This window comes from Micromonospora sp. CPCC 205539 (assembly GCF_036906815.1).
Taxonomy (GTDB): domain Bacteria; phylum Actinomycetota; class Actinomycetes; order Mycobacteriales; family Micromonosporaceae; genus Micromonospora.
In genome coordinates this window covers 1-57671 of sequence record NZ_JBAKHW010000033.1, presented here as the reverse complement: position 1 = coordinate 57671, position 57671 = coordinate 1, and the positions used below count along the sequence as shown (strand labels likewise).

Annotated in this window: 47 protein-coding genes and 1 pseudogene (1 of these 48 running past the window's edge); 14 read left to right on the top strand and 34 right to left on the bottom strand. The window is 72.2% G+C overall.

The genetic code is table 11. The annotated features are described in order from the left end of the window. The 3 genes from V6V47_RS25010 to V6V47_RS25000 all read right to left on the bottom strand — a co-directional run. Window positions 1–363 carry the start of a carbohydrate ABC transporter permease gene (locus V6V47_RS25010; protein ID WP_334630798.1) on the bottom strand. The gene continues 759 nt to the left of window position 1, outside the view, so the window shows 363 of its 1122 coding nt (coding positions 1–363); it begins with the start codon at window positions 361–363; its stop codon lies off the left edge, out of view. A gap of 72 nt (window positions 364–435) precedes the next feature. Further along, on the bottom strand, window positions 436–1686 hold the full coding sequence (locus V6V47_RS25005) for a sugar ABC transporter substrate-binding protein (protein ID WP_334630797.1): 1251 nt from the start codon (window positions 1684–1686) through the stop codon (window positions 436–438). A 24-nt stretch (window positions 1687–1710) separates the two neighbouring features. Continuing rightward, window positions 1711–2700 (bottom strand): LacI family DNA-binding transcriptional regulator, encoded by a 990-nt coding sequence (locus tag V6V47_RS25000; RefSeq protein ID WP_334630796.1) that lies wholly within the window; start codon window positions 2698–2700, stop codon window positions 1711–1713. Window positions 2701–2845: 145 nt separating this feature from the next. Here V6V47_RS25000 and V6V47_RS24995 point away from each other — a divergent pair, with 145 nt between their 5' ends. Next, a complete protein-coding gene (locus V6V47_RS24995) occupies window positions 2846–4951 on the top strand; it encodes an amylo-alpha-1,6-glucosidase (protein WP_334630795.1) in 2106 nt (701 codons plus the stop codon). A gap of 272 nt (window positions 4952–5223) precedes the next feature. On the opposite strand, the gene V6V47_RS24990 is transcribed toward V6V47_RS24995, so the two are convergent. The 17 genes from V6V47_RS24990 to rimP all read right to left on the bottom strand — a co-directional run bounded on the left by V6V47_RS24990 (window position 5224) and on the right by rimP (window position 22974). Continuing rightward, complete coding sequence (locus V6V47_RS24990) at window positions 5224–5694, bottom strand: GNAT family N-acetyltransferase (RefSeq protein WP_334630794.1); 471 nt, start codon at window positions 5692–5694, stop codon at window positions 5224–5226. Window positions 5695–5751: 57 nt separating this feature from the next. Continuing rightward, window positions 5752–6528, bottom strand: coding sequence for a 4-hydroxy-tetrahydrodipicolinate reductase (gene dapB / locus V6V47_RS24985; RefSeq protein WP_442934304.1), 777 nt, complete (start codon window positions 6526–6528; stop codon window positions 5752–5754). A gap of 62 nt (window positions 6529–6590) precedes the next feature. Then, the gene (locus V6V47_RS24980) at window positions 6591–7988 is read right to left on the bottom strand and encodes a M16 family metallopeptidase (RefSeq protein ID WP_334630792.1); all 1398 of its coding nucleotides are present in this window, start codon (window positions 7986–7988) and stop codon (window positions 6591–6593) included. Window positions 7989–8035: 47 nt separating this feature from the next. Continuing rightward, window positions 8036–10432, bottom strand: coding sequence for a polyribonucleotide nucleotidyltransferase (locus V6V47_RS24975; protein WP_334630791.1), 2397 nt, complete (start codon window positions 10430–10432; stop codon window positions 8036–8038). Window positions 10433–10660: 228 nt separating this feature from the next. After that, window positions 10661–10930 (bottom strand): 30S ribosomal protein S15, encoded by a 270-nt coding sequence (gene rpsO / locus V6V47_RS24970; protein ID WP_088963411.1) that lies wholly within the window; start codon window positions 10928–10930, stop codon window positions 10661–10663. 191 nt (window positions 10931–11121) lie between these two features. After that, a complete protein-coding gene (locus V6V47_RS24965; RefSeq protein ID WP_334630790.1) occupies window positions 11122–12051 on the bottom strand; it encodes a bifunctional riboflavin kinase/FAD synthetase in 930 nt (309 codons plus the stop codon). Between the two features lie 85 nt (window positions 12052–12136). Next, window positions 12137–13021 carry a tRNA pseudouridine(55) synthase TruB gene (gene truB / locus V6V47_RS24960; RefSeq protein ID WP_334630789.1) on the bottom strand — a complete coding sequence of 295 codons (885 nt, stop codon included), beginning with the start codon at window positions 13019–13021 and terminating at the stop codon, window positions 12137–12139. A gap of 19 nt (window positions 13022–13040) precedes the next feature. Continuing rightward, window positions 13041–14354 carry an MATE family efflux transporter gene (locus V6V47_RS24955; protein WP_334630788.1) on the bottom strand — a complete coding sequence of 438 codons (1314 nt, stop codon included), beginning with the start codon at window positions 14352–14354 and terminating at the stop codon, window positions 13041–13043. Window positions 14355–14829: 475 nt separating this feature from the next. After that, window positions 14830–15039, bottom strand: a complete 210-nt coding sequence (locus V6V47_RS24950) for a DUF6186 family protein (RefSeq protein ID WP_334630816.1) — start codon at window positions 15037–15039, stop codon at window positions 14830–14832. Further along, complete coding sequence (locus V6V47_RS24945) at window positions 15039–15446, bottom strand: hypothetical protein (RefSeq protein WP_334630787.1); 408 nt, start codon at window positions 15444–15446, stop codon at window positions 15039–15041. The genes V6V47_RS24950 and V6V47_RS24945 overlap by 1 nt, the downstream gene beginning before the upstream one ends. A 275-nt stretch (window positions 15447–15721) precedes the next feature. Then, a complete protein-coding gene (locus tag V6V47_RS24940) occupies window positions 15722–16783 on the bottom strand; it encodes a DHH family phosphoesterase (protein ID WP_334630786.1) in 1062 nt (353 codons plus the stop codon). Continuing rightward, entirely contained in the window at window positions 16780–17271 is a 492-nt protein-coding gene (gene rbfA, locus V6V47_RS24935; protein WP_334630785.1) for a 30S ribosome-binding factor RbfA, read from the bottom strand. The genes V6V47_RS24940 and rbfA overlap by 4 nt, the downstream gene beginning before the upstream one ends. Before the next feature lie 126 nt (window positions 17272–17397). Next, a complete protein-coding gene (locus V6V47_RS24930; protein ID WP_334630784.1) occupies window positions 17398–17694 on the bottom strand; it encodes a DUF503 domain-containing protein in 297 nt (98 codons plus the stop codon). Between the two features lie 90 nt (window positions 17695–17784). Then, window positions 17785–20814 (bottom strand): translation initiation factor IF-2, encoded by a 3030-nt coding sequence (gene infB, locus V6V47_RS24925; RefSeq protein ID WP_334630783.1) that lies wholly within the window; start codon window positions 20812–20814, stop codon window positions 17785–17787. Window positions 20815–20907: 93 nt separating this feature from the next. Beyond that, window positions 20908–21240: a YlxR family protein gene (locus V6V47_RS24920; protein WP_334630782.1), complete on the bottom strand. Its 333-nt coding sequence runs from the start codon at window positions 21238–21240 to the stop codon at window positions 20908–20910. Between the two features lie 16 nt (window positions 21241–21256). Beyond that, window positions 21257–22300 (bottom strand): transcription termination factor NusA, encoded by a 1044-nt coding sequence (gene nusA / locus V6V47_RS24915; protein ID WP_334630781.1) that lies wholly within the window; start codon window positions 22298–22300, stop codon window positions 21257–21259. Then, entirely contained in the window at window positions 22297–22974 is a 678-nt protein-coding gene (gene rimP / locus V6V47_RS24910) for a ribosome maturation factor RimP (protein ID WP_334630780.1), read from the bottom strand. Before rimP ends, nusA begins: the two co-directional genes overlap by 4 nt. A 154-nt stretch (window positions 22975–23128) precedes the next feature. Between rimP and V6V47_RS24905 the strand changes: the two genes are divergently transcribed. From V6V47_RS24905 to V6V47_RS24880, 6 genes are all read left to right on the top strand, one after another. Further along, on the top strand, window positions 23129–23656 hold the full coding sequence (locus V6V47_RS24905; protein ID WP_334630779.1) for a hypothetical protein: 528 nt from the start codon (window positions 23129–23131) through the stop codon (window positions 23654–23656). Next, on the top strand, window positions 23653–24090 hold the full coding sequence (locus tag V6V47_RS24900) for a ferritin-like domain-containing protein (RefSeq protein ID WP_334630778.1): 438 nt from the start codon (window positions 23653–23655) through the stop codon (window positions 24088–24090). Before V6V47_RS24905 ends, V6V47_RS24900 begins: the two co-directional genes overlap by 4 nt. Window positions 24091–24142: 52 nt before the next feature. Then, complete coding sequence (locus V6V47_RS24895) at window positions 24143–24745, top strand: PadR family transcriptional regulator (RefSeq protein ID WP_334630777.1); 603 nt, start codon at window positions 24143–24145, stop codon at window positions 24743–24745. After that, complete coding sequence (locus V6V47_RS24890; RefSeq protein WP_442934303.1) at window positions 24742–25476, top strand: ABC transporter ATP-binding protein; 735 nt, start codon at window positions 24742–24744, stop codon at window positions 25474–25476. The genes V6V47_RS24895 and V6V47_RS24890 overlap by 4 nt, the downstream gene beginning before the upstream one ends. Continuing rightward, window positions 25473–28271: an FtsX-like permease family protein gene (locus V6V47_RS24885; RefSeq protein ID WP_334630776.1), complete on the top strand. Its 2799-nt coding sequence runs from the start codon at window positions 25473–25475 to the stop codon at window positions 28269–28271. Before V6V47_RS24890 ends, V6V47_RS24885 begins: the two co-directional genes overlap by 4 nt. 77 nt (window positions 28272–28348) lie before the next feature. Further along, a complete protein-coding gene (locus V6V47_RS24880; RefSeq protein WP_334630775.1) occupies window positions 28349–28846 on the top strand; it encodes a nitroreductase/quinone reductase family protein in 498 nt (165 codons plus the stop codon). A 57-nt stretch (window positions 28847–28903) separates the two neighbouring features. On the opposite strand, the gene V6V47_RS24875 is transcribed toward V6V47_RS24880, so the two are convergent. Together V6V47_RS24875 and map are read right to left on the bottom strand one after the other, a co-directional pair. Next, entirely contained in the window at window positions 28904–29617 is a 714-nt protein-coding gene (locus V6V47_RS24875) for a VIT1/CCC1 transporter family protein (protein ID WP_334630774.1), read from the bottom strand. Next, entirely contained in the window at window positions 29614–30471 is an 858-nt protein-coding gene (gene map, locus V6V47_RS24870; protein WP_334630773.1) for a type I methionyl aminopeptidase, read from the bottom strand. Before map ends, V6V47_RS24875 begins: the two co-directional genes overlap by 4 nt. Window positions 30472–30566: 95 nt before the next feature. On the opposite strand from map, the gene V6V47_RS24865 reads away from it, so the two are divergent. Then, window positions 30567–30881, top strand: coding sequence for an STAS domain-containing protein (locus V6V47_RS24865; protein WP_334630772.1), 315 nt, complete (start codon window positions 30567–30569; stop codon window positions 30879–30881). Between the two features lie 63 nt (window positions 30882–30944). Here V6V47_RS24865 and V6V47_RS24860 read toward each other — a convergent pair whose 3' ends face one another. The 5 genes from V6V47_RS24860 to V6V47_RS24840 all read right to left on the bottom strand — a co-directional run bounded on the left by V6V47_RS24860 (window position 30945) and on the right by V6V47_RS24840 (window position 39028). Further along, entirely contained in the window at window positions 30945–34610 is a 3666-nt protein-coding gene (locus tag V6V47_RS24860) for a SpoIIE family protein phosphatase (RefSeq protein ID WP_334630771.1), read from the bottom strand. Window positions 34611–34803: 193 nt separating this feature from the next. Further along, window positions 34804–35523: a gamma-glutamyl-gamma-aminobutyrate hydrolase family protein gene (locus V6V47_RS24855; protein ID WP_334630770.1), complete on the bottom strand. Its 720-nt coding sequence runs from the start codon at window positions 35521–35523 to the stop codon at window positions 34804–34806. Next, the gene (locus V6V47_RS24850; protein ID WP_334630769.1) at window positions 35520–36287 is read right to left on the bottom strand and encodes a 3-oxoacyl-ACP reductase; all 768 of its coding nucleotides are present in this window, start codon (window positions 36285–36287) and stop codon (window positions 35520–35522) included. The genes V6V47_RS24855 and V6V47_RS24850 overlap by 4 nt, the downstream gene beginning before the upstream one ends. 5 nt (window positions 36288–36292) lie before the next feature. Then, entirely contained in the window at window positions 36293–37648 is a 1356-nt protein-coding gene (locus V6V47_RS24845; protein ID WP_334630768.1) for an aldehyde dehydrogenase family protein, read from the bottom strand. Window positions 37649–37663: 15 nt separating this feature from the next. Continuing rightward, window positions 37664–39028 carry a glutamine synthetase family protein gene (locus V6V47_RS24840; RefSeq protein ID WP_334630767.1) on the bottom strand — a complete coding sequence of 455 codons (1365 nt, stop codon included), beginning with the start codon at window positions 39026–39028 and terminating at the stop codon, window positions 37664–37666. 91 nt (window positions 39029–39119) lie between these two features. Here V6V47_RS24840 and V6V47_RS24835 point away from each other — a divergent pair, with 91 nt between their 5' ends. Next, the gene (locus V6V47_RS24835; protein ID WP_334630766.1) at window positions 39120–40253 is read left to right on the top strand and encodes a PQQ-dependent sugar dehydrogenase; all 1134 of its coding nucleotides are present in this window, start codon (window positions 39120–39122) and stop codon (window positions 40251–40253) included. On the opposite strand, the gene V6V47_RS24830 is transcribed toward V6V47_RS24835, so the two are convergent. From V6V47_RS24830 to pcaF, 6 genes are all read right to left on the bottom strand, one after another. Further along, window positions 40250–41836, bottom strand: coding sequence for an amino acid permease (locus tag V6V47_RS24830; RefSeq protein ID WP_334630765.1), 1587 nt, complete (start codon window positions 41834–41836; stop codon window positions 40250–40252). The genes V6V47_RS24835 and V6V47_RS24830 overlap by 4 nt on opposite strands. Before the next feature lie 777 nt (window positions 41837–42613). Beyond that, window positions 42614–43081: a nuclear transport factor 2 family protein gene (locus V6V47_RS24825; RefSeq protein ID WP_334630764.1), complete on the bottom strand. Its 468-nt coding sequence runs from the start codon at window positions 43079–43081 to the stop codon at window positions 42614–42616. A 460-nt stretch (window positions 43082–43541) separates the two neighbouring features. After that, window positions 43542–44042, bottom strand: a complete 501-nt coding sequence (locus tag V6V47_RS24820; RefSeq protein WP_334630763.1) for a DUF456 domain-containing protein — start codon at window positions 44040–44042, stop codon at window positions 43542–43544. Then, window positions 44043–46241 carry a putative bifunctional diguanylate cyclase/phosphodiesterase gene (locus V6V47_RS24815; RefSeq protein WP_334630762.1) on the bottom strand — a complete coding sequence of 733 codons (2199 nt, stop codon included), beginning with the start codon at window positions 46239–46241 and terminating at the stop codon, window positions 44043–44045. 4 nt (window positions 46242–46245) lie between these two features. Further along, window positions 46246–47058 (bottom strand): SAM-dependent methyltransferase, encoded by an 813-nt coding sequence (locus V6V47_RS24810; protein WP_334630761.1) that lies wholly within the window; start codon window positions 47056–47058, stop codon window positions 46246–46248. Window positions 47059–47157: 99 nt separating this feature from the next. Then, window positions 47158–48363, bottom strand: a complete 1206-nt coding sequence (pcaF, locus tag V6V47_RS24805) for a 3-oxoadipyl-CoA thiolase (protein ID WP_334630760.1) — start codon at window positions 48361–48363, stop codon at window positions 47158–47160. Window positions 48364–48468: 105 nt separating this feature from the next. On the opposite strand from pcaF, the gene V6V47_RS24800 reads away from it, so the two are divergent. From V6V47_RS24800 to V6V47_RS24785, 4 genes are all read left to right on the top strand, one after another. Continuing rightward, window positions 48469–49434 (top strand): glutathione S-transferase family protein, encoded by a 966-nt coding sequence (locus V6V47_RS24800; protein ID WP_334630759.1) that lies wholly within the window; start codon window positions 48469–48471, stop codon window positions 49432–49434. Then, entirely contained in the window at window positions 49427–50086 is a 660-nt protein-coding gene (locus V6V47_RS24795) for a DUF998 domain-containing protein (protein ID WP_334630758.1), read from the top strand. The genes V6V47_RS24800 and V6V47_RS24795 overlap by 8 nt, the downstream gene beginning before the upstream one ends. A gap of 214 nt (window positions 50087–50300) precedes the next feature. After that, a complete protein-coding gene (locus V6V47_RS24790) occupies window positions 50301–51593 on the top strand; it encodes a dicarboxylate/amino acid:cation symporter (RefSeq protein WP_334630814.1) in 1293 nt (430 codons plus the stop codon). Window positions 51594–51655: 62 nt separating this feature from the next. Then, a complete protein-coding gene (locus tag V6V47_RS24785; protein WP_334630757.1) occupies window positions 51656–52723 on the top strand; it encodes an NADH:flavin oxidoreductase/NADH oxidase in 1068 nt (355 codons plus the stop codon). Window positions 52724–52768: 45 nt separating this feature from the next. Here the strand turns inward: V6V47_RS24785 and V6V47_RS24780 are convergent, their stop codons facing one another. Then, the gene (locus V6V47_RS24780) at window positions 52769–56428 is read right to left on the bottom strand and encodes an ABC transporter ATP-binding protein (RefSeq protein WP_334630756.1); all 3660 of its coding nucleotides are present in this window, start codon (window positions 56426–56428) and stop codon (window positions 52769–52771) included. An 894-nt stretch (window positions 56429–57322) separates the two neighbouring features. On the opposite strand from V6V47_RS24780, the pseudogene V6V47_RS24775 reads away from it, so the two are divergent. Next, a pseudogene (locus V6V47_RS24775) lies at window positions 57323–57671 on the top strand (hypothetical protein); the annotation flags it as partial.

Sequence of the window (57671 nt, the reverse complement as noted above, 5' to 3'; positions counted from 1 at the left end):
CGCGAGCCCGAGCGCGAGCACCGTCTGCGCCGGCACGACGATCGCCACGTAGTAGATGTTGTTGCGGATGCTGGTCATGAAGTCGCGGCGGGCCAGGCCGTCCTCGGTGAACAGCTGGGTGTAGTTGTGCGCGCCGACGATCGGCACGTCACCGGTGAACGGGCTGCCCTGGCCGTTCCAGTCGGTCAGGCTGACCCAGAACGCCATCAGGATCGGCAGCAGCAGGAACAGCCCCAGAATGACGATCACCGGCGCGACGAAGAGCCAGCCGGCGACGTTCTCGTTGCTCCGGATGCCGCCCCTACGTCGACGGGGGCCGTCCCCGGTCGCGGTCGCCACGGCGGTCAGTGTCTCGGTTGCCATCTCCCCTCCCTCCCTGTCTCGAGCCGGGGTGCGGCAGGGGGCCCCGTGGTGTCGGGGGCCCCTGCCGTCGCCTCAGCTGCCGCCGAGCGCCGCCTTGGCGTTCTTGTCGAAGTTCTGCAGCACGGTCTTCGGGTCGCCGGTGGCCAGGCCCTGCAGGCTGGCGTCCAGGTCCTTGAGGACGCTGTCCATCTTCGGGGCGTTCACCGGGCCCTGGGCGTACGCGACGCCGTCGATGAAGACCTTGTCCGCCGGGAAGGCGGCGGTGTACTGCTCACGCACCGACTGGCGGGACGGCATCACGCCGAACGCCTTGGCGAAGGTCATCTGCTGCTCGCCGCTGGTCATCGCCTCGACGAACTTGATCGCCTGGTCCTTGTACCTGCTCTTCGCCGCCACGCCCCAGCACTGGGTGAAGGAGAGCGTGCCCTGGCCCTTCGCGCCGGCCGGCAGCGCCACCACCTTGTACTTCACGGTCGGGAAGTCGTTCTGCATGGCGCCCTTGATCCAGTTGCCCTCGATGGTCATCACGGCCTTGCCCTTGCCGAACGCCTCGCCGGACCAGCCGGAGTCGAGCTGCTTGGGGAACTTGGCCAGGCCCGTGGTGAGCATGGTCTTGACGTACTGGAGGGCGGCCAGATTCTCCGGGGTGTCGGCGGTGGCCTGCTTGCCGTCCTTGCTCATCAGCCAGCCACCGTTCTGCACCATGAACGCGCCGATCCGGTCCCGGGTGTCGCCGAGGGCCAGCGGGACCTGCCCCTTGGCCTTGATCTTCTGGGCGACCGTGGTGAGCTGGTCCCAGGTGGTCGGGACGTCGGCGTCGGTCAGCCCGGCCTTCGTCCACAGATCCGTGTTGATCTGCAGGGCCAGGGTCGAGAAGTCCTTCGGCGCGCAGTAGAGCTTGCCGTCGTGGGTGAAGGTGGTGCGCAGGCTCTCGTAGAAGTCGCCCGAGTTGCTGATCTTGTCGCCGTACGGCTCGAGGGCGCCGACGCTCGCGTAGTCGGCGAACTGGGCCGCGTCGACGTAGAAGACGTCCGGCGGCGTCCCCCCGGCGAGGCTCTGGCCGAGCTGCTGGGTGAGGTCCTGCGCCGGGGTGACCGTGGCGGTGTTGCCGGAGCTGCTGGCCCACTTCGCGGCGGCGTCCTGGACGGCCTTGGTCTCGGCCTCGCCCGAGGAGCCGATCAGGATCTGCAAGCTGGCCGGGCCGCTGGTCTGGGCGTCGTCGCCGGAGGAGTCGTCGAAACCGCTGCCGCAGGCCGCGGAGCCGAGGAGGGCGACGGTGGCGAGACCGGCCACCGCCGCTCGGGTGAGGGTTCGAGGTGCCATGGGTTTCTCCTGGTGGGGGTGGGACTACGCGGTGTGCCGGAGCGCCAGCGTGGGCTGGAGCAGCACGTGGGTGGGGGTCTGGTGGTTGCCGTCGAGGACCCCGGTGAGCAGGTCCACGCAGCGGGCGGCGGCCTCGCCGAGCGGTTGGCTGACACTCGCCAACCCGATCGCGGCGGCGACCGGTGTGTCGTCGAAGCCGATCACCGACACTGGCGGCTCGACGTCACGGATCGCCTGGAGGGCACCGAGGGCCAGGGAGTCGCTGGCGCAGACCACAGCGGTCGGCGCCACGGTGGTGAGCAGATCGCGCATCAGCCGCTGGCCCTCGGCGACGCCGTCCTCGGTCTCCCGGTGCAGGCCGGCCGGGTCGACACCGGCCGCGCTGAGCGCGTCGTGCCAGCCGGCCCGCCGGTCGTCGCCGACGCCGGAGCCGACCGGCCAGCCGAGGAACGCGATCCGCCGGTGCCCGGTCGCCAGCAGGTGTCGGGTGGCCTGGGCGGTGCCGGCGGCGCCGTCCACGTCCACCCACGGGTGGGCGTCGAGCGCGTCCCAGGGGCGACCGAACGTCACGAACGGCACGTCCCGGTCGGCGAGCCAGGCGGTACGCGGGTCGCCGTACTTGGTGCCGACGAGCACGAACGCGTCCAGCTCGTACGTGCCGAGCAGGTCGTCGTAGGTGGCGACCTCGCGCTCGTCGTCGGTGGCGGTGTAGAGCAGCACCCGGTAGCCGGCGGCGTCGGCGGTCTCGGTGAGGCCGTGCAGGAAGCGGTCGAGCACGGAGCCGTTGATGCCGTCGCGGGTCGGCTCGATCCGGGCGGCGATGAGCCGGGACCGGCCGGTACGCATCTGCCGGGCGGCCTGGTTGGCCCGGTAGCCGAGCAGGCTGATGGCGTCCTGGACCCGTTGCCGGGTCTCCTCCCGCACGATGTGCGGGGCGTTGAGCACGTTGGACACCGTCTGCCGGCTGACTCGGGCGTGCCGGGCCACCGTCGCGATGGTCACCTTTTCGGCCACTTAATACCTCTCGCCGTCTTGAACGATCCAATCTGGATACGGCAGGATTGGATCGTTCAAGTTTCTGGAATGTTTCGCACTTTGCACCGCCGGGGGCACGTTGTCAAGACGTCCGCCCCGCACCTCGATGGTCTGGAGCCACACCGTGATCGAACGCCAGCTGCAACCCCTCCTGCACGAGTTGGTGGGGGCCGTCCTCGCCCCGACCAGCGCGTTGGGGGACGCGACCGGGCAGATCCGCCCGACCGGCGTCCAGGGCGTCTTCCACGCCGACGCCCGGGTGCTCTCCCGGGCCGAGCTGCGGGTCGACGACCGGGAGCCGGAGGGGCTGACCCACGGCGACGACGGCCCGCACGGCGTCCGCTTCGTGAGCCTGGCGCGCTGGCTCGGCGACCCCGTGCCCGACCCCACCGTGCGGATCGACCGCCTCCGCCGGGCCACCCGCGACGGCCTCACCGAGGAGGTACGGGTCGTCTCCACCGCCACGGTCGGCGTACGGGCCACGGTCAGCGTCGACCTCGGCTGCGACCTGGCGCCCATCGAGGTGGTCAAGTCCGGCGGCACCGCGCCACCGCTGGAGGCCAAGACCGGCCAGCCGGGCGTGCTGAGCTGGTCGGCCGACGGCATCACGGTCACCGTCACCGGCCAGGGCGCCGACGTGCTCACCGCCGGCGAGTGGAGCACCGCACCCCGGCTGGCCTGGCCGGTCGAGCTGCCACCCGGCGGCGAGACCGTGCTGCGCTGGCGACTGACCGTCGAGGACCCGCGCGCCGTGGTGATCGGCCCGGCGGGCGAGCCCGAGTGGTCCCGACCCGAGGTGTCCGCGGACGACCGGCGGCTGGTCCGGCTGCTGCATCGCGGCCTGGACGACCTGCGTGGGCTGCGGCTGGCCGAGGCTGGCGCACCACAGGACGTCTTCCTCGGCGCCGGGGTGCCCTGGTTCCTCACCCTGTTCGGCCGGGACAGCCTCTGGGCCGCCCGGATGATGCTGCCGCTCGGCACCGACCTGGCCGCCGGCACCCTGCGGGTGCTCGCCCGGCGACAGGGCACCCGGATCGACCCGGCCACCGGCGAGGCCCCCGGCAAGATCCTGCACGAGCTGCGCCGACACGAGTTCGCACTGTCCGAGCACGGGCTGCGCCTCCCGCCGGCCTACTACGGCACCGTCGACGCCACCATGCTCTGGGTCAACCTGCTGCACGACGCCTGGCGCTGGGGGCTGCCGGTCGACCAGATCGAGCCGCTCCTGCCGTACCTGGAGGCGTCGCTGCGCTGGCTCGGCGAGCACGCCGACCCGGATGGCGACGGCCTCGTGGAGTACATCGACACCAGCGGGCACGGACTGTCCAACCAGGGCTGGAAGGACTCCGGCGACGCGGTCCGGTTCCACGACGGCACCCTGGCGAGCGCGCCGATCGTGCTGGCCGAGGTCCAGGGGTACGCCCACGAAGCGGCGGTCAACGGCGCGGCACTGCTGGACGCCTTCGGTCGCCCGGGCGGGGACCGCTGGCGCGAGCACGCCGCCGCGCTGGCCGGCCGGTTCCGGGAGCGCTTCTGGGTCGACGGCCGGTACGGCCCGCAGCCGGCGCTGGCCCTCGACCGCGACAAACGCCCCGTCGACTCGCTGACCAGCAACATCGGTCACCTGCTCGGCACCGGGCTGCTCACCGCCGACGAGGAGACCCAGGTCGCCCGCCTGCTCACCACCGACGCGCTCGCCGGTGGTTTCGGGCTGCGGACCATGTCCACCGACGACGCCGGCTTCAGCCCGCTGTCGTACCACTGTGGCTCGATCTGGGCGCACGACACCGCGATCGTGCTCGCCGGGCTGGCCCGGGCCGGGCACCGGGACGCCGCGCTCGGTCTGGCCGAGGGGCTGCTCTCCGCCGCCGAGGCGTTCGACTACCGGCTGCCCGAGCTGTACGCCGGCGACGACCGGTCGGTGGTGAACCGTCCGGTGCCGTACCCGGCGGCGTGCCGGCCGCAGGCCTGGGCCGCCGCCAGCGCGGTGCTGCTGCTCCAGGCCGCCACCGGCCTCTACCCGGACGTACCGGGTGGCACGGTCCGCCTGGCACCCCTGGCCGGAGCGGAACTGGGCGCGCTGAAGGTCAACGGCCTACAGGTGGCCGGCAGGTCGGTCACCGTCACGGTCGACAACACCGGCCACGCCACCGTCTACGGTCTCCCCACCCCGTTGACCCCGACCCCCACCCTCCCCACCCAACGCCACCCCGCCCCCAGCCCGCTCTAACCGCCACCCTGAGCGGTCGATCATGGACTTATGGTGGGCGGTAGTCACCCTTATGCCCTTTTTGGGGCCCACCACAACTCCATGATCGACGCGGCGTCGGGCCGAGGTCGCGGGGCTTGGGGCTTGGGGCTTGGGGTTCGGGGCGACAGGATCCGCGCAGTTTCGCCGAGAGTGCTGCCTCGTCGCGCCGGGAGGCAGCACTCTCGGCGTTGTTGTGCGGATCTTGCTCGAACCCACCCCGCAGCCGGGACGGGAGCCGACGGCGGGCGGGGTCAGCGGACCTGTTCGGCTACCAGTTCCTCGTCGTCCACCTCGCCCGTGGGGTGGAAGCCCAGGGACTCGTAGAGGGCTGCTGCCGGGGTGTTGTCCGGGTGGTACGAGAGACGGACCGGAGGATTGCCGTCCCGGGCCGCCAGCCAGGGAGCGAGGGTCTGCACGGTGGCTCGGCCGAGGCCCTGGCCCTGCTCGGCGGCGTCGATCAGCATCCCGCCGATCCAGTGCGAGCCGTCGTCGTCCACGCCCCACATGACGTGGCCGACGACGGTCTCGTCGGCGTACACCGCGAGCGAGGTCCAGACCTCCGAGCGCATGCTGAGCAGCAGGTAGCGGGCACCCAGCGCGGCCACGAACAGGCGCTGGTCGTCGCGGGGGGCGACGTCGGCCACCGCCCGCCAGTTGTCGTCGTCGACCGGCCGGAGGGTGACGCGCCGCCCACCCCGGTCCAGGTGTCCTGCATCGATCATCCGGCGGATGCTACCCGGCCCGCCAGCGTGCTGTTGCCGTCTGGGAGGACAGATTGGTCAGTCGAGCAGGGCGTCCAGGCCGACGGTGAGGCCGGGGCGGTTCCGCACCGCGCGGACGGCCAGCAGCACGCCCGGCATGAACGACACCCGGTCGTACGAGTCGTGCCGGATGGTCAGCGTCTCGCCCGTGGTGCCGAAGAGCACCTCCTGGTGGGCGACGAGCCCGGTGGCACGCACGGCGTGTACGCGTACCCCGTCGATCTCGGCGCCCCGCGCGCCCGGCACCTCGTCCTTGGTGGCGTCCGGCGCCGGACCCAGGCCGGCCTCGGCGCGGGCGCGGGCGATCTGCCGGGCGGTGTGCGTTGCCGTGCCACTGGGGGCGTCCAGCTTGCGCGGGTGGTGCTGCTCGATGATCTCGGCGGACTCGAAGTACCGGGCGGCCCGCGCGGCGAACTGCATCATCAGCACCGCGCCGATGCCGAAGTTCGGGGCGATCACGACGCCCACCCCGGGCCTGCGGGCCAGCCAGCCGCGCACCAGCTCGAGCCGCTCCTCGGTGAAGCCGGTCGTGCCGACCACCGCGTTGATGCCCTGGTCGATGCACCACTGGAGGTTGTCCATGACGACGTCCGGCGTGGTGAAGTCGACGACCACCTCGGCACCGGCGACGTCGGACACCGGGTCGCCCTGGTCGACCGTGGCCACGAGCTCCAGGTCGCCGGCGCTGTCGACGGCCTTGCACACCTCGATGCCCACCCGGCCCCGGGCGCCCAGCACACCGACCCGCAGTGGCTCGACCGGGTTGCTCTGCTGCACGTCAGTCACGGCGCACAACCTATCCCAATCGGGACGCGGGCTTCCGGTCGGATCGGGCCCGCACCACCATCCGGGCGGCCTCAGACGGCGAAGTCGGCGGCGCTGAACGGGCCGACCACGGCCAGCGACATCGGCTGGTTGAGCAGCTCCGCGGCGAGGGAGTTCACGTCCGCCACGGTGACCTCGTCGACCCGGCGGAGCAGCTCGTCGACCGGCATCAGGTCGCCGTAGAGCAGCTCACCCTTGGCCAGCCTGCTCATCCGGGAGCCCGTGTCCTCCAGGCCGAGCACGAACGAGCCCTTGCTCATCCCCTTGCCCCGGGCCACCTCGGCCTCGGTCAGCCCGTCGGCGGCCACCCGGGCCAGCTCGGCGCGGGTCAGCTCCAACACCTCGTCCACCTTGCCCGGTGCGCAGCCGGCGTAGACGGCGAACAGGCCGCTGTCGGCGTACTGGCTGGCGTAGGAGTAGACCGAGTAGGCGAGGCCGCGCTGCTCGCGGATCTCCTGGAACAGACGGCTGGACATGCCGCCGCCGAGCACGTTGTTGAGTACACCGAGGGCGAAGCGCCGATCGTCGGTGCGGTCGATGCCGGGGCAGCCGAGGATGATGTGCGCCTGCTCGGTCTCCTTCGGCTCCACCAGGTTGGTGGCCGGTCGGGTGCGTACCGCGGGGGTGGCCTCCCGGTGCGGCGCGGGCGTGCCCGGGTCGCTGTCCAGAGGGGTGCCGCGCACCGCCTGCCGGACCAGCTTGACCACCGCGGCGTGATCGAGGTTGCCGGCGGCGGCGATGACGATCTGCGGTGCCGTGTAACGACCCCGGTAGAAGGCCTGGATCTGCTCCCGGGTCATCGGCGTGACGGTCTCCTCGGTGCCGGAGATCAGTCGGCCCAACGGGTGGTCGCCGTAGACGGCCTGGGCGAAGAGGTCGTGCACCTCGTCACCGGGCTCGTCGTCGTGCATGGCGATCTCCTCCAGGATCACGCCCCGCTCGGTCTCCACGTCGGCCGGCTCGATCAGCGAGTCGGCCACCAGGTCGCACATCACGTCGATCGCCAGCGGCAGGTCCTCGTCCAGCACGCGGGCGTAGTAGCAGGTGTATTCCTTCGTGGTGAAGGCGTTGGTCTCACCGCCGACCGCCTCGATCCTCGAGGAGATCTCCAGGGCGGTGCGCTTGTGGGTGCCCTTGAAGAGCAGGTGCTCCAGGAAGTGCGCGGCACCGGCCTCCGGGCCGGTCTCGTCCCGCGAGCCGACCGCCACCCAGATGCCGAAGGAGACGCTGCGCATCGTGGGGATCGCCTCGGTGAGCACGCGCAGGCCGCTGGGCAGCACGGTCCGACGGACCGTGCCACCCAACGGGTCGTCGCTGAGCGTCCGGGTCACCGCCCGGGCGGTGCCGCCGGAGCGGCCCGCCCCGGCGGCCCGAGACGCGGCCACCCCCCGTCGATCCGGCGGAAACGGCGCACTGAAGGCCCGACTCACGTACTGCTCCCAGATCGACGAGGGGTGGGTGATGCGATGTGCGACGGTCAGCTGTGCCGGGTCCGGCGGCGCGGACGCTCGCCGCCCTCGCCACCACCCTCGCCGCCGCCGTTGCCGTTGCCGCCTTCGCCGCGCTCCGGGCCACGCCCGCCCCGGTCGCCGCCGCGCTCACGGTCACCGCGGTCACGCGGAGCCCGGTCGCCCCGGTCCCGGCCAGCCGGACGGTCGCCACCTGCGGCGGCCTCACCGGCGGCCGGCGCCTCGGCGCCCTCCGGACGGACCTTGTCCAGGTAGATCTTGCCGCGGGCGTCGATGTCCGCGATCTCGACCTCGACCCGGTCGCCGACGTTGAGGAAGTCCTCAACGCGCTCGACCCGCTTGCCGTCGCCCACCTTGGAGATGTGCAGCAGGCCGTCGCGACCCGGCAGCAGCGAGATGAACGCACCGAACGCGGCGGTCTTGACCACCGTGCCGAGGAACCGCTCGCCAGCCTTCGGCAGGGTCGGGTTGGCGATCCCGTTGATCCGGTCCACCGCCGCCTGGGCCGACGGCCCGTTGGTGGCGCCGACGTAGATCGTGCCGTCGTCCTCGATGGAGATCTCGGCGCCGGTCTCGTCCTGGATCGCGTTGATGGTCTGGCCCTTCGGGCCGATCACCATGCCGATCTTGTCGACCGGGATCTTGACGGTGGTGACCCGCGGCGCGTACTCGGACATCTCGGCCGGAGACTCGATCGCCGCCTGCATCACGCCGAGGATCGTCTGCCGAGCCTCGTTCGCCTGCTGCAGCGCGGCGGCCAGCACGTCCGACGGGATGCCGTTGAGCTTGGTGTCGAGCTGCAGCGCGGTCACGAAGTCCGGGGTACCGGCGACCTTGAAGTCCATGTCACCGAACGCGTCCTCGGCACCGAGGATGTCAGTCAGCGTCACGTACTGGGTCTTGCCGTCCACCTCGTCGGAGATGAGCCCCATCGCGATGCCGGCAACCGGCGCCTTCAGCGGCACACCGGCGCTGAGCAGGCCCAGCGTCGAGGCGCAGACCGAACCCATCGAGGTGGAGCCGTTGGAGCCGAGCGCCTCGGAGACCTGCCGGATGGCGTACGGGAACTCCTCGCGCGACGGCAGCACCGGGATCAGCGCCCGCTCGGCGAGCGCGCCGTGGCCGATCTCCCGACGCTTCGGCGAGCCGACCCGGCCGGTCTCACCGGTCGAGTACGGCGGGAAGTTGTAGTTGTGCATGTAGCGCTTGCGGTTCTCCGGGGAGAGCGTGTCGACCATCTGCTCCATGCGGAGCATGTTGAGCGTGGTGACGCCCAGGATCTGGGTCTCGCCCCGCTCGAACAGCGCCGAGCCGTGCACCCGCGGCAGCACGCCGACCTCGGCGGTCAGCGGCCGGATGTCGCGCGGGCCGCGCCCGTCGATGCGGACCTGCTCGCGCAGCACGCGGTTGCGCACCTCGGACTTGGTCAGCGACCGGTACGCGGCGCTGAGCTCCTTCTCGCGGCCCTCGAACCGGGCACCCAGCTCCTCGGCGACCTTGGCCTTGATGCGGTCCAGGGCCTCCTCGCGGTCGGCCTTGCCGGCGATGGTGAGCGCCTCGGCGACCTCGCCACGGGCGACGTCGGCCACCGCCTCGAACACATCGTCCTGGTAGTCCAGGAAGACCGGGAACTCGGCGACCGGCTTGGCGGCCACCTCGGCCAGCTCGCTCTGCGCGCGGCACAGCTCGCGGATCGCCGGCTTGGCGGCCTCCAGACCGCTGGCCACGATCTCCTCGGTCGGCGCGATGGCGCCGCCCGCGATCAGGGTGACGGCGTTCGGCGTGGCCTCGGCCTCCACCATCATGATCGCAACGTCACCGTCGTCGAGCGTGCGGCCGGCCACGACCATGTCGAAGGTGGCCCGGGCCAGCTCCTCCAGGGTCGGGAAGGCGACCCACTGGCCGTCGATGTGCGCGACCCGGGTGGCTCCGATCGGGCCGGAGAACGGCAGGCCGGAGAGCTTGGTCGACATCGAGGCGGCGTTGATCGCCACGACGTCGTACGGGTGCTGCGGGTCGAGCGCCAGGATGGTCTCGACGACCTGGACCTCGTTGCGCAGGCCCTTGACGAAGGACGGGCGCAGCGGCCGGTCGATCAGGCGGCAGGTGAGGATGGCGTCCTCGCTGGGCCGGCCCTCACGGCGGAAGAACGAGCCGGGGATCCGGCCCGCGGCGTACATCCGCTCCTCGACGTCGACGGTCAGCGGGAAGAAGTCGAACTGCTCCTTCGGGTGCTTACCGGCGGTGGTGGCGGAGAGAACGACCGTCTCGCCCAGCTGGGCGACGACGGAACCGGCGGCCTGGCGAGCCAATCGACCGGTGGAGAAGGTGATCTCGCGGGTGCCGAAGGCACCGTTGTCGATCACGGCGGTACGGGATTCGGTGCCGAGGTTGGTCTCGGTCATGTGCTGTCGTGCTCCTTCGCGTCGTGGGCCCACGACATGGGGAGCTGCTCAGCCGGCCGGTCTTCGATCGAAGCGCCCGGGTGGCCGGCATCGATGCCGGAGTTCCCGGGGGCCACTACCGGAGACCGGTACGCTGACCGGCTCCCTCTCGGGTGGTCGCGCGGCCCGTGTTTTCTCAGGTGGGACGCCGAGCGGGGGAGCGGCCGGTCGGCCACTCCCCCGCTCACGTCACCGGCGCAGGCCGAGCCGCTCGATGAGCGACCGGTAGCGGTTGATGTCCTTCTTCTGGACGTAGTTGAGCAGCCGACGTCGCCGGCCGACCAGCAGCAGCAGACCACGACGGCTGTGGTGGTCGTGCTTGTGCACCTTCAGGTGCTCGGTCAGCTCGGCAATCCGCTTGGTGAGGACCGCCACCTGGACCTCCGGCGAACCGGTGTCGCCCTCGGCGGTCGCGTACTCCGCGCGGATCGTGGCCTTGGCTTCCTGGTCGAGCGCCATGTTCTCCCTGTTTCGATGGGTTGATCAAGTAGGTGTCCGTCGTCCCGATGGACCGGGAACGGACCGGTACCTCGCACCCGCGGCGTCGAGCAGGCACGCGAGGCCCCACGCCGGTCACCCGACGTCCCCGAAAGACTACCAGCACCTGCCGGTAGCACCCGGTCAAGGGCCTCGGAGGCAGCCCACGTTGCTCAGCTCAGAGCGCGTCGGGCACGCTCGACGTCCTGGTTCATCTGGGCGATCAACGGCTCGATTGAGTCGTACCGGATCTGGCCGCGCAGGTGCGCCACGAAGTCCAGGGCCAGTCGCTCGCCGTAGAGGTCGCCGGTGAAGTCGAGGGCGTACGCCTCCACCCGCCGCTCCCGGCCGGAGAAGGTCGGGTTGGTGCCCACCGACACGGCGGCCATCAGCGGCTCGTGCTGCCCGCGGCGGATCAGGCGGGCGGCGTACACGCCGTCGGCGGGCACTGCCGCGTACCGGTGGACGAGCAGGTTGGCGGTGGGGAAGCCCAGCTCCCGTCCGCGCTGGTCGCCGCGCACCACCACGCCCTCGAGCCGCTGGGGGCGGCCCAGGGCGGCGGCGGCGGCGCCCACGTCGCCCGCGTTGACACAGGAGCGGATGTACGTGGAGGAGAAGACCGTGCCGTCCTCGGCGACCAGCGGAGCGCCCTCCACGCCGAAGCCGAAGGTACGACCGAGCCGCTCCAGCAGCGCCACGTCGCCGGCCGCACGGTGCCCGAAGCGGAAGTTGCCGCCGACCACGACCAGCGCGGCGTGCAGGTACTCGACCAGGACATCGTGCACGAACTCCTCGGCCGGCAGCCGGGAGAACTCCGGGGTGAACGGCACCACACAGAGCACGTCCGCGCCGAGCGCCTCGATCAGCTCCGCCTTGCGGGCCGGCTCGGTGAGCACGGCCGGGTGCGAACCGGGACGGACCACCTCGGCCGGGTGCGGGTCGAAGGTGACCACCACCGACTGCACGCCCAACTCCCGAGCCCGGGCCACGGTGTGCTTGATGATCGACTGGTGCCCCTTGTGAACGCCGTCGAACACGCCGATGGTGACGACCGAGCGCCCCCACCCGCCGGGCGCCGCGTCGTACCCCCGCCACCGCTGCATGCCGCTCCTACCTCCCCCTGCTGTCCCGCCGGCCGGCGGGTCGACACCGCCGACCGGCGGCCGGCGCCTGACCTGCGCCCCGCCGTCAGGCCGGGGCGAGCACGATCTCCGCGCGGGCGCGCCCGTCCCGCTCGCTGACGATAGCGATCAGGCCACCGGCCGGCCCGAACACGGCGTACGGCCCGGCGAGGCCGGCCGGGTCCAGCGGCCCGCCGTGGGCCAGCACCCGCGCCTCGTCGGGCGTGGCCTCCCGGCGCGGAAAGAAGCGGTCGGCCGCGGCGTCCAGCGGCAGGTTGACCACCTCCGGGGCGCGCTGTTCCAGCTCGTCGAGGGTGGCCGCCTCGGCGAGGGTGAAGCCGCCCACCGCGGTCCGCCGCAGCGCGGTCAGGTGCCCGCCGACGGAGAGCGCCAGGCCCGCGTCCCGGGCGATGGCCCGGATGTACGTGCCGGACGAGCAGGTCACGTCCACGTCCACGTCCACCACGTCCGGCTCGGTCCGGCGAATCGCCAGCACGTCCAGCCGCGAGATGGTGACCCGTCGGGCGGGCAGCTCGACGCTCTCCCCGTCGCGAACCCGCTTGTACGCCCGCTGCCCGTCGATCTTGATGGCGCTGACCGCGCTCGGCACCTGGTCGATCTCACCGATCAGCGGGGCCAGCGCTGCCCGGATGTCGTCGTCGGTGACCTGGCCGGCGGGGGTCGTGGCGATCACGTCGCCCTCGGCGTCGTCGGTGACGGTGGCCTGACCCAGTCGGATGGTGCCGGTGTAGCTCTTGCCCGCGCCGATCACGTAGGTCAGCAGCCGGGTGGCCCGGCCGACACCGATCACCAGCACGCCGGTGGCCATCGGGTCGAGGGTGCCGCCGTGCCCGACCCGGCGGGTCTTCGCCAACCGGCGGATCCGCGCCACCACGTCGTGCGACGTCATGCCGCCGGGCTTGTCGACCACGATCAGTCCATCGGTGCTCACGACGCCCAAGCCTGCCAGATCAGCGGACGGCGCCGACCACCGCCCAGCGGCCGCTGCGCAGCCGCAGCAGCAGCGCGACCAGCCGGATCACGACGAACAGGGTGAGCCCGGCCCAGATGCCGCCGAGCCCGAGGTCGAGCCAGTACGCCAGCCAGATGGCCGGCAGGAAGCCGCCCACCACACCCACGATGGTGAGGTTGCGCAGGTAGCGCACGTCGCCGGCGCCGATCAACACGCCGTCCAGGGCGAACACCACCCCGGCCAGCGGCTGCATGGCGACGAACCACGGCCAGGCCACCATGGCCTGCTCGCGTACCCCCGGGTCGGAGCTGAACCACGACGGTACGGCGCCGGCGCCGGCGGCGATGAGCAGCGCGAAGGCGATGCCGCACGCGCCGCCGAGCAGCCCGATCCGGCGGGCCAGTGCGCGGGCGCCCGCCTCGTCGCCGGCCCCGAGCGCGGCGCCCACCAGGGACTGCGCGGCGATGGCCAGCGCGTCGAGCACCAGGGCGGTGAAGAACCACAGTTGCAGGGCGATCTGGTGGGCACCGACCGCGGTGGCGCCGAAGCGGGCGGCGACCGCGGTCGCGGAGAGGAAGCTGGCCTGGAACGCCGCGCCCCGGATCAGCAGGTCCCGGCTCAGCACCAGCTGTTGGCGGATCAACCGGGGTCGGGGCCGCAGCGACACCCGCTCGGCGACCAGCGCGGCGGCGAAGAGCCCGCCGGCGAGCGTCTGGGCGACCACGTTGGCCACCGCCGAACCGGGCAGGCCGAGCCCGCCGGGATAGACCAGCAGCGGGCACAGCAGCGCGGAGAGCAGGTTGGGGCCGAGCACGAAGAGCAGTGGCCGGCGAGTGTCCTGCACGCCGCGAAGCCAGCCGTTGCCGGCGGCGGCGAGCAGCAGGCCAGGGGCGCCGAGCGCCGCGATCCGCAGCCACTGAGCGGCGGCGTCGGCCACGTCGCCACTGCCGCCGGCGAGGGTACGCGCCAGCGCGCCCCCGCCGAACTGCATGCCGATCGCGACCAGCAGCCCGACGCCGAACGCCAGCCAGGACGACTGGACCCCCTCGGCCACCGCGGCCGCCCGGTCGCCGGCGCCGAAGCGACGGGCCGAACGGCCGGTGGTGCCGTACGCGACCACGGTGCCCAGCCAGGCGGTGAGCGTCAGCACCGTGCCGCCGATGGCGAGCGCGGCGAGCGGCACCCGGCCGAGGTGGCCGACGACGGCCGTGTCGACCAGCACGTAGAGCGGCTCGGCGGCGAGCACCACCAGGGCGGGCAGGGCAAGGCCGGCGATCCGTCGGGGCGATGCGGCAAGGGTGCTGGTGTCCATCGCCGGCGATCCTGTCACGAGCCCGGTAAGGATCGCAAGGTTGGCGAGGACTTACAGCATCGACTGCCGGGGCCGCCCCGACGACGGTGTCACCGGCAGGTGGTGCGGCTTACTGGCGGGTGTCCATCGAGGTCTGCAGCGCGCGGCGAGCCTGCTCGCGGGCGTCCTCGGTGGCGGTGGTCTCGGGCTTGGGCTTCTGCGGCATGATGGCGCTCCTTCCAGGGTGTGAGCCACCGGGACGCGGCGGCCCGCACGGGCGGTCGTGCTGAGCACCCCACGGGCGGTCCGGGGTCACCGGAGCGGCCGGTTGGGCAGCGTGAGCCCGGGTCGGTCAGACCCTGGAGGGAGGCGGCACGGGGTGTCGCGCCACCGCCCACGACCAGCGCCGCGACGCGGCACCGGCCTTCACCCAAGTTATCGTTCAGGTCCACATGCTGCTCACGGTTCCCGCCATTTGGACAGTCGGCATCCCGGCTCAACGGGCCAGAAAGTGCCAGCCCAACCACCACCAGAAGCCGAACAGACCGATCCTGCCCACCGGCACCGGACCGACCTCGTAGCGCATGACGTACGCGCAGACCTCGCCCAGGGTCGGAATCCGGGAACCCTCCCGTCGGGCCAGCCACTCGACCAGCGCGAAGAGGGCGAGCGAGGTGAGGAAGCCGCCGATCGCGAGCGCTCGCATCATCGCCGCACCAGCCCCCAGAACGCGGCCAGCCAGGCGAACCACACCGCCGACCGGGTCAGGTGGTCCTCCAGCAGCGGGTCGGCCAGCCGGGAGAAGGTCGGAAAGTCGTCGCCCACCGCCAGCACGAAGGTGGCCCCCTCGAAGACCCCGAACACCACCACCGGCAGTGCCCACCAGGCCACGCCCGGACCCAACCGGCGTGGCGCCGGGCGACGCGACACCCGGTTGCTCAGACCGAGCCAGATCAGGACCCCGCCGGTGCCCAGGGTGTAGAGATTGGCCTCGGTGGAGAACGACGCGAACCGGCCGCCAACGAGCGACAGGCAGACAAGAACTGGAACGGAGACGGCGGGCCGGTCCCAGGCGCGGGGCGCCTCCACGGTGAGGTCGTGCGGCTGCTCCATTCCGCGATTCTTCCCGCTATCACGGAGCGCGGGAAGACCAACACTCCCCGGAGTTGACCCTGATCTTCCCCCCGCTGGGCGACCCCGGCGCGGTAGCCGCGAGCACAGGGAGCTGACCTGCGGACCGCATCCTTTGCTCTGCTTCACCCGACGCAACACTTTCGGGTCCGAACCGTTGCGTCGGTGTAAGCAGAGCAAAGGACCCAGGTGCGGGGGCAGGGTGGAGCCCTTCGCGGCGGAGCCGCGTGGAAGCCGCCGCGGTTGCGGACGAGCGGTCAGGCGTCGGGGAGGATCAGCGCCCCGTCGAGCTGGCCACGGATCGCCTCGACCACCTGCTCGGCGGTGCCCCGACCGGTGAACCCGGCCGCGAACCGGTGGCCGCCACCACCCAGCGCGACCGCCACCTGACTGACGTCCACCGCACCCTTGCTACGCATCGACACCGCCCACTCGCCGGCGGCGGTCTGCTTCACCACGCAGCTCACGTCCGCCTCGGCGGTGCAGCGCACGGAGTCGATCAGCGCCTCCAGCACGTACGGTCGCTGGTCGTGCCGAGCCAGATCATCCAGCGTGGCGTAGGTCCAGACCAGCCCTCGGCCGTCGGCCGCCGCCGGATCCAACCGGGCGCGGCCCAGCACCTCGCCGAAGAGCCGGACCGCACCGAAGGGACGGGTGTCGAAGACCCGCCGCGAGATGTCACCGGGCGAGATGCCGGTGGCCAGCAGTCGAGCGGCCAGCTGGTGCACCGCCGGGGTCGTCGCCTCGAACCGGAACGAGCCAGTGTCCGTGGTCAGCGCCACGTAGAGGCACTCGGCGATCGACCGATCCAGCGTCACACCGAGCCGAGTCAGCAGGTGCTCCGCCACCACCGAGGTCGCGGCGGCGGCCGGGTCGATCAGGTTGACCGTACCGAAGCCGGGATTGGACGCGTGATGGTCGAGCACCAGCGCCGCGCCGCCGCCGGCGGACAACCGGCCGGCCAGCTCACCGAGCCGCGACTCGCTCGCCGCGTCGAAGCAGATCACCAGGTCCGGATCGAGGTCCGCAGCGCTCGCCGGGACCAGCAGGTCGAGGCCGGGCAGCCCACGGAAGGGCTCGGGCACCTCGGGCGGCCCGGGGAAGGTCGCCTGCACCTGGCGTACGCCGAGCTGGCGCAGGCCCAGACCGAAGCCGAGCATGCTGCCCAGCGCGTCGCCGTCCGGGTTGACGTGGCAGATCAACAGCACCCGCCCGGTCGGCGGGATGGCCCGCACCAGCGCCTCGGCCGCGGCCCAGTCCGCCTCGGCGGGGCCGGCGCCGGTCGCGGTGGCGAGTTGGGCGCCGACGGTGCCGGTCACCGCTTTTCCCCACCCCGGGGGGTCTCCTCGACGTCGGCGACGTCGGCGGCCTCGTCCGTGTCGTCCTCGTCCTCGTCCACCCGGTACGGCTGGGCCTCGCCCGCGTACTCCGCTTGGGAGGCGAGCCGCTGCACCTCGGCGTCGGCGTTGCGGGCGGCGGCGAGCAGGTCGTCGATGTGCTTGACCTGATCCTGAACGTCGTCCAGGACGAAGGTGAGGGTCGGTGAGTGCCGCAGCCCGAGCGCCTTACCGACCGTGCTGCGCAGCAGCCCCTTGGCGCTCTCCAGCGCCGCCGCGGTGTCCGACTGGGCCACCGCGTCACCGAGCACGGTGTAGAAGACCGTCGCGTCGCGCAGATCCGCGGTGATCCGGGCGTCGGTGATCGTGATCATGCCGAGCCGCGGGTCCTTGATCTGGCTCCGCACCACCGACGCGACCAGCTCACGCACCCGTTCCGCGTGCCGACGTACCTTGGCCGGATCAGACATCTCGCCACCTCCACGGCGTCCTGCTCCCGGCCGGCACGACGACCCGTGGGTCGCCGGCCGACCGGCCAACATCTCGAACACTACATTCGCGGGCGGACTGCCCGCCCAGCACAGCCGGCAGCCTGGTCAGTCGTCGTCCGCGCCGTACAGCCGACGCCGGACCGACAACAACTCGGCCTCCGGACGACCGGCCACGAGGCGCTCGCAGGAATCCAGGACCTCCCGGACATGCGCCGCCTCGGCGGCAACCACGGCCACCGCAATCTGCGCTCGACCGTGCAGGTCGAGCGCTCCCACCTCGGCGACCGAAACCTCGAAGCGGCGCAGCGCCGCCACGATCGGCCGTACATATGATCTCTTGGCCTTGAGCGACCTGGAGTCGCCCGGCAGCAGCAGGTCGAAGACCGCGTTTCCGGTGAACATCGCCCCGGACGATACCGGCTACCCGCCCCACATGATCAAGGGGTTTACGCCAACTGGCGTAAACCCCTTGATCAGCGTGTCACCGCCGGATCAGGCGCGAACCTTCTCCCGCATCTCGAAGGTCTCGATGATGTCGCCGACCTGGACGTTGTTGTAACCACCCAGGGTCAGACCACACTCGAAGCCCTCGCGGACCTCCGTGGCGTCGTCCTTGAACCGCTTGAGCGAGCTGATCGTGAGGTTGTCCGCCACGACCGTCCCGTCCCGCAGCAGGCGTGCCTTGGCGTTGCGCCGAAGGACACCGGACCGGACGATGCAACCGGAGATGTTGCCGATCTTGGACGAGCGGAAGACGTCGCGGATCTCCGCGCTGCCCAGCTCGACCTCCTCGTACTCCGGCTTGAGCAGGCCCTTGAGCGCGGCCTCGATCTCCTCGATGGCCTGGTAGATGACGGTGTAGTACCGGATCTCCACGCCCTCGCGGTCGGCCATCTCACGGACCTTGTTCGAGGCCCGCACGTTGAAGCCGATGATCGTGACCGGCTCGGACGAGGCACTCGCGAGCATGACGTTGCTCTCGGTGATCGCGCCGACACCCCGGTCGAGGACCTTGAGCTGGACCTCCTCGGGAATGTCGAGGTTGAACAGCGCGTCCTCCAGGGCCTCCACCGAACCGGAGCCATCGCCCTTGAGGATGAGGTTGAGCGACGTCTTCTCGCCCTCCTTGAGCTGCTCCATGAGCGTCTCAAGAGTGGCCCGACCACGGGAGTTGGCGAACGCCGCCGCCCGTCGCCGTGCCTGACGCTGCTCGGCGATCTGCCGCACCGTGCGGTCGTCCGCCGCGGCGAGGAACGTGTCACCCGCGCCGGGAGGCGCGGTCAGACCCAGGACCATGACCGGACGCGCCGGCCCGGCCTCGGAGACCTGGTTGCCGTTCTCGTCGAGCATGGCCCGGACCCGGCCGTGGGCCCCACCGGCGACGATCGAGTCGCCCGCCCGCAGGGTGCCCTTCTGCACCAGCACCGTCGCCACCGCACCGCGACCCTTGTCCAGGTGCGCCTCGATGGCCACACCCTGCGCCGGCCCGTCGATCGGAGCGGTCAGCTCCAGCGACGCGTCGGCGGTCAGCAGGACAGCCTCGAGGAGCTCCTCGATGCCGATGCCCGGCTTGGCGGCCACGTTGACGAACATGGTCTCGCCGCCGTACTCCTCGGCGACCAGGCCGTACTCGGTCAGCTGCTGGCGGACCTTGTCCGGGTTGGCCTCCGGCTTGTCGACCTTGTTGACCGCGACCACGATCGGCACGTCCGCCGCCTTGGCGTGGTTCAACGCCTCGATGGTCTGCGGCATCACGCCGTCGTCGGCCGCGACCACCAGGATCACGATGTCCGTCACCTGGGCACCACGGGCACGCATGGCGGTGAACGCCTCGTGACCCGGAGTGTCGATGAAGGTCACCGCACGGTCCACACCCTCGTGCGGGACGTGCACCTGGTACGCACCGATGTGCTGGGTGATGCCACCCGCCTCGCCAGCCACGACGTTCGCCTTGCGGATCGCGTCGAGCAGCTTGGTCTTACCGTGGTCGACGTGACCCATGACGGTCACGACCGGCGCACGGCTGACCAGACGCTCCTCGGCCACCTCGGCGTCGAGGTCGATGTTGAACTGCGCGAGCAGCTCGCGATCCTCGTCCTCCGGGCTGACGATCTGGATGTCGAAGCCGAGGTGCTCACCCAGCAACTGCAGGGTGTCGTCGGAGCAGGACTGGGTCGCCGTGACCATCTCGCCCAGGTTGAACATCTCCTGGACCAGCGAACCCGGGTTGGCGTTGATGCGGTCGGCGAAGTCCGACAGCGAGGCGCCACGGGAGAGCCGGACGACCTGACCCTGACCCCGGGGAGCACCCGAGCTCATGGTCGGAGCCGACAGGTTGTCGAACTCCTGTCTGCGCTGCTTCTTGGACTTGCGACCGCGCGTCGGCCGGCCACCGGGACGCCCGAAGGCACCCGCTGCGCCACCGCCACGGCCACGACCACCGGCACCGGGACGACCGCCGCCACCGGACGGGGCGCCCGGACGGAAACCGCCACCGGGAGCACCGCCGCCGCCGCCGGGACCGCCACGGTAGCCACCGCCACCGCCGGCACCCGCGCCGCCACCGGGGCCGCCGCGGTAACCGCCGCCGCCACCAGCACCGCCGCCGCCACCGGGACCACCACGGAAGCCACCGCCGCCACCGCCACCGGGACGACCCGCGCCGCCACCGGGGCGACCGGCGCCACCGGGACCGGGGCGACCGGCAGCCGGACGCTGGCTCGGCATGGACGCCGGGCTGGGCCGCGGCGGCATGGAGTTCGGGCTCGGCCGCGGCGGCATGCCCGCCGGGGTGTTCGGCCGGGGGCCACCCGCACCAGCGGCCGGCGGCCGCTGCTGCTGGCCACCCTGGATGCCGAACGGGTTGTTACCGGCGCCGCGCGCCGGCGGACGACCGCCAGGACGGGCACCGGGGCCCGGCGCCGGCGTGCCCGGACGGGCAGCCGGTGAACCGGGACGGGGTGGCATCGCGGCGGGACCCGGCCGAGGGCCGGGGCCGGGGCGGGTGCCGTCTGCCGGAGGTTCCCGGCGAACGGGGTTGTCCCGCTGCTGCTGGCGGGCGGCCTGCGCGGCCTTGACCGCGGCCTCCTGCTCAGCCTTCAGCGCGGCGGCACGCGCCTCTGCGGCCGCCACCTCGATGTCGTGGGCACTCGCCGGCTGGGCAACCGGAGCCGCGGGCTGCGGTGCAGCGGGCACCGGGCCCTTCGGCTTCGGACCAGGTGCCGGCGCGGCCGGCCGCCGAGGCGGCATCGGTCGGGCCGAAACCCGCGGCGCGCCCGGGGTCGGGGACGGCGTCGGGGTCGTAGCTGAAGCCGGCGCCGGCGCGGGCGCCGACGGGGCGGCCGGCGCCGGAGCACCGGCGGAAGCGACAAACGCGTTACGCAGTCGACGGGCGACGGGCGCCTCGACGGTGCTGGACGCGGACTTCACGAACTCGCCCATTTCCTTCAGCTTGGCGAGAACGGTCTTACTCTCGACCCCGAGCTCTTTTGCAAGCTCGTGTACGCGGGCCTTGCCTGCCACTGCACTCCTCACTCCGAGGTCGTGCGGGCAGCACCCGCAACAACCTCACTCGTGCACTTGAAGCCTGGTCATTTCAGGGACTTCATCGTGTGCTCATGTCGGTCGTCCTACCCTGCTAGCGACCCTCGCCCGGTCGGGATGACCGGACGTAGTGGTTGGCGCATCGACGTGTTCCGCCAGCGCACCGTGGTCGAGGACCTCGGTGATGCGTAGCGCACGCCCGAAGGCGCGGCGCCGCACTGCCAGCGCGAAGCAGGCCGGATCCGGGTGCATGTTCGCTCCCCGACCCGGCAGCCTGCGGAGCGGATCAGGCCGGAGACTGTGACCAGTCTCGGCACCGATTGCCACAACCCGCAGCAATTCGCTGGCCGGCGCACGTTGCCGGCAACCCACACAGGTGCGCTCCGGCTGCGCGCGTCGTACCACTGGAGGAAGTCTACCCCTAGCTGCCCGAGATCGCTCCGCCCGGCTCCGGCACGTGATCAGCTGCCCCGCGCGCAGCCGGGGCGACCTGCTCGGCGTCGGAACGAATGTCGATCCGCCAACCGGTCAAACGGGCAGCGAGACGGGCATTCTGCCCCTCCCGCCCGATGGCGAGGGAGAGCTGGAAGTCCGGAACGGTCACGCGGGCCGCCCGGCCGGCCAGGTCGACGACCTCGACCCGCAGGGCCTTGGCCGGCGACAACGCGTTGCCGACGAAGGTGGCCGGATCATCCGACCAGTCGATAATGTCGATCTTTTCGCCGTGCAGTTCGCTCATCACGGCACGCACCCGCTGGCCCATCGGGCCGATGCAGGCCCCCTTGGCGTTCACGCCGGGGGTGGTGGAGCGTACGGCGATCTTCGTACGGTGACCTGCCTCACGGGCGATCGCGCCGATCTCCACCGTGCCGTCGGCGATCTCCGGAACCTCCAGCGCGAACAGCTTCTTGACCAGCGCCGGGTGCGACCGGGACAGAGTGATCTGCGGCCCGCGCATGCCCTTGGCCACGTGCACGACCACGCAGCGGATGCGCTCGCCGTGGGTGTACCGCTCGCCGGGCACCTGCTCGGACTGCGGCAGCACGCCCTCCAGCTTGCCCAGGTCGACGCTGACGATGCCCTTCTCAGTACGCGTCTCGTGCGCCTGCACCACGCCGGTGACCAGGTCGCCCTCGCGTCCCACGTACTCGCCGAAATGCACCTCGTCGGTGGCCTCCCGCAGGCGCTGGAGGATCACCTGCTTCGCGGTCATCGCGGCGATCCGGCCGAAGTCGTGCGGAGTGTCGTCCCACTCCCGCACGAGGCTGCCGTCCTCGTCCATCTCCTGGGCGTATACCAGGGCGGCGCCCGACTTGCGGTCGATCTCCACCCGGGCGTGCGGCTCGGCACCATCGGTGTGCCGGTAGGCGGTCAGCAACGCGGTCTCGATCGCCGCGAGGATCGTGTCGAACGGGATCTCCCGCTCGCGCTCGAGTGCGCGCAGCGCCGCGAGGTCGATGTTCACCTCTCCTCGTCCTCCACATCATCTTCGTCGTCGATGTCGTCTGAATCGTCGGTCTCGTCCGCGTCGTCGATCTCGTCCGGCTCGCCCAGCTCGGCGAGGCGACTGAACTCGACCTGCACCCGGCCCGGCCCCAGCTGGGCGTACGCCAAGGCGGCCCGGCCGTCGTCGGTCTCCAGCTGCACGCCCTCGTCGTCGGCCCCGACCACCCGGCCGGTCAGCTGGCGGTCACCGGCGATCTGGTCGCCGCGCTGGCCGGGCAGCGCGCCCGCACCCCGCACGGTGACCTTGACCAGCCGGCCCACGTTGCGACGCCAGTGCCGGGGCAGGGTGAGCGGCCGGTCCACGCCCGGCGAGCTGACCTCGAGCTGGTACTCCCCGGCGACGATGTCGCCGTCAGCCTCCTCGGCGGCGTCCAGCGCGGTCGAGACCGCGCGGGAGACGACCGCGACGGCGTCCAGGTCGATCCCGCCGTCGGCGTCCACGAGCACCCGCACCACGTGCCGGCGGCCGGCCCGGGAGACCGACACGTCCTCCAGGTCGTAGCCCGCAGCGATCACCACCGGCTCGATCACGGCCCGCAACCGGGTACGGCGGGCGGCGAGATCACCGCCGCGGGGACCCACGCCACCCGGGGGTCGACCTGTCGACCTGGTGGCACGGCCACGCTGAGTCATCTCCGCACCTTTCACTGGTCGACGGCGACCGGGAGTCCCGCCATGCCGGCACGCCACCGGAGCGGACGCGCCGGTGGCTGCGCAGAGCGTAACGTGCCTGCCCGCCAGCGGGCCGAGCGGCGCACCGACGCCGGTGGCCCCCGAGGCGGCACCGATGGTGTTGACTTGCCCGGTGGGGATCGGCAGAGCGACACAGCGCGACCAGACATCCGGGCATTCTCGGCGAAAGCTCCTGCGTGCCGGGGCGCTGCTGGCGCTCGGCGGCGCGGCGGCGCCCCTGACCGGCTGTGATCTTTTCGACCGCGATGAGCGGCCGACCCCACCACCGGACCCGCTGCGGCCGATGGTGGACGAGTCGCTCGGGCTGGCCGCGGCCTACCAGGCGAGCGCCACCACGCACCCGGACCTGGCCAGCCGGCTCAACCCGATCGCCGAGGCGCACACCGCGCACGCCACCGAGCTGGCCCGTTTGATCGGCATCGCCCTGCCGTCGGCGCCCGCCGCGACTCCGACCGCCACCACGGCGACCGACCCGGCCGGCGCGTTGGCCGCCCTGCGGGCGTTGGAGAAAACCGGGCAGCAGTCCGCCACCCGGGCCTGCGCAGAGGCGCCAGCGGACCGAGCGGCACTGCTCGGGTCGATCGCCGCCGCGCGGGCCACCCACCAGGAGGCACTGAAGTGAGGCAGCCGTCCGCCGGGGAGGCGCTCGCCGCCGCCCTGTCCGCCGAGTACGCGGCCATCTACGCCTACGGCCGGATCGGCGTCCGGCTCACCGGGGCGTCGCGGGACGCCGCACGCCAGGCGGAGGCCGCACACCGACGGCGACGTGACGCGCTGGTGGTGCAGCTCAGCACGTCCGGCGCCACCGTGCCACCGGACCGGGCCGGGTACGCGCTGCCGTACCCGGTCACCGACCGGTCGAGCGCGCTGCGGCTGGCCGTCGAGGTGGAGGATCGCACCGCGGCGCACTGGCGGGCCGCGTTGGCCGCCACCACCGGCACCGATCGCAACCAGGCACTGACCGCCCTGGTCGAGTACGCCGTACGGGCCACCCGGTGGCGCAAGACGGCCGGAATCACCCCGTTGACTGTCCCATTTCCCGGCCGCCCGACCTGACCCGTTCCGCTCCGGTTGCGCTGCGCATACCAGGTATGCATACTCCGTTCCCATGTCCATCCGTCACGGGCTGCTCGCCCTCCTCGAACGCGGCCAGATGTACGGCTACCAGCTGCGCGCCGCCTTCGAGGAGTCGACCGGCTCGACCTGGCCGCTGAACATCGGGCAGGTCTACACCACGCTGGCCCGACTGGAACGGGACGGCCTGGTGCGCCCGTTGCCGGAGAGCGAGGCCGGGCAGCGCCCGTACGAGATCACCGACGCCGGCCGCGCGGACCTGGCGCTGTGGTTCGCCACCCCGATCAGTCGTACCGACCGCCCCCGTGACGAATTGGCGATCAAGCTGGCGCTGGCGTTGACCACCCCCGGGGTGGACGTCCGCTCGGTGGTGCAGGCCCAGCGCAGCGCGACGATACGCGCCCTGCAGGAGTTGACCCGGTTGAAGTACGGCAGCGACCGGCCGGAGGACCTGCCCTGGCGCCTGGTGCTGGACTCGATGATGTTCCAGGCCGAGGCGGAGGTCCGCTGGCTGGACCACTGTGAGACCAGCCTGGTCCGCCACCGCACCGGCGCACCGGCGCCACCCGTGGCCAGACCGGGGGACGCCACCGAACCCGATGCGGCCCGGTGGGTCGACGAGGAGGCGCGGCGGTGAGTGGACCGGACGACGCGGTGCTGGAGCTACGCGCCGTCCACCGCACACACGGGACCGGCCCGGCGGCGGTGCACGCGCTGCGCGGTGTCAGCCTGGTCGTCCGGCCGGGTGAGCTGGTCGCCGTGATGGGCCCGTCCGGCTCCGGCAAGTCGACGCTGCTCGCCCTGGCCGGGGGCCTGGACCGTCCCACCGACGGCGAGGTGCGGGTCGAGGGGCACACGCTGGGGGCGCTGGACCGCCGCGGCCTGGCCCAGTTGCGCCGGCGCCGGATCGGCTACATCTTCCAGCAGCTCAACCTGTTGGGCAGCCTGAGCGCGCTGGAGAACGTCGCGCTCCCACTGGAGTTGGACGGCACCGGCGTACGTCGGGCCCGCGCGCTGGCCCTGGCCGCGCTCACCGAGGTGGGCCTGCCGGCGCTGGGCGACCGCTTCCCCGACCAGCTCTCCGGCGGTCAGCAGCAGCGGGTGGCCATCGCCCGCGCGCTCGTCGGCGAGCGACGACTGGTGCTCGCCGACGAGCCGACCGGGGCGTTGGACTCACAGACCGGCGAGGCCGTGCTGCACCTGCTGCGCCGCCGGGTCGACGCGGGCGCCGCCGGCGTGCTGGTCACCCACGAGGCGCGGCACGCGGGCTGGGCTGACCGGGTCGTGTTCCTGCGCGACGGGGTGCTGGTCGACACGACGGCGCCGCTGGGCAGTGTCGAGCAGCTGCTGTCCGGCAGCGACCGGTGACCGCGCGCCGTACGCTGCGGACGCCCGGCCGGGCCGACGTACCGACGGCGCAGCCGGCCGCGTCACCCCCGCTGCCCGACCGACGGCGGTTCGCCGAGCTGACCGGTTCCTGGCGGGCGGCGCTGCGGATCGCTCGCCGCGAGTCGCGCCGGGCCCGCCGACGGACCGCCCTGGTGCTCGCGATGATCGCCCTGCCGGTGCTGGTGCTGGCCTTCCTGGCGGCCAGCTACGACATGGCCGAACTGACCCCGCAGGAGCGGATCGATCGCCGGCTCGGCGTGGCCGACGCGGAGCTACGCTGGCTCGCCGACGGCCCGGTCGGCCAGAACGAGTGGGGCGACAACTGGTACTCCCGGGACGGCGACGACGGACCGGTTCGGGCGACTACCACCGCCGAGGTGACCGCGTTGCTCGGTCCGGGCGGCCGTGCCACCGAGGTGCCGGCCAGCTTCGACCTGACGGTGCGCGGCCCGACCCGCGACGAAACCGTGGATGGGCGGGTACTGGATCTCACCGACCCGCTGGCCCGGGGCCTGGTGCGCTTCCGGAGCGGACGGGCGCCGGAGCAGGCCGGCGAGGTCGCGGTGAGCCCGGCGACGCTGCGCCGTCTGCACCTGCGCCTGGGCGACGCCGTGGCCACCGCCGACGGGGCCCGGGTGTACGCCGTGGTCGGGGTGGTCGAGTTCGCCGACAACCTCGGCCCGGTGGTCGTGCTGCACCCCGGGGCCGCGCCGACGAACGAAGCGATGCTGGAGAGCAGCTGGCTGGTGGACGTGCCCGGCGCGGTCGACGCAGCGCTGGTGTCCCTGCTCAACGAGCACGGCGTGGTGGTCACGCCCCGCCACCCGACCGGCCCGGCAGCGACGCAGACGCGGACCTGGCTCGGCTCGGTCGACGCGAGCGACACGGCGGACCTGAGCACCGGCGTACTGATCGCCGGCCTCGGGCTGCTGGAGGTGGTGCTGCTGGTCGGGCCCGCCTTCGCGGTCGGCGTCCGCCGACGGCGGCGGGATCTGGCGTTGGTCGCGGTGGCCGGCGGCGACGCGGCCCAGCTACGTCGGGTGGTGCTGGCCGACGGCGTGGTGCTGGGCGTGCTGGGCGCCGTCGCCGGCCTGCTTCTCGGCGTCGGCGCGGCGTTCGCCGGCCGCCCGCTGGTGGAGCAGTACGTCTTCGGCGCCCGCTTCGGTGGCTATCGCTGCTGGCCGGCGGCGCTGGCCCTGCTCGCCGGAGTCGCGGTGCTGGCCGGGGTGCTCGCCGCCCTGGCGCCGGCCTGGACCGCCGCCCGGCAGGACGTCCTCGCCGGGCTCGCCGGACGGCGCACCCCGCCGTCGTCCCGGGTCCGGTGGCTCGCCCTCGGGTTGGCGCTGGTTGCCGGCGGGGCGGGCCTGGCGGCGCTCGGCGCGACCCAGACTTCGACGGCGGTGATCCTGACCGGCCTGATCCTCGGTGAGCTGGGCCTGGTCTGCTGTACCCCCACATTGGTCGGCGCGCTCGCCCGCCTGGGCCGGGTGCTGCCGTTGGCGCCCCGGATCGCGCTGCGGGACGCCAGCCGGAACCGGGCCGCCGCGACGCCGGCGATCTGCGCCGTGATGGCCGCGGTGGCCAGCAGCGTCGCGCTCGGCGTGTACCTGGCCAGCGACGAGGCCCGCGACGCACGCGCCTACCGACCGATGCTGCCGGCCGGCCATGTACTGGTGAACCCGATCGAGCCGGCCCGGCAACCGGAGCCCACGCTGGCCCAGGTCACGACCGCAGCCCGCGAGCAGTTGGGTGCCGGCGGGGTGGCCCGGGTGCAGGCGGTGACCTGCCCGGCGCCGGACAGCTCCGAGAGCTACTGCTACGTCGCTCCGGAGTTGCCGCCGGAGCGGGCCTGCCCCTGGCAGCCCGAGGACGGCCTGTCCCCGACACAACGCCGGCAGGCCCGGGCCGACCCGCGTTGCCGGATCCGCGGCGTCGACTACTACGGCGGCTACGTACAGACGTTGGTGGACGACGGCAGCGCGCTGCCGATCCTCACCGGCACGGACCCGGCGACCACCGCCACCGCCACCGCGACGCTGCGCGCCGGGGGCGTGGTGGTGACCGACCCGCGTTACCTGCACGACGGCCAGGTGACCGTACGGGTGAACCGCGCCGAGACCGGGTCGGAGCATCCGACCGATGCGACCACCGACCTGCCCGGGTACGCGCTGCCGCCGACGGTCGGCCAGCCCCGTCTGCTGCTGTCCCCCGCCGCGGCGCACCGACTCGGGCTGAGCTGGTCCCTGAGCGGTTGGGTGATCGACACTTCGGCGCCACCGGACGAGCAGCGGCAGCAACGCTTCAGCAAGGCTCTGCAGCCCGTCGGCACGTTGTCGTTCACCGCGGAGTGGGGCGCCGCCCAGCAGGACAGGTCACCGCTACTCCTGCTGCTCGCCGCCGCGGCCGGGCTGATCACGGTGGGCGCGGCCGGGATGGCCACCGCGCTCGCCGCTGCCGAGGGGCGCACCGAGTTGGCCACTCTCGCGGCGGTCGGCGCGGCCCCCGCGGTACGCCGGCTGCTGGCGATCTGTCAGGCCGGGGTGATCGCCGGTCTGGGTTCGGTGCTCGGCATCGTGGCCGGGCTGGGCACCGCCGTGATCGTGCTGTTCTCGGTCAACCGGCAGTACGCGACCGACTGGCCGGTGCGCGAGCCGTACCCGTTCCTGGTGCCGTGGCCGGCGCTCGGTGTCCTGGTGCTGGTGCCACTGGTGGCGATGCTCGGGGCAGGGCTGTTCACCCGGGCCCGGCTGCCGATCGAGCGGCGGCTGGACTGACGGCGAGGCTGGGCTGACTGTGGGCCGGCCGGTTCGGGGGGTGCCGCCCGGGCGCGACAGCCGGCAGACTGTGCTGCGTGTCCGCACTGGGAACCCTCACCCGCCGGCTCGGTCATCACCGCTGGTTCGCCGCCGGCGCTCGCCTGCTGGTCCCCGCCGACCGGGTGGTCGGTCGGCTCACCCGGGGCAGGGTGGTCGCGCTCGGCCTGGTCCCGTCACTGGTGATCACCACGACCGGTCGTCGCTCCGGCAAGCCCCGCAGCAATCCCCTGGTCTACGTGCCCGACGGCGACTCGTACGTCGTGATCGGCTCCAACTGGGGAAACGCGCACCAGCCGGGCTGGGCGATGAACCTGCTCGCCGACCCGGCCGCCGAGGTGGCCGTGAAGGGCCGGCTGGTGCCGGTGCGCGCCGAGCAGGCCGTCGGCGCCGAACGGGACCGGCTGTGGCAGCTACTGGTCACCGAGTGGCCGGCGTACCGCACGTACGTGCAGCGGGCCGGCGGTCGGGAGATGCGCATCTTCCGGCTGGTGCCGGCCGAGCGCGGCGGGCCGGCCGACCCGGCCGACGGCTGACCAGGCTGCCGCCCGGTGGACGGCACGGTCGACGAGCTGCTCACCGGCCGAGGCGGGTCACAGCCCGCCGTTGACGCCGATCAGGGTGCCGACCAGGTAGGTGGCGGCGGCCGCCGCCGCGCCCAGCAGGAGCTGGCGCAGGCCGCTGATCCACCAGGACCGGTTGGTGAACCGGGCCACCACCGCACCGGCCGCGAACAGCCCGAGCCCACCAACGGCGAGGGCCAACCACAGCTCGGTGGAGCCGAGCAGGTACGAGAGCAGCGGCACCAGCGCCCCCGCCGAGAAGAACAGGAACGAGGAGATCGCCGCCGCCCACGGGCTGGGCTGGTCGTCGGGGTCGACGCCCAACTCCTCGCGGACGTGCACCCGAAGCGCCTCCTCCGGGTCACGGCGCACCGCCTCGGCGACCTGGGTGGCCAGGTCCCGGGGTAGGCCACGAGCCACCCAGGCGTCGGCCAGCTCGCGGGCCTCGGCCTCGGGGTGTCGCTCCAGCTCCCGCCGCTCCTTGGCCACCTCGGCGGCGACCTGCTCGTTGGCCGAGCGCACGCTGGTGTACTCGCCGAGCCCCATCGAGATCGCGCCGGCCACCAGCCCCGCGGTGCCGGTCAGCACGATGCTGTGCGACGACACCCCGCCGCCACCGACCCCGGCGATCAGGGCGATGTTGGTGACCAGGCCGTCCATCGCGCCGAAGACGGCCGGGCGTAGCCAGCCGCCGGAGACGTCCGCGTGGTGCGCCTCACGCAGTGCCGCGGGAGTGTCGGTCACGGCAGCGTCAGGATCTCGTGGCCGTCGTCGGTCACCACGATGGTGTGCTCGAACTGCGCCGTCCACTTTCGATCCTTGGTGACCACGGTCCAGCCGTCGTCCCACATGTCGTACTGGTAGGTGCCCAGCGTGATCATCGGCTCGATGGTGAAGGTCATTCCCGGCTCCATCAGGTCCGTGGGGCGAGGGCTGTCGTAGTGCGGCACGTAGAGCCCGCTGTGGAAGGTCTCGCCGATGCCGTGGCCGGTGAAGTCACGGACCACGCCGTAGCCGAACCGCTTGGCGTACGACTCGATGACCCGGCCCACCACGTTGATCTGCCGGCCCGGGGCGACGGCGCGGATGCCGCGCATCATCGCCTCGTGGGTGCGCTCGACCAGCAGCCGAGCCTCCTCGCTGACCTCACCGACGCAGAAGGTGGCGTCGGTGTCGCCGTGCACCCCGTTGATGTACGCGGTCACGTCGACGTTGATGATGTCGCCGTCCTGGAGCACGGTGGTGTCCGGGATGCCGTGGCAGATGACCTCGTTGAGGCTGGTGCAGCAGGACTTGGGGAAGCCCTTGTAGCCCAGCGTCGACGGGTACGCGCCGTGGTCGCAGAGGAACTCGTGCACCACCCGGTCGATCTCGTCGGTGGTCACCCCGGGCTTGCAGTGCTCGCCAGCGAGCTGGGTCGCCTGTGCGGCGAGCCGGCTCGCGATCCGCATCTTCTCGATGGTCTCCGGCGTCTGCACGTGCGAGCCACGCCACTGGAGGGGGCGCTTCTTACCCACGTACTCCGGTCGGGCGATCTGGGCAGGCACCGGTCGCCACGGGGAGAGCGTGCCTGGGGTCAGCGGCGCACGGACGTTCATGCCGCAAGCCTATCGCCGGGTCCGCCGGTGACCCACGCCACGGCTGGCCCGGACCGGTTGTTGCCCCGCCTGATCGGCTGTGCCATGGTGTCTGCGTGGATCAAGGGGGAGCACCACCCGTCTTCTCCGCCAGCTCGGAGATCGACGGTGATCACCTCCAGGTGGTGGTGGCGGGCGAGGTCGACATGTCGACCGCCGACGCCATGCTCCAGACCGCGCTGCGCGAGCCCGCCGAGCGGATCACCCTGGACCTGCGCGAGGTCACCTTCTTCGACTCGGCCGCCATCCACGCCCTCGTCCGCCTCGCCCAGCAATTCTCCGGCTCGCTCACCGTGCTGCCGTCCCGGCAGGTCCGCCGGGTGCTGGACATCTCCGGTCTGGGCGGCCAGAGCTGGCTGAGTCCGGCCTGAGGCACCCCACGGCCGACCCCGCCGAGATGACATCGGCGTGCCCGGCCACCGTCGGGCGCCTGGTCAGCTCTGCAGCCGCCGGCGCAGCGTCACCTCGGTGCCCTCGGGGGTACGCCGCACCGACAGGTCACCCAGCGCCTTGATCAGGGTCAGCCCGCGCCCCCGGAATCCGGAGCCGGTCGACTCCCGCCAGTGGCCGCTGTCGCGCACCGTTGCGGTCACCGTCCGGTCCTCGATGGTCACCTCGACGCTGATCACCGGCTCGGCGGGATGCACCGGGTGCTCGATGGCGTTCGCGGCCGCCTCGGACACCGCCACGGTCAGGTCGAACAGGTCGGTCTCGCCGACCTCGTGCGCGACCAGGAAATCCTCGAGGCGCTTGCGCAGCACGCTGAGCCGGGTCGGGTCCGCCGGCAACCGCAACGCGAAGCGGTTCAGCTCGACCGCCTCCAGGGCGAGCACGGCCACGTCGTCGTGGCGCGGCCGCCCGTCGACCCGCTCGACGACCGCGTCCACCAGGTCCGTCACGTGCTCACCCGGCGTGGCCGCGTCCGCGCGCAACCGGGCCAACGCGGCGTCGATACCGAGCTGCCGATCCTCGATGAGGCCGTCGGTGTAGAGCAGCAGTCGACCACCCGCGGGCAACTCCCCCTCGACCACCTCGTACGTCGCGTCCGGGATCGCACCGACCGGCGGCCCGAGCGCACGATCGTGCAGGAACGCCACGTCACCTCCTCGGATCAGCAGTGGCGACGGGTGACCTGCGCTGGCGTACCGGAGCCGGCCGGTACGCGGGCTGAACAGCAGGCAGACCACGGTCGCGAAGGAATCGCGCTCGGTGCTGGACCCGACCAGCCGGTTGAGTCGGGTCAGCGCCTGGGCCGGGTCGAAGCCCTCCAACAGGTACGCCCGCAGCGCGTTGCGCAGTTGCCCCATCGCGGCGGCGGCCCGGACGCCCTTGCCCACCACGTCGCCGATGACCAGCACCAACTCGTCGCCCGGCAACGCGATCACGTCGTACCAGTCGCCGCCGACCTCGACGTCGGCGCTGCCGGGCAGGTAGCGGCTGGCCACCACCGCGCCGGGCAGCTGGGGCAGTGACCGGGGCAGCAGGCTGTGCTGCAACGTGGTGGCGATGCGGTGCTCCGCTTCGTAGAGCTGGGCGTTCTCCAGCCGCACCCCGACCAGCCGGGCCAGCTGGGTCAGCGCGGCCTCGTCGGCGTGCACGCCGTCGCCCGCCGCACGCCAGACCCGCAACTCTCCGAGCTGCTCACCGGTGGTGCCGGTCAGCTCGGCCACGAAATGTGGGTCGGCTGCGGTGGTGCCGCCGGCGTCCGCCTCGGAGCGGGCCCCGCCGGTCGCGGTGACCACCACCCGGGCGGCCTCGGCGAGGCTGAGCGCGTGCCGGGCGGCGACCTGGAGCACGTCGGCGGTGGACCGGGCCGTGTTCACCGCCACCGCCGCGTCGGCCAGCGCCCGCAGCCGGCGGATGACCTGCCCGCGGAGCTGGCCCAGCTCGACGTTGGCCCGGACCCGGGCGATCAGCTCCTGCCCGGAGAACGGCTTGGTCAGGTAGTCGTCGGCACCGACGGAGAGACCGGCGACCGCCTCCGCTGAACCGGCCCGCGCGGAGAGCAGCACGATCGGCACGTGCCGGGTACGCGGGTCCGCGCGGAGCGCGCCGACCAGACCGAACCCGTCCAGCCGGGGCATCATCACGTCGGTGAGCACCAGGTCGAACCCGCCTTCGCGGGCCAGTGGCAGTGCTGCCGCCCCATCGCTCGCGGTGACCACCTCCCAGGTCGGGGAGAGCAGACGGGTCACGTGTTCGCGCAGGTCGGCGTTGTCGTCGACGACCAGGATCCGGCCGGCAGGGGGGCGGCTGCCGGGCCGGCTGTCGTACACCAACGACGGCTCGACGTCCGTCCACAGCGCGGTCTCCGCCACATAGAGCCGGGCCTGCTCGGGCTCGGCCGGCGCCATGACGCCGTGCGGTGCCACCCGGTCGACGGGCAGGTGCGACGACCCGAACGGAACGGTCACCGTGAAGGTGCTGCCCTCGTCGACCTGGCTGGTCAGCCCGACCTCGCCGCCGTGCATCTGGACCAGTTCCCGGACCAACGCCAGGCCGATCCCGGTGCCCTCGTGGGTGCGGGCGCGGACGCCGGGCACCCGGTGGAATCGCTCGAAGACGTGCGGCAGCTCGGTGGGCGCGATCCCCACGCCGGTGTCCGACACCGTCAGCCGGGCGACGCCGTCCACGACCCGGATCCGGACCCGGATCTCGCCCCGGAAGGTGAACTTGACCGCGTTGGACACCAGATTGAGGACGATCTTTTCCCACATGTCCCGGTCGACGAAGACCGGTGCGGGCAGCGGCGGGCAGTCGACCACGAGCCGCAACCCGGCCCGGTCGGTGGCCGAGCGGAAGGTGCTGGCCAGCCGGGCGGTGTAGTCGGCCAGGTCGGTGGGCTGGTAGTGGGCGGCCAGCCGACCCGATTCGAGGCGGGAGAAGTCCAGCACGGTGTTGACCAGTTTGAGCAGCCGCAACGCGTTGCGGTGCATCATGGTGAGCCGGTCGGTGTAGCCGGCGGGCAGCGCCGGATCGGCCAGCAGGTCCTCCAGCGGGCCGAGCACCAGGGTCAGCGGGGTGCGGAACTCGTGGCTGACGTTGGCGAAGAAGTTGGTCTTCGCCCGATCCAGTGCGGCCAGCTCGGCGGCTTTGGCCCGCTCCTGCTCGTGCGCCCGCAGCGTGCCCATCGCCCGGGAGATCTGGGCGGCCACCAGGTCGAGGAAGTCGCGGTAATCGTCGCTGAGCGGCAGCCGACGGGCCACGCCGACGACCAACGCGCCGATCGGATCGTTGGTCGCCGTGATCGGTAGCACGAGGGCCTGGTCGGCAGCCTCGGCCGGCGGCGGGTCGAGCAGCCTGGCGGCCTCGACCGTGGCGCGCCCGCCGTCGGCGGCCAGCCCGGCGAGCAGCCCGGGGGCGGTGTCCACCTCGGCCAGGCCGGTGCCGGTGGCCCCGGTCAGGGTGAGGCGGCCAGTGTCGTCGCCCAGGTAGATCAGCGCGAACGGCACATCCGCCTGGTGCCGGCCGAGCACCTGGGCGACGGTCGCGCCGAGTTCGGCGGCGCTGCCCACGTCGGCCAACTCGGCGCCCAACTCGGCCAACGCCCGCAGCCGGCGCTCGCCGAGCACCCGTCCGGTCGTCTCGTTGACGATGCAGTACACGCCGTTGACCGAGCCGTCCGCACCCCGGATCGGGTCGTACGAGACGTCGAAGTAGGTCTCCTCGACGAAGCCGTACCGGTTCAGCAGGAACGGGTGGTCGGCACCCCGGTAGGAGCGGCCACTGCCACGGACCCCGGCCAGCAGCGGGCCGAGCACGTCCCAGGTCTCCGCCCAGTGCTGGCGGGCCGGCTGGCCGAGGACCTCCGGATGCTTGCCGCCGATCGTCGGACGGTAGGCGTCGTTGTAGAAGGCGCGCTGGTCCTCGCCCCAGAACATCACGATCTGCGCGCTGGAGGCGAGCATCATGCTCACCGCACCGGAGAGCGCGGCCGGCCAACTGCCCGGCCCGCCCAGCGGAGTGGTCGACCAGTCGAGGCCACGCAACCGTTCGCCCAACTCGCCGCCAGCGGCGAAGGCGGCCGCCAGCATCGGAGGGACCGCCTTGTCGTCCGCGCTCGGATGCCCCGCGTCCGCGCCCCCCTGGGCCGAGCTCATCAGGCCTCCCGCTCCGGCCGCGCCCCCAGCCGTTGATCTTCACCCCGTCGTATGCCGACTTGTACCCCGACGGACCAGCAACGTAACGCATGAGGCCCGTCGGACGCTGGTTACCTGTGGCCCGGTCGGCGACCCGGCGACGCGTCGGCCCTCGCACCAGCCGTCGTGTACGGAGAGTGCGAGCAATGTCACGTCAAAAACGGTGGCCCGGCACCGTCACCGACGGATGGCTGGCCGCCCGGACCAGCGCGGTGATCGGGTGGGAATCGGGCTCGTTCTCCGGATGCCACTGCACCCCGAGCACGAATGGCCGGGCCGGATCCTCGACGGCCTCGATCACACCGTCCGCGGCCCAGCCGGTGACCGTGAGGCGACCCGGGTCGGCGACGGCCTGGTGGTGGTACGAGTTGACCCGGTCCACCCCGGCCAGCACCGTCGCCGCCAGGCTGCCCGGCGCGAACCGCACCGGATGGGCGCCGTAGACGCCGGGCGCCGGACGGTGCGCCTCGTGACCGACCACGTCCGGCAGGTGCTGGTGCAGGGCGCCGCCGTAGGCGACGGCGAGCAGCTGCATCCCCCGACAGACACCCAACACCGGCAGGTCCGCGGCGAGCGCGGCGGCCAGCAGGGTCAGCTCGCCCGCGTCCCGGTCCGGACGGTCCTCGGTCCGCGGGTCGGTCGGCTGGCCGTACCGGCCCGGGCCGACATCGGCACCGCCGGCCAGCAGCAGCCCGTCGAGCACCCGCAGCACGTCGCCGTCCTCGTCGTCCGGGGGCAGCACCACCGCTCGGCCGCCAGCGGCGGTCACCGCCCGCACGTACGCCTCAGGCACCAGTACCGCCGACACGCCCCGCCAGACCGCCCACGTAGCGGGCTCGACGTACGCGCTGATCCCGATCAGCGGACGGGTCATAGCGGGGTTACGTAGGCGCCGGTGATCCCGCCGTCGACCACGAACTGCGCGGCGGTCATGAACGACGCGTCGTCGCTGGCCAGGAACGCCACCGCGGCGGCGATCTCCTCCGGTGCCCCGAACCGGCCCATCGGCACGTGCACCAGCCGACGGGCGGCCCGCTCCGGGTCGGCGGCGAAGAGGTCCAGCAGCAGCGGCGTCGCCACCGGGCCGGGGCAGAGCGCGTTGACCCGGATGCCCTCGCGGGCGAACTGCACACCCAGCTCCCGGGTCATGGCCAGGACCCCGCCCTTGCTGGCGGTGTACGCGATCTGCGACGTCGCGGCACCCATCAGCGCCACGAACGAGGCGGTGTTGATGATCGATCCCTTGCCCTGCCGGCGCATGTGCGGGATGGCGTACTTGCAGCAGAGGTAGACGCTCGTGGTGTTGACCCGCAGCACCCGCTCCCACGCCTCCAACCCGGTGTCCAGGATGGAGTCGTCGTCCGGCGGTGAGATCCCGGCGTTGTTGAACGCGACGTCGACCCGCCCGTGCCGGTCGGCCACCCCGTCGAACAGGGCCCGCACCTCCGCCTCGTCGGCGACGTCGGTGGCCACGAACTCGCCACCGCACTCCTCGGCGGCCCGCTCCCCAGCCGCCACGTCGATGTCCACGCAGACCACCCGGGCCCCCTCGGCGGCGAACCGCCGGACCGTGGCCAACCCGATCCCGCTGCCCGCTCCGGTGACCACGGCCACCCGGTCCTGCAAACGACCCTGCACAGGCGTCACTCCTCTGTCGCGATGAACACGTTCTTGACGTCGGTGAACGAGTGCAGCGCGTCCGGACCCAGCTCCCGGCCGAGCCCGGAGCGCTTCATCCCACCGAACGGGGTCCAGTAGCGCACCGAGGAGTGCGAGTTGACGCTAAGGTTGCCCGCCTCGACGGCGCGGGCGAGCCGGAGCGCACGACCGACGTCCCGGGTCCAGATCGAGCCGGAGAGGCCGTACTCGGTGTCGTTGGCCAGCCGGATCGCGTCGGCCTCGTCGTCGAACGGGAGGACCGAGACCACCGGGCCGAAGATCTCCTCCCGCCAGTGGCGGTCGGCGGGCGAGTCGGCCAGCAGCACCGTCGGGGCGTGCCAGAAGCCGGGGCCGTCGGGGCAGGAGCCGGTGAAGGCGACCTGCGCCCCGGCCAGGTAGCCGGCCACCCGGTCCCGCTGCCCTGCCGAGATCAAGGGACCCATTTCGGCGGTGTCCAGGGCGGGGTCCTCCACCCGCACCGCGCGTACCGCTGGCTCGAGCAGTGCCAGGAAGCGGTCGTACACCGTGCGTTGAACCAGGATCCGCGACCGTGCGCAGCAGTCCTGGCCGGCGTTGTCGAAGACCGCGGACGGCGCGGTGGCGGCGGCGCGCTCCAGGTCGGCGTCGGCGAACACGATGTTCGCGCTCTTGCCGCCCAGCTCCAGGGTGAGCCGCTTCACCTGGGCGGCGCACCCGGCCATGATCCGGGTGCCGATCTCGGTCGAGCCGGTGAAGCAGATCTTGCGGACCGCCGGGTGAGTGACGAACCGCTCCCCCACCACGGCGCCCTCGCCCGGTACGACGGTGAACACGTCCTCGGGTAGGCCGGCCTCGCGGGCCAGCTCGGCGAGGCGCAGCGCGGTGAGCGGGGTCAGCTCGGCGGGCTTGAGCACCACGGTGTTGCCGGCCGCGAGGGCGGGGACGAACCCCCACGCGGCGATCGGCATCGGGAAGTTCCACGGCACGATCACCCCGACCACGCCCAGCGGCTCGTGGAAGGTGACGTCCAGACCGCCCGGCACCGGAATCTGGCGACCGGTCAGCCGCTCCGGTGCCCCGGCGTAGTAGTCCAGGACGTCGCGCACATTGCCGGCCTCCCAGCGGGCGTTGCCGATGGTGTGCCCGGAGTTGCGGACCTCCAACGCGGCCAGCTCGCCCAGATGAGCGTCCACGACAGCGGCGAACCGTCGCAGCAACCGCGCCCGATCCCCCGCCCCGACCTTTCGCCAGCTCTCGAAAGCACGAGAAGCCCGCGCAACAACGGAGTCGACCTCGTCCACCGAGGCCCCGGCAACCTCCCGAAACCCCACCCCGTTGCTCGGATCCACGACCAGGGTCACGCGCCCCACCTCCGGTTACAGGCGTTCGAAGCCACGCGTCAGCTCCCAGTCCGTGACCGCCGCGTTGAAGGCTGCGATCTCCACTCTCGCCTGGTTGGCGTAGTGGGCCACCACCTCTTCGCCGAAGGCATCGCGGGCCACCGTCGAGGCCTCCCAGAGGGCCAGCGCCTCGGGCAGCGTCGTCGGCACCCGCTCGGCCTCGGGGTCGTCGTACGCGTTGCCGGTGCACTCCCCGCCCAACTCCAGCCCTCGATCGATGCCGTGCAGGGCACCGGCGACCAGCCCGGCGATCGCCAGGTACGGGTTGACGTCGGCCCCGGGCACCCGATTCTCCACCCGCATGCCCTGCCCGTGCCCGACCACCCGCAGCGCACAGGTGCGGTTGTCCACGCCCCAGCGCAGCGCCGTCGGGGCGAACGACCCCGGCTGGTAGCGCTTGTAGGAGTTGATGTTCGGGGCGAAGAGCAGGCTGAACTCCCGCATGGTGGCCAGCAGCCCCGCGAGCACCCGCTGGCCGGTCTCGGACAGGTGCGCCGGCCCGTCACCGAGCATCGCCGAGCGGCCGTCGCGGTCGCGCAGGGAGAAGTGGATGTGGCAGGAGTTGCCCTCCCGCGCGTTCGGCTTGGCCATGAAGGTGATCGCCATGCCCTCCTGGGCGGCGATCTCCTTGGCCCCGTTCTTGTAGATCACGTGGTGGTCGGCGCAGGCCACCGCCTCGTCATAGCGGAAGGCGATCTCGTGCTGACCGAGGTTGCACTCGCCCTTGAGGCTCTCCGGCGTCAGCCCGGCGCCGTACATCTCGTTGCGGATGCGGCGCAGCAGTGGCTCCACCCGGGCGGTGCCCAGCAGCGAGTAGTCCACGTTGTATTGATTCGCCGGGGTGAGGTCGCGGTAGCCGCGCCGCCAGGCGTCCTCGTACGAGTCGCGGAACAGAACGAACTCCAGCTCGGTGCCCGCGTACGCGGTGAGCCCGTGCTCGGCCAACCGAGCCAGTTGCCGGCGCAGGATCTGCCGGGGTGAGGCGACCACGTCACCGGAGCCGTCCAGCCAGGTCAGATCGGCCAGCAGCAGAGCGGACCCCGGCTGCCAGGGCATCCGACAGAGCGTGCCGAAGTCCGGCACCATCGCGAAGTCGCCGTAACCGCGCTCCCAGCTCGACATCGCGTACCCGTCGACGGTGTTCATCTCGACGTCGACGGCGAGCAGGTAGTTGCACCCCTCGGTGCCGTGCTCGACCACCTGATCGAGGAAGAACGGCGCGTGAAACCGTTTGCCCTGCAAGCGGCCCTGCATGTCGACCAGGGCCAGGACGACGGTGTCGATCTCACCGGCCTGGACGGCGACCCGCAACTCTTCCAGCGTGAACGGCGTTCTGCTCATCAGCGGGCCTCCATCACCAAGGTCTACTGGCAATCCGGATCACCGTCAATGCCCCCGGCGCGGTCGGCGGCAAACCACGCGAGGAGCTTCCATGCGTCTTCGAGTAATTGCGGCCGCCGCCGTACTCGCTCTCGGGCTGGGCACGGCGGGTAGCGCCGCGGCAGAGGTGCAGCCGACGAACGGGTCGGTCATCGCACTGGGTGCCGGTGGGTACGACTTCACCCAGCCGGAGGTCGTCGCGAGCGGGCTCCAAGCCCCCTGGGGGCTCGACTTCCTGCCCGACGGCAGCGCCCTCGTGGCCCAGCGCGACCGGGGCACCGTGGTCCGGGTACGACCCGGCAGCCCGACCGTGCAGGTGGCCCAGATCGCCGGAGTGGTCGCCGGTGGCGAGGCGGGGCTGCTCGGCCTGGCCGTCTCGCCGCAGTACCTGTCGGACCGGTGGGTCTACGTCTGCTTCACCACCGCGACCGACATCCGGATCGCGCGGTTCCGGCTGGCTACGCCGCAGACCCAGGAGGTGATCCTCAGCGGCCTCGCGCGCGGGGCCGTCCACGACGGCGGCCGGATCGCCTTCGGCCCCGACGGGCTGCTCTACGTCGGCGTCGGCGATGCCGGCAACACCGCCAACGCGCAGAACCTGGCCAGCCGGAACGGCAAGATCCTGCGGATCCGGCCAAACGGCACCATCCCGGCGAACAACCCGTTCCCCGGGTCGCCGGTGTACAGCTACGGCCACCGCAACGTGCAGGGCCTGGCCTGGGACCCGACCGGCCGGCTGTTCGCCACCGAGTTCGGCCAGAACACCTGGGACGAGGTGAACCGCATCTTCCCGGGCGGCAACTACGGCTGGCCGATCGTGGAGGGCCCGAGCACCGACCCCCGGTTCCGCGCACCGGTGGTGGTCTGGGCTCCGGCGGTGGCCTCACCGAGCGGGGCCGCCTTCGCGAACGGCACCCTCTTCGTCGCCGCTCTGCGGGGTGCCCGGCTGTGGACCGTGCCGATCAGCGCCGCTGGTCAGGTCGGCACCCCGTACGCCGAGTTGGTGGGTGCGTACGGCCGACTCCGTACCGTCGAGGTGGCCCCGGACGGCTCGCTCTGGGTGGCGACCAGCAACCGCGACGGCCGCGGCACGCCGGCCGCGAGCGACGACCGGATCTTCCGGTTCGTGACCGGCGAGCGGCAACCGCCGCCCGCCGGTCGCATCGGACCGCACGCCGCCGGCTAGTCCGAGCCGTCGACCGCCGCCGGCTGAGGGCCGGCCGCCGCGTCCTCGACGGTACGCACCGGGCCGGTGAACCACTTGCGGGCCGAGGCGTACCACCAGACCGCCACCACCAGCAGCACCCCGCCCACGGCCAGCGGCGCGTAGTTCACCGCCGACCAGGTGAAGTCGTCGCTGCCGGGCACCCCGGCGGGCACGATCGGCAGCACGAAGTAGATCGAGATGACGGCGATCTCGATCACCGCGATCCAGCCCAGCATTTTGTACTTTCGCCCCAGCGTCCACGGCCCCGGAACGAACCTGTCACCCATCCGTAGTCGTAGCGCGATCGGGATGAGGAAGGACAGGTACAGCCCGATCACCGCGACCGAGACCACCGCGTAGAAGGCGATCGGGATGCCGCCGGGGCTCTCGTAGAGCGCCGGCAGGGTGAGCACCAGGCCGGCCGCCGTGGCACCGATGATCGCGTTGGCCGGGGTGCCGTTGCGGTCGACCTTCGACCAGAGCCGCCAACCGGGCACCGCCCGGTCCCGGCTGAACGCGTACGCCATCCGGCTCATCGAGGTCACGCAGCTCATCCCGCAGAAGAACTGCCCGATGGTGGAGATGATGATGACGGTCTTGAAGAAGACCGGGCTCAACGCGGACTCGAAGATCGCGCCGGAGAAGCCGTCGGCGGCGTTGATCGCGTCCACGTCGGTGGCCGCGAAGAGGAACGCCAGCAGCAGGATCCAGCCGCCGATCGCCGAATAGAAGATCGACTGCCACAGCCCACGAGCGGCGGCCTGCGAGGCGCCCCGGGTCTCCTCGGAGACGTGCGCGCAGGCGTCGAAGCCGGTGATCGTGTACTGGGTGAGCAGGAAGCCCAGCGGCAGCACGTAGAACCAGAAGGTCCAGCCACCGGTGCCCCCGTCGCCGAAGCCGGAGTTGTTGAACCGCTCGGTGAACACGAACTGGAAGCTCTGGTGGTTGTCCGGGACGAAGACCAGGATGGCCACCACGACGGCCGCGCCGGCCACGTGCCACCAGACCGAGACGTTCTGGAGTACGTCGATGATCCGGTGCCCGAAGACGTTGATCAGGCCGTGGAGCGCCAAAATGATCACGAAGAGGATGAACGCCTGGCGCAGCGTGCCGGCCCAGCCGTCGAAGAGCGCCGACAGGGTCAGGTTGAGGAAGGTCGCGCAGCCGTAGTCGACCGAGGCGGTGACCGCGACCAGGCCGATCAGGTTCAGCCAACCGGTGAACCAGCCGTGCACCGGTCGACCCATGGTCGCCGCCCACCAGTAGATGCCGCCGGCCGTCGGGTACGCCGACACCAGCTCCGCCATGCAGAAGCCGATGATCAGGATGAACACCGAGATCAGCGGCCAACCCCAGGAGATGGCGACCGGCCCGCCGTTGTTCCACGCCTGCCCGAAGGTGGTGAAGCAGCCGGCCAGGATCGAGATGATCGAGAACGAGATGGCGAAGTTGGAGAAGCCACTCCACTTGCGGTGCAACTCCTGTTTGTAGCCGAGTTCGGCGAGCCGTCGGGCGTCGTCGTCCATGGGTTGCTCGGCGGTCGGCACGGGCGTCGTGGCCACTGCACACCTCCCTGAGGTGGTTCCGCGTGCGAGTGGGCAAAGTGTCGTCCCGCCGATCAAGGTGGTCAATACGTCAGCGGTGGGAATCTCACCACCGGCGCGGCTAATTGCGTTGCCGCGCGACGGGCTCAGCGGCATGCTTGACCTCGTTGACCAGGCCCGATCGCGACGGGCCCACCCCGGGCACTCGGACCGCCCGGCACCGCGGCGGCGCGGGGCGTCTCACCTCTCTCTCACCCGCCGCCGCCGCGGCTCCACCCCGCCCCTGCCCCGGCTGCGGCTGCGGCTCCGGCTGCGGCTCCGGCTCCGGCTCCGGCGCGGTGATCAAGAGGTTTGCGTCAAAATCCGGCGTGAGCCTGACGCAAACCTCTTGATCACCGCGGCGATCGGGCGTGTCGGGCCCAGTTCAGGAGGCGGTCGTTCAAATCCCGCCTCGACCGCAGACTGCCCATCGGGTCTGCGGATCGGGGAACAGCGGTGCGGCGTCCCCCTCGTCGTCCACTGCGGCAGCCGGCCCCGCGTGGCCTTCGTCCGCAGGTAGGCCAGCCGCTCGGGTGATGCGGTGGGCGTGGATCCGGCCCGCGGGGGCAGACGGGCGTCGACGAAGAGACACCCGACGACCGGACGACGCATCGCCTGCACGACAACCGGAACCAGCAGGCCCGCGTTGCTGTGCGCTACCAACACGATGGGCTGATCCCGCGGTTGGGAGAGGCTCTCGTTGATGGTCGCGCTGACTCGCGGCGGGGTATGAGAGTGCAGGGCGTCGGGCGTGAATCAGGGTTGGACTGCGCCCTCGATGGTGGTGCTTTTCCGCGGACGGAGTGCGGTCAAGAGGCTGTCGAGTTGACCCCAGGCTCGCGCGCTGGCGACGTGGTCAATGTAATCTCGGGATTCGATGATGAGCCCATCGCGGATACGCATCACGAAGACGCACGGCACCGTGAAGTCCTCACCTGTCTCGGCGACCCGCCCCTGATAGGCGAACTCGGCGACAATCACCTCCGGGTCCGCAGTCTCATGAATCGTCATGTCGACCGGCTTACGGTTCAGCGTCCGGGCGGCTGGAGGCGGAGCGGTGAAGTGCTCATGCAGGTCGCTGCGGCTAGTGAGTGGCGGCGGGTTGAGCGGGTGGAACGGATGCGTGACGTGGGTTTGTTCAGCGTATAGGCCGGCCAAGTCGTCGTACGGACCGTCGCAGACGCCGTTCACCAGTCGGAGGAAGGTTTCGCGTGGGCTACTCATGCCGGGCTTCCTTGAAATCGGTAGATGTCACTTGGGGCACGCCGAGGACAATTCCGGGGATGGCCAGCACGCCATCGACGGCACCCTACCGACCTCAGCCCCGATGTGACTGCCCCGAAGCGCTTCCGTCGGCCGCCGCAGCAAGTGCACTGCCTTCGGCAGAAGCGGATGGGCCAAACGGTCGATGAGCTCACGGAAGTCACGATTCAGTCGGTCCCGTTCCTGTGGATCTCGCTGGATCCGCTGGCCGGCTCGTCGGGCGGTCGCAGGCCCGTACGTGCCTCAACCACCTGCCCCACTCGTGTGCGTGTTCGGCGGATACCGGCTGTGATCGTCTCCAGGTCACCGACGTCGCGCTGTCCGGGCTCCTGGACACCGCCGCATCGCCGAAATCGTGTTGATCGCGCCGCGCCGCGCGCCCCGCCCCGCCGCGCGCGCCCCGCTCCGCCCCGCGCGGGTGTCAGGTCAGGAGCAGACCGGCGACCCAGAGCGCGCCGACGGTCAGCCCGGCACCGAACTCGACCAGCATGGAGAGGCCGGCCGCCTTGACCGCCTGCTTGGTGGACGGCCAGGCCAGCCGGGAGTCTCCCAGCCGGAGCCGCTCGGCGAGGAAGACCCCGAGGACGAAGCCGAGCACCAGCCCGACCACCGGGATCACGAAGAAGCCGACCAGCCCGAGCAGGCCACCGGCGAGCAGCGAGGACGTCGGGACGCCGGTGCGTTTCAGGTTGCGCCCCGGCCAGGCGTACTTGACGACGGTGCCACCGGCGGCGACAAGCGTCGCGGCGGCGAGCACCGCCCACCGGCCGGCGCCGGCCCCGCCGAACAGCGCCCAGACCAGCACGCCACCCCAGCACAGCGGCAGCGCCGGCAGACCCGGCACCACCACGCCGGCCAGCCCGAACAGGATGGCCAGTCCGGCGAGTACGGTGACCGCCGCCTGGGTGTCCGTCACGCTCATTCACGCCACCTGACTGTCGGGAGTCGACGTCGGTCCGGGCCGGACGCCGGCGCGCAGCCGCTCGGTGATCCGGGCCGCCGGTGCCGGCGCACCGAAGAACCGCCCCTGCCCGGTGTCGCAGCGCAGCGCCCGCAGCCGCTCGGCCTGCACCTCAGTCTCCACCGCCTCGGCGGTGACCCACAGCTCCAGCGCGTGGGCGAGCCGCACCAGCGCGTCGACGATCCGCTCGTCCCGGTGGTCGGCCACGACGTCCGTCCCGTCGGAGCGGATGCCCTCGACGAACGGTCCGGCCAGCTTCAGGCAGTGCACCGGCAGCCGGCGCAGGTACGCCAGATTGGAGTATCCGGTGCCGAAGTCGTCCACCGCCAGGCGGACGCCCAGCGCGGCGAGCCGGTGCAGGCTGCGCAGCGGCTCACCGGCGCTGCCCATCACGGCGCTCTCGGTCAGCTCGAGCTGGAGCAGCTCCGCTGGCAGCCCACTGGTGCGCAACGCGTCGGCCACGGTGTCCACGATCGCGGGGTCGTCGGCCTGCCGGCCGGCCAGGTTGACGCTGACCACGAGCCGGGCGTCCGGAAACTCCCGCGACCACCGCTCGGCGTCCCGGCAGCTCTGCCGCAGCACCCACTCGCCGAGTTGCACGATCAGGCCGCTCTCCTCCGCCAGGCCGATGAACCCGTCCGGCCCGATGAGACCCAGCTCCGGGTGCTCCCAACGGACCAGCGCCTCCACCGCGAGCATCGTGCCCTCCAGCAGCGAGACGATCGGCTGGTAGTGCAGCACGAACTCGCCCCGGTCCAGTGCCGCCGGCAGCCCGGCGACCAACGCCGAACGGGCGATGTCCCGGGCGCTGCGCTCCGGATCGTAGACCGCCCACCGGCCCCGGCCCGCCGCCTTGGCCCAGTAGAGCGTCGTGTCGGCGGCCTTCATCAGCTCCGAGGCGCTCGTCTCCCCGGCCGGGCACTGCACGATGCCCACGCTGGCCGAGACGGTCAACTGCTGGTCACCGACGTGCACCGGCGCGGCGACGGCGGCCAGCGCGGCCTCGGCCACGACCACCGCGTCGTCGATGTCGTCCCCACCGTCGACCAGGATGACGAACTCGTCGCCGCCCATCCGGGCGACCAGGTGACCGTGGTCGGCCACGCACTCGGCGAGCCGCCGGCCGATCACCACCAACAGCCGGTCACCGAGGTCGTGGCCGAGACCGTCGTTGATCGCCTTGAAGCCGTCCAGGTCGAGGAAGCACACCCCGACCCGCCGATCGGGCCGGGCGTTGTCGAGGACCCGGCCCAGCGTCTCGAAGAACAGCGTCCGGTTGGGCAACCCGGTCAGCGGATCGTGCAGCGCCTGGAAGCGCAGCCGCTGCTGGAGTTCGTACCGCTGGGTGATGTCCTCGATCATCGCGACGGTGAACCGGGGCCGGCCGTCGTCGTACCGGATCAGCGAGACGGCCAGGTCCGTCCAGACCACCGTGCCGTCCTTGCGGTAGTAGCGCTTCTCCACCCGGACCGAGTCCTGCTTGCCCTCGATCAGCTCCTGGTAAAGCTCCCACATGCCGGCGGCGTCGTCGGGGTGGAACAGCTCCGCCACGTTGGTCTCGCGCAGCTCCGCGATCGAGTAGCCGAGCATGTCGGCGAACGCCTGGTTGAGGTCGATGATCTGGCCGTCGACCCCGGCGATGCCGATCCCGATCGCGGCACCCGTGAAGACCGCCCGGAACCGCGCCTCACTGTCGCGCAGCGCCTGCTCGACCTCGTCGCGCGCCTGCCAGGCCGACCGGGCGATCCGCTCCTGCTGGGTGAAGGTACGGTCGCGCAGCGCGCGGGCGAATCCGGCGGCCAGGCCGCCCTGCAATGCCGCGATCCGTTCGGTCAGGTCCGCCGGCCGGCCGTCGACGGCCAGCACCCGGCGCGGGAAGTCGTCGCCGAGGACGCGCAGCGACCACTCCAGCGCTCGGGGCTCCGTCAGGTGTGCCTCGACGAGCGCGCGTCCGATCTCCTCAGCGGGGTGCGCCGAGAACGGCTCGGCCCGCGCCGCCTGGGCCAACCGAACGGTGTGGACGAGCAGCAGCCGCTCTGTCTCGGCCACGCTGAGCGGCACGAAACCGAGGCGGCGTACCGCGCGGGCCCACTCGGCGGCGTAGCCCTGGGCGTCGGCGCGGCCGACGTCGACCCCAGCGGGATCCGGGACGGCGGCCACGGAATCAGCCGGCGGGCTGGTCGTACCGGGCGACGCCCCCGAAGGCGCCGAACCGCTCCGGGTGCTCGTCCACGTCGGACGGCGAGTCCGGGCGCCAGAGCGGCATGTGCACCACGCCCGGGTCGAGGACGGTCCAGTCGCCGAAGAAGCCGGTGATCTGGGCGCGGGAGCGCAGGGTGATCTCGGTGGCCGTCCGGGCGGAGAGCCGCTGGGCCTCCAACATCTCCTGCGGCTGGTCCTCGAAGGTGGAGTGTGAGATGACCAGGAAGCTGCCCGGTTCGGCGGCGGCCCGCAGGGTGGCCAGAATGGCCTCGGGCCGGTCGTCGTCCGGGATGAAGTGCACCACCCCGGCCAGCAGGATGCCCACCGGGCGGTCGAAGTCGATCAGCCCGAGCCGCCTGGTCTCGGCGAGGATCCGCTCCGGCTCGCGCAGGTCGGCGTGGATCACCCCGGTCAACTCGTTGCCGGCGAGCAGCTCGCGGCTGTGCGCGACGGCCACCGGGTCGATGTCGACGTAGACCACGCGGGCCTTGGGGTTCGCACCCTGGGCCACTTCGTGGACGTTGCCCACGGTGGGAATTCCGGAGCCGATGTCGAGAAACTGATCGATGCCGGCTTCGAGCAGCACCCGGACGGCACGGCGCAGGAACTCCCGGCCGGAGCGCATGGTGGCGGCGAGATTCGGGGTCATGCTGGCAATCTGCTCGGCCAACTGCCGGTCGATCTCGAAGTTGTGCGCCCCGCCCAGAAAATAGTCGTACACCCGGGCCGCACTCGGCCTGGTCAAATCGATCTCGGTCGGCAGTCCGTCCGGCATCAGCGTGCTCCCAGTCCCGGCGGGTCGTGTGGTGTGGTGTGGACCACTCTAGGCCGCCGACTCCCGCGTACGGGAGATTCGTTCATGCACTTTCCGCGCTCAGTGGGCTGACTCCAGCAGCAGCGAGATGCCCTGCCCGACGCCGATGCACATGGTGGCGAGGGCGCGGCGGCCGCCACGACGGCGCAGCTCCAGCGCGGCGGTCAGCGCCAACCGGGCGCCGCTGGCACCCAGCGGGTGACCCAACGCGATGGCCCCACCGTTCGGGTTGACGTGCTCGGCGTCCGCCGGCAGCCCCAGCTCACGCAGCACCGCCACGGACTGCGCGGCGAACGCCTCGTTCAGCTCGACCACGTCCACCTCGGCCAGCTCGACGCCGGTCCGGGCGAGCAGCTTGCGGGTCGCCGGCACCGGGCCGATCCCCATGATCCGAGGCGGCACGCCGGCCGCCGCCGCGCCACTGACGCGGGCCAGCGGGGTGAGGCCGTACCGGGCGACCGCCGCCTCGCTGGCCACCAGCAGCGCGGCCGCGCCGTCGTTGACGCCCGAGGAGTTGCCGGCGGTCACCGTGCCACCCTCCCGGAACGGGGTGGGCAGCGCCGCCAGCTTCTCGAGCGAGGTCTCCCGGGGGTGCTCGTCGACCTCGACCACCTTGGTCTCCCTCCGGCCGGCGGGCACCGTGACCGGCACGATCTCCTCGGCGAACCGGCCGTCGGCCTGCGCCTTGGCCGCGCGCTGCTGTGAGCGGTACGCGAAGGCGTCCTGGTCGGCCCGGCTGACGCCGTACTCGGCGGCCACGTTCTCCGCCGTCTCCGGCATCGAGTCGACCCCCCAGCCGTCCCGCATCAGCGGGTTGATCAGCCGCCAACCCAGGGTGGTGTCGTACACCTCGGCCGAGCGGGAGTACGCCGAGGTCGCCTTCGGCATGACGAACGGCGCCCGGCTCATGCTCTCCACCCCGCCGGCGATCACCAGCTCGGCCTCCCCGGCCACGACGGACCGGGCGGCGGTGGCGAGGGCGTCCAGCCCGGAGCCGCAGAGCCGGTTGACCGTGCTGCCCGGCACCTGCTCGGGCAGGCCGGCCAGCAGCGCCGCCATCCGGGCCACGTTGCGGTTGTCCTCGCCGGCCTGGTTGGCGCAGCCGAACACCACGTCGTCCACCTGACCCCAGTCCACCGACGGGTGGCGGGCCACCAGCTCGCGGATCACGTGCGCGGCCAGGTCGTCGGGGCGGATGCCGGCCAGCGCGCCGGCGTACCGGCCGATCGGGGTGCGGACACCGGCCACCAGGTATGCCACGGTCATCGCGAGTCCTTCGGGGGTGCAGACGGCGGGGGTGGGGCGCCCACCAGGGTCGCGCGGGCTACCGGCAGCCAGGATATCCGCGCCCGCAGCGGATAGGTTGACGGCATGGCCCGGGCCCAGTTCAGCGCAGAGACCAGCGGTGGTGGCGCGTTCGTCCGTCAACCCAACCGGTTCACCGGGCGGGTGACCCCGGCCTCGACGTCGCCGCCCGGCGGTGGCCCCGACGAGCAGGACCGCTGGCCGCTGGAGGCCGGCCGCTACCGGCTGATCTGGTGTCGCGCCTGCCCGTGGGCGCACCGCGCCCGGATCGTCCGCGGACTGCTCGGCCTGGAGGACGCGATCTCACTGGGCACCGTCGACCCGATCCGGGACGAGCGGGGCTGGGCGTTCGCCCTCGACCCGGACGGCTTCGACCCGGTCCTCGGCGTCAGCAACCTGTCCGAGGCGTACGTGGCCACCGACCCGGACTACACCGGCCGGGTCACCGTTCCGGCGCTGATCGACACGTTGACCGGCCGGGTGGTCACCAACGACTATCCGCGGCTCACCCTCGACTTCTCCACCGAGTGGCGGTCGCTGCACCGTGCGGGGGCGCCGGACCTCTACCGGGAGGCACTGCGCCCCGAGATGGACGCGCTGATGGCCGAGATCCACACCGACGTCAACAACGGCGTCTACCGGTGCGGCTTCGCCACCTCGCAGGAGGCGTACGACGAGGCGTTCCGGGCACTCTTCGCCCGGCTGGACGCGCTGTCGGAGCGACTGGCCGGGCAGCGCTACCTGATGGGCGACGCCATCACCGAGGCGGACGTGCGGCTGTTCACCACGCTGGTGCGCTTCGACGTCGCGTACCACGGGCACTTCAAGTGCAATCGGCAGAAGCTGACCGAGATGCCGGTGCTCTGGGCGTACGCCCGGGACCTGTTCCAGACGCCGGGCTTCGGCGAGACGGTGGACTTCGACCACATCAAGCGGCACTACTACGGCACCCACCGGCAGATCAACCCGACCGGCATCGTGCCGCTCGGGCCCGACGAGTCCGGCTGGGTCACGCCGCACGGCCGTGGCTGAGCCCGGGCGGTTCGGCACCGCGACCGCGCCCGCCACGTCGGGCGTGGGCGTCGCGCGCCGGGTCGCCGGGTCGGCCTCCGCCGGCTGCGCGCTGGCCGGCGCGGTCGCGGTGACGGTCGCGGTGGTCGCCGGCCCCGGTCCAGGGCTCACGGGGTACGTCAGCGAAGCCGGCATCGCCGGCAGCGGCCACGCCACGACGTACCGGATCGGGGTCTTCGCCCTGGCCGGCGCGCTGCTGCTGCTCGCCGCGGCGCTGCCCCCCGCGGTCCGGGTGGCGGCGGCGCTGCTGACCGCCAGCGGCCTGTTCGCCGCCCTGTCCGGGGCGGTGACCTGCACCGCCGGTTGCCCGTTGCCGCCGTTCGAGCGGCCCACGGTGGCGGACCTGGTGCACGGGGGCGCCAGCGTGGCCGCGACCGCCGCGGTGGTCCTCGCGATGGTCGCCCTCGCCGCGTCCGACCAGACCGGGCATGCGGTACGCCGGCTGGCCGGCGCTACGGCCGCACTGGCCCTGCCGCTCAGCGCCGCGGTGGGGCTGGCCATGCTCATCATCGGCCGGGGTGCGGTGGTCGGCGTGCTGGAACGGGTGGTCCTCGCCCTCGCGGTGCTGTGGGGCCTGACCACCGCCACCGCCCTGGCCCTGGCCCGCCGATGAGCGCCCGGCTGTAAGGAGTCTCACGATCGACGGCCTTACACCCGGAGCAGGGCGGGCGTATCGTCGGCGGGCGATGACCAATGTCTGGGGCCTCACCGTTCGCCTGTACGTCGATCTTCGACTGCAGGCCAGCGGCGTCTGTCCGGAGTAGCCGCGCTCCATACGCCTACCTCGTTCAGATCCGGACAATTGGATACTCCTTATGCCTTTCGGCCTGCGCAAAATCCCCTTCTCCGTGCAGATCCTGCTGGGCCTCGTGCTCGGCGTCGCGCTCGGCTTCCTGGCCCGTGCCAATGACGTGAGCTGGCTGACCAGCACCCTGCACACCGTCGGCAGCATCTTCATCCAGCTCCTCAAGCTGGCCGTACCCCCGCTGGTCTTCACCGCCATCGTGGTCAGCGTGGTCAGCCTGCGGGGCGTGGCCAACGCCGCCCGGCTGGCGCTGAAGACCCTGCTGTGGTTCGGCATCACCGCGCTCGTCTCGGTCGCCATCGGCATCGGGCTCGGCCTGATCATCAACCCGGGCAAGGGCGTGACCCTCGACCTGGGCAGCGCGGCCCAGCCGAAGACCACCGGCTCCTGGATCGACTTCCTCACCGGCATCGTGCCCACCAACGTGATCGGCGCGTTCGCTGACGGCAAGGTGCTCCAGATCGTCTTCCTCGCCCTCGTGGTCGGCGCCGCGGCGCTGCTGGTCGGCGACGCCGCCGAGCCGTTCGTGGCACTGAACCGCTCGCTGCTGGAGATCGTCCAGAAGGCGCTCTGGTGGGTCATCCGGCTCGCCCCGATCGGCACCCTCGGCCTGATCGGCAACGCCGTCGCCTCGTACGGCTGGGACCTGCTGGCGCCTCTGGCCAAGTTCACCACCGCTGTCTACGTCGGCTGCGCCATCGTGCTGTTCGTGGTCTACCCGGTGGTGCTGCTCGCCGCCGGCCGGCTCAACCCGCTGCGCTTCTTCGCCGGCGCCTGGCCGGCGATCGAGCTGGGCTTCGTGTCCCGTTCCTCGGTGGGCACCATGCCGGTGACCCAGCGGTCCGTCGAGCGCCTCGGCGTGCCCCGCGAGTACGCCTCGTTCGCGGTGCCGTTCGGCGCCACCACGAAGATGGACGGCTGCGCCGCGATCTACCCGGCGCTCGCCGCGATCTTCGTGGCCCAGGTGTTCGGCGTGCATCTCGGTGTCACCGACTACCTGCTGATCGCGTTCGTCTCGGTGGTCGGCTCGGCAGCCACCGCCGGCCTGACCGGCGCGATCGTGATGCTCACCCTGACCCTGAGCACGCTGGGTCTGCCGCTGGCCGGCGCCGGTCTGCTGCTGGCCATCGACCCGATCCTGGACATGATCCGGACCGCCACCAACGTGGCTGGGCAGGCGCTGGTGCCGACCGTGGTCGCCGCCCGCGAGGGCACGCTGGACCGGGCCGCGTACAACGCCGCCGGTCGGCGTGACCTGACCGCCCCGGAGCCCGCCGCCGAGACCCGGCCCGACCTGAGCCCCGCTGCCGCCTGACCAACTCGCGCTGGGCCCCGCCTTCCCGCGGGGCCCAGCGCACTGTCCCCGAGGATGACGACATGAGTGCCCTGTTCACACCGCTGACCCTGCGCGCGGTGACCCTGCCCAACCGGATCACCATGTCGCCGATGTGTCAGTACTCCGCCGGCCCGGATGGGCTGCCGAACGATTGGCACCTAACCCACCTCGCCACCCGGGCCGTCGGCGGGGTCGGGCTGGTGCTGACCGAGGTGACCGCCGTCCTGCCCGAGGGGCGCATCAGCCCGCAGGACACCGGGCTGTGGTCCGACGCCCACGTGGACGCCTGGCGTCCGGTGACCGCGAGCATCGCCGCACACGGCGCGGTGCCGGCTGTGCAGATCGGGCACGCCGGGTTCAAGGCCTCGACGTACCGCCCGTGGGCACCGACCAGCGGAGGTGTGCCGGACGCCGAGGGTGGCTGGACGCCGGTCGGCCCCGGGACGGAGCCGTTCATCCCCAGCTATCGCACACCGACGGCGCTCGACTCGGCCGGTATCGCCCGAGTGGTCGACGCGTTCGCCACCGCCGCCGTACGGGCGGTGGACGCCGGCTTCGCCGCCGTCGAGATGCACGCCGCGCACGGCTACCTGCTGCACGAGTTCCTGTCGCCGCTGACCAACCACCGCACCGACTCGTACGGTGGCGACCGGGCCGGCCGGATGCGACTCACCCTGGAGGTGGCCCGCGCGGTCCGCGCCGCGGTCGGCGAGGACGTGCCGGTGCTCACCCGGATCTCCGCCACCGACTGGGTCGACGGCGGCTGGACGATCGAGGACAGCGTGGTGCTCGCCGGCGAGCTGGCCGGCGTCGGCGTGGACCTGGTCGACACCTCCAGCGGCGGCATCAGCATGCTTCACCGGATCCCGGTCGGCCCCGGCTACCAGGTGCCACTGGCCGCCCAGATCCGGCGTGAGGCCGGCATTCCGACCGGAGCGGTCGGCCTCATCGTCGAGCCCGAGCACGCCGAGCAGATCATCGCCAGCGGCGAGGCCGACCTGGTGCTGCTCGGCCGGGAGCTGCTGCGCGACCCGTACTGGCCGCGCCGCGCCGCAGCCAAGCTCGGCGCCGCGTACACCGGACCCGCCCAGTACCTCCGCGCGGTCTGACCCCGGCCGGTCGGGTGGCTGCCGTGTACGGCAGCCACCCGACCGTCACCCGGCCAGGTGCGACCAGTCGCCCTCCAGGTCCCGCCAGGTCCCCTGGGCCGCCACCGTGCCCCCGATCAGCACCACCACGTGGTCGGCGCGGACCAACGCGGCGCGCTTCGCGGTCGAGCCGACGACGGTCACCCCGTGCTCGCGCAGCGCCTGCCACAGGGCCAGCTCCGTGGTGACGTCCAGCGCCGACGACACGTCGTCGGCGACCAACAATTCGGTACGCGGTGCCAGCGCCCGGGCCAGCGCCAGCCGCTGCAACTGGCCGCCCGAGAGCCGGGTGCCCTTGTGCCCGATGAGCAGGCCCAGGCCGCCGCCGGCGGCGGCCAGGTCGTGGTCGAGCTGGGCGGTGCTGACCGCGCCGGCCGCGTCCACCTGGTGGCCGAGCGCGATGTTGTCGGCCACCGTGCCGGAGAGCACCCGGGGCAGTTGGCCGACGTAGCCGACCTGGTTGGGGCGCAGGAACAGCTCCGGCTCGGTGACCGGGTCGCCGTTCCACGACAGGTCGCCGGTGTGGTGCACGATCCCGGCCAACGCCCGCAGCAGCGATGATTTGCCCGAGCCGACCGGCCCCACGACCAGCACCAACTGCCCGCGCTGCACCGTGAGGTCCACACCCCGGACGGCGACCACGCCGTCGGAGTGCACCACCCCGAAGCCGCGCAGGTCCAGCCGGCGCAGCGGGTGCCGGGGCGGTGGCGTAGGCGCGGGCGCCGTCCCGGCACCCAGGTCCACCGCCGGCACCCCCGCCGAGTAAGCGCCCACCCCGGTCATCGCCACCGTCCGCCGCGTCCAGACCCGCGCCGAGGGCAACTGGGAGACCAACGACGCGGTGGTCCAGGCCAACCAGCGGGCCGCGCCGAGCGTGGAGACGGCCACCAGCACCGCGCCAGCGGAGATCTCCCCACTCAGGTAGAGCGCCCACGCGCCGATCGGCAGCAGACCGCTGGCCACCGACGGCGTGGAACGCGCCCACACCTGCATCGAGATCTCCCGCCGCTGCAGGTCGCTGCGCAGCGCGTCGAGGCTGCCCAGGTGACGCAGCACCGCGGCGCTCGCGCCGGCGAGCTTCACCGTCCGGGACGAGGACAGCACGGACACCAGCGCCGTCGCGAAGGCGGCCCGCGCCGCCACGGTCGCCCGGGCCGACCGTTCCAGCGTCGGCCCGAACAGCGTCGCCGCCAACCCGGAGACCACCATCGTGCCGACGAAGAACAGCGCCGGTACGAAGCTGCCGGACACCGCCGTCATGGCGACCACCAGGAACACCGCGACAGCCTGGTCCAGGATGTTGTCGGCCAACTGGACGACCCGCTCGGTGTCGCCGCCCTGCGCCACCACCTCGGCCGGCGTGTGCGTGCTGACCCGGCGCGGCCCGGTCTGGCCGTGCACCAGACGCAGGCTGATCCGCAGCATCTGCCGCACCCACCACTGCGGAAACCAGATGCCGGTGTAATACGGCACCGGCAGGGTGACCAGCAGGCCGGCCACGATCCCGAACGCCGGCAGGTACGGGTCACCGACGCCGTCGACCAGGTCTGCCCAGAGCCAGGGCAGCACCGGGCCGTCCAGCCCGACCAAGGTGACCACCAGGAACAATGCGATGGCCGCCAACCCGTACCGGGGATCGTTGCAGCAGAGCCGGACGATCTGCCGCATCGTCCGGGCCGGCGGGGTCGGCGGCAAAGGCGGCGGGTCGGCCCGTACCGGCACGACCTGATCACCCACCACCGGCACGGCCTGCGCTACCGGCGCGGCCGGTGGGGCGGCGGACCAGGCACCGGCCGGGTCGGGGCCGGTGAGCAGGTCCGTGCCGGCGGCGCCGACCGGGTCGGGGCCGGCGAGCAGGTCCGTGCCGGCGGCGCCGACCGGGTCGGGGCCGGCGAGCAGGTCCGTGCCGGCGACGCCGACCGGGTCGGGGCCCGTGAGCAGATCCGTGCCGGCGGTGCCGGACCGGGTCGCCGGCAGCGCACCGGCATACACGGCGGCGTGACTGGTCGCCAGCAGCTCGGCGAAGCGCGCCGACTCGTTCAGCGGGCCGGCCTCGACCACCCCGCCGTCGGCCAGCACCACCACCTCGTCGCAGCGGCGCACCGAGGAGAGCCGGTGCGCGATGACGATGCCGATCCGTTCGCGCAGCAGCCGTTCGGTGGCGCGCTGGACCCGCGCTTCGGTGACCGGATCCAGCCGCGCGGTGGCCTCGTCGAGAATCACCACGTGTGGGTCGCGGACCAGGATCCGGGCGAACGCCACCAGCTGCTCCTGCCCTGCGGAGAGCACATGCCCGCCCTCCCCCAGCCGGGTCGCCAGCCCGTCGGGCAGTTCGGCGATCCAGCCGGCCAGGCCCAGCTCGTTCAATGCACGGGCCGCGGCATCGAGCAGTTCCGGGTCGAAGAGCGCGACGTTCTCGGCGAGCGTGCCGGCCAGGATCTCGGTGCGCTGCGGCACCAGGGCCACCCAACGGCGCAGTTGCTCGACGTCGAGGTCGCACAGGTCGGTGCCGCCGAGGAAGACGGTCCCCGACGGTACGTCGACGGCCCGGGTCAGCACCTTCGCCAGGGTCGACTTGCCCGAGCCGGTCCGCCCGATCAGCGCGTACGAACGGCCGCGGGTGAAGGTGAGGCTGACCCCGCGAAGCGCGGAACCCCGGTCACTCTCCGGCCCGCTCACCTGGTAGCCGAATGTCAGGTCACGGATGCGCAGGTCACCCTCGGCCGGGCTGGCACCGCCGGTCGGCTCCTGCCGGGCATCCTGGAGCAGCTGCACCCGGGCCCACGCGCCCAGCGCGTACTGCAATTCGGGGACCATCCGGCTGACATGCTCGACGGTGCCGCCGAAGGCCAGGGCGAGCAGCCACACGGCCGTCAACCGGGCGGCGTCGATCTGACCGGTGGCCAGTGCCCACGCGCCTCCGAGCACCACCACGCCGATACCACCCCGGATGGTCGCCGCGGCGACCGTGGTCACCTTGGCCGACATCGCCCAGACCCGGTGGCCACGGGACAGCACGGCAGCGGCCCGCCGGGCGTAGAGGCGCAGCACGTACGGCCGGGCCAGGCTCGTGCGTACGTCGTCCTGGCCGTGCACCGCCTCCTCCATGACCGCGGCCAGATCCGACCAGGCCTCCTCCTCGGCCATCCGGGCCGGGACGATCCGCGCGGTCGGCCGACGCAGGCCGATGGCGAGCGACACGGTGAGCACCAACATCGCGATCCCCGCTGGCCACCAGACGAACAACGCGACAGCCACCGACAGCACGCCCACACAGAGCCCCTGGGCAAGTCTGGTTCCCTCGTTGCGGACGGCGGCGGCCACCTGATAGACGTCACCGTCGATGCGGTCGAGCATTTCGCCGACGGGGGTGGTCTCCAAAGTGGGCAGGTCCTGCCCGAGTGCCACCCGACAGAGCCGCTGGCGTACGTCGGCGGACCAGTCGGCGGTGAGGCCCGCCATCAGCAAACTCACCGCGAAGTCGGTGAGCACCACGGCGACCAGGGCCACCGCCAGCACCACGAAGAAGCCGATCGACTTGTGCAGCAGCACCGGCCCGGCCAGCGCCGACGCGCCCGCCTGGCCAGCGGCACCGAGCACGATCAGGACAGCCACGATCGTCATACGGCGCGGCGAAGTGCCCCACAGATCACGGAGCAGGCGCATGGGAGGTCCCTCCGGATGTGGGTGGCGGAGTACTCAGCGTGCCGTCACCGACCCCATCGGCTCAACCGATTTAAGCGCCCTGAGCAGGGCTTCCGATCAGTGCAGGCCAACCCGACAGACCAAGATCCGCACAACTTACGGGATGGTGCTGCCTCCAACGCCCCGAAGGCAGCAGCATCCCGGTAGTTGTGCAGATCTTGGCCGGGCCACGACGGCGATCGGTGCTCGATCCGCAGCCTCCCCCGCTGCGGCGATGCCACGAGTTCCTGGAACGAGCACGACCACGCCGTCGCCACCCGTGATCGACACAGCGAGGGGGCGTCCCTCGCGTGATCAACTCGGTTTCGGTGATGTCGCGGTGTCCGGCCGTCCCCGATGCCCCGACATCGGCGAACTCGAGTCGATCATGGCGCGGTGGCCGGTCTCGTCTCGCGCTGGCTGTGTGTCCGGCTCCCGGATGTCCGGTCTGGGTGGTTTCGGCATGTGACCGGGTGCACTCGTGGGGTGGAATCGTGGCCGGGCCGGGGTCGTTACATACCCTGACGATCGCAGGACCGCCCCGCGCAGGGGCCGGACGGCAGAGCCGTAGAGCCTTCCCGTGCAGGCCGCGGGTCCGCCCGCCCCGTAAGCGGGGTCGGATGGCGGAGCCGCAGGATCGCCCCACGCAGGGGCCGGGTGGGACAGCCACAGGACCGGCCCGCCCGCATGGGGCCGGATGGCGGAGTCCCCCGGGCCGGAATGTTGGCCGGCCGGTGGTCGTTACACATGGACCCGGCGCCACGAGGCCCCCGCCCGTCGGCCGCCGTGAAGACTTTCCCCCCGCTCGTTGCAGCGCCGGACGAGGTGCTCACACCCGGACACCCGGGTGTCCTTACCCCCGAAGGAGCTTCCCCCATGAACACGATCATGCGTAAGAGTGTGTTGTCCGTTGCTGGTCTGGCGTTCGCCGGTGGTGTGTTCGCCGGCCCGATCGCCGCCCACGCCGCTACCCCCGTCACCGATGGCAAGCCCGTCGCCGTCGCCGTTCAGGGCGACAAGCCGGACATGGGCAAGCTGATCCCGCACGGCACCCAGGGCGAGCAGTCCCGGATCACCCTCGACGGTGAGCAGACCACCGACGCGAAGGCGATCATCGCGGCCACGAAGAAGGCCGGCCTGCCCGAGCGGGCCGCGGTCATCTCGATCGCGACGAGCCTGCAGGAGTCGAAGCTGCACAACCTGGGTCACCTGGGTGACGCCAACG

What these genes read in the sequence shown, in the direction of transcription:
- V6V47_RS25005 (WP_334630797.1), bottom strand. Translation starts at nt 1,686, where the DNA reads ATGGCACCTCGAACCCTCACCCGAGCGGCGGTGGCCGGTCTCGCCACC.
- V6V47_RS24990 (WP_334630794.1), bottom strand. Translation starts at nt 5,694, where the DNA reads ATGATCGATGCAGGACACCTGGACCGGGGTGGGCGGCGCGTCACCCTC.
- V6V47_RS24975 (WP_334630791.1), bottom strand. Translation starts at nt 10,432, where the DNA reads ATGACCGAGACCAACCTCGGCACCGAATCCCGTACCGCCGTGATCGAC.
- rpsO (WP_088963411.1), bottom strand. Translation starts at nt 10,930, where the DNA reads ATGGCGCTCGACCAGGAAGCCAAGGCCACGATCCGCGCGGAGTACGCG.
- V6V47_RS24965 (WP_334630790.1), bottom strand. Translation starts at nt 12,051, where the DNA reads ATGCAGCGGTGGCGGGGGTACGACGCGGCGCCCGGCGGGTGGGGGCGC.
- V6V47_RS24955 (WP_334630788.1), bottom strand. Translation starts at nt 14,354, where the DNA reads ATGGACACCAGCACCCTTGCCGCATCGCCCCGACGGATCGCCGGCCTT.
- V6V47_RS24950 (WP_334630816.1), bottom strand. Translation starts at nt 15,039, where the DNA reads ATGCGAGCGCTCGCGATCGGCGGCTTCCTCACCTCGCTCGCCCTCTTC.
- V6V47_RS24945 (WP_334630787.1), bottom strand. Translation starts at nt 15,446, where the DNA reads ATGGAGCAGCCGCACGACCTCACCGTGGAGGCGCCCCGCGCCTGGGAC.
- rbfA (WP_334630785.1), bottom strand. Translation starts at nt 17,271, where the DNA reads ATGTCTGATCCGGCCAAGGTACGTCGGCACGCGGAACGGGTGCGTGAG.
- V6V47_RS24930 (WP_334630784.1), bottom strand. Translation starts at nt 17,694, where the DNA reads ATGTTCACCGGAAACGCGGTCTTCGACCTGCTGCTGCCGGGCGACTCC.
- rimP (WP_334630780.1), bottom strand. Translation starts at nt 22,974, where the DNA reads ATGACTCAGCGTGGCCGTGCCACCAGGTCGACAGGTCGACCCCCGGGT.
- V6V47_RS24905 (WP_334630779.1), top strand. Translation starts at nt 23,129, where the DNA reads ATGGTGTTGACTTGCCCGGTGGGGATCGGCAGAGCGACACAGCGCGAC.
- V6V47_RS24895 (WP_334630777.1), top strand. Translation starts at nt 24,143, where the DNA reads ATGTCCATCCGTCACGGGCTGCTCGCCCTCCTCGAACGCGGCCAGATG.
- map (WP_334630773.1), bottom strand. Translation starts at nt 30,471, where the DNA reads ATGAACGTCCGTGCGCCGCTGACCCCAGGCACGCTCTCCCCGTGGCGA.
- V6V47_RS24860 (WP_334630771.1), bottom strand. Translation starts at nt 34,610, where the DNA reads ATGAGCTCGGCCCAGGGGGGCGCGGACGCGGGGCATCCGAGCGCGGAC.
- V6V47_RS24855 (WP_334630770.1), bottom strand. Translation starts at nt 35,523, where the DNA reads ATGACCCGTCCGCTGATCGGGATCAGCGCGTACGTCGAGCCCGCTACG.
- V6V47_RS24840 (WP_334630767.1), bottom strand. Translation starts at nt 39,028, where the DNA reads ATGAGCAGAACGCCGTTCACGCTGGAAGAGTTGCGGGTCGCCGTCCAG.
- V6V47_RS24835 (WP_334630766.1), top strand. Translation starts at nt 39,120, where the DNA reads ATGCGTCTTCGAGTAATTGCGGCCGCCGCCGTACTCGCTCTCGGGCTG.
- V6V47_RS24825 (WP_334630764.1), bottom strand. Translation starts at nt 43,081, where the DNA reads ATGAGTAGCCCACGCGAAACCTTCCTCCGACTGGTGAACGGCGTCTGC.
- V6V47_RS24820 (WP_334630763.1), bottom strand. Translation starts at nt 44,042, where the DNA reads ATGAGCGTGACGGACACCCAGGCGGCGGTCACCGTACTCGCCGGACTG.
- V6V47_RS24810 (WP_334630761.1), bottom strand. Translation starts at nt 47,058, where the DNA reads ATGCCGGACGGACTGCCGACCGAGATCGATTTGACCAGGCCGAGTGCG.
- pcaF (WP_334630760.1), bottom strand. Translation starts at nt 48,363, where the DNA reads ATGACCGTGGCATACCTGGTGGCCGGTGTCCGCACCCCGATCGGCCGG.
- V6V47_RS24800 (WP_334630759.1), top strand. Translation starts at nt 48,469, where the DNA reads ATGGCCCGGGCCCAGTTCAGCGCAGAGACCAGCGGTGGTGGCGCGTTC.
- V6V47_RS24785 (WP_334630757.1), top strand. Translation starts at nt 51,656, where the DNA reads ATGAGTGCCCTGTTCACACCGCTGACCCTGCGCGCGGTGACCCTGCCC.
- V6V47_RS24780 (WP_334630756.1), bottom strand. Translation starts at nt 56,428, where the DNA reads ATGCGCCTGCTCCGTGATCTGTGGGGCACTTCGCCGCGCCGTATGACG.